Origin of the sequence: Hymenobacter nivis, from assembly GCF_006439025.1 — a bacterium.
Taxonomy (GTDB): Bacteria; Bacteroidota; Bacteroidia; order Cytophagales; family Hymenobacteraceae; genus Hymenobacter; species Hymenobacter nivis_A.
In genome coordinates this window covers 401362-455874 of record NZ_RCYZ01000004.1, presented here as the reverse complement: position 1 = coordinate 455874, position 54513 = coordinate 401362, and the positions used below count along the sequence as shown (strand labels likewise).

Annotated in this window: 57 protein-coding genes (2 of these 57 cut by a window edge); 44 read left to right on the top strand and 13 right to left on the bottom strand. The window is 65.4% G+C overall.

Going from position 1 to position 54513, the window contains the following annotated elements; translation table 11 throughout:
- Positions 1–203 carry the 5' portion of a CoA-binding protein gene (locus tag EAH73_RS12310; RefSeq protein ID WP_140466922.1) on the bottom strand. The gene continues 154 nt to the left of window position 1, outside the view, so only the first 203 of its 357 coding nucleotides appear in the window; it begins with the start codon at positions 201–203; the stop codon falls past the left edge of the window.
- 130 nt (positions 204–333) lie between these two features.
- Between EAH73_RS12310 and rpe the strand changes: the two genes are divergently transcribed.
- The 3 genes from rpe to EAH73_RS12295 all read left to right on the top strand — a co-directional run bounded on the left by rpe (position 334) and on the right by EAH73_RS12295 (position 4583).
- Positions 334–1029 (top strand): ribulose-phosphate 3-epimerase, encoded by a 696-nt coding sequence (gene rpe, locus EAH73_RS12305; RefSeq protein WP_140467033.1) that lies wholly within the window; start codon positions 334–336, stop codon positions 1027–1029.
- Between the two features lie 142 nt (positions 1030–1171).
- Positions 1172–3733: a carboxypeptidase regulatory-like domain-containing protein gene (locus EAH73_RS12300; RefSeq protein ID WP_140466920.1), complete on the top strand. Its 2562-nt coding sequence runs from the start codon at positions 1172–1174 to the stop codon at positions 3731–3733.
- 133 nt (positions 3734–3866) lie between these two features.
- Entirely contained in the window at positions 3867–4583 is a 717-nt protein-coding gene (locus tag EAH73_RS12295) for a bifunctional precorrin-2 dehydrogenase/sirohydrochlorin ferrochelatase (protein ID WP_140466918.1), read from the top strand.
- 81 nt (positions 4584–4664) lie between these two features.
- Here the strand turns inward: EAH73_RS12295 and EAH73_RS12290 are convergent, their stop codons facing one another.
- Positions 4665–5270 (bottom strand): DUF4202 domain-containing protein, encoded by a 606-nt coding sequence (locus tag EAH73_RS12290; protein ID WP_140466916.1) that lies wholly within the window; start codon positions 5268–5270, stop codon positions 4665–4667.
- Between the two features lie 101 nt (positions 5271–5371).
- Between EAH73_RS12290 and eat the strand changes: the two genes are divergently transcribed.
- The 21 genes from eat (at position 5372) to hisIE (ending at position 24770) form a co-directional block, all read left to right on the top strand.
- Positions 5372–6694, top strand: coding sequence for an ethanolamine permease (gene eat, locus EAH73_RS12285; RefSeq protein ID WP_140466914.1), 1323 nt, complete (start codon positions 5372–5374; stop codon positions 6692–6694).
- A gap of 87 nt (positions 6695–6781) precedes the next feature.
- Entirely contained in the window at positions 6782–7336 is a 555-nt protein-coding gene (locus EAH73_RS12280) for a hypothetical protein (protein ID WP_140466912.1), read from the top strand.
- 92 nt (positions 7337–7428) lie between these two features.
- Positions 7429–8817: an ethanolamine ammonia-lyase subunit EutB gene (locus tag EAH73_RS12275; RefSeq protein ID WP_140466910.1), complete on the top strand. Its 1389-nt coding sequence runs from the start codon at positions 7429–7431 to the stop codon at positions 8815–8817.
- Between the two features lie 119 nt (positions 8818–8936).
- Positions 8937–10538 (top strand): GrpB family protein, encoded by a 1602-nt coding sequence (locus EAH73_RS12270; RefSeq protein WP_161599526.1) that lies wholly within the window; start codon positions 8937–8939, stop codon positions 10536–10538.
- A gap of 58 nt (positions 10539–10596) precedes the next feature.
- Entirely contained in the window at positions 10597–11385 is a 789-nt protein-coding gene (eutC, locus tag EAH73_RS12265; RefSeq protein WP_140466906.1) for an ethanolamine ammonia-lyase subunit EutC, read from the top strand.
- Positions 11386–11482: 97 nt separating this feature from the next.
- A complete protein-coding gene (locus tag EAH73_RS12260) occupies positions 11483–12592 on the top strand; it encodes a mechanosensitive ion channel family protein (RefSeq protein ID WP_140466904.1) in 1110 nt (369 codons plus the stop codon).
- A 62-nt stretch (positions 12593–12654) separates the two neighbouring features.
- The gene (locus tag EAH73_RS12255) at positions 12655–13203 is read left to right on the top strand and encodes a GNAT family N-acetyltransferase (RefSeq protein WP_140466902.1); all 549 of its coding nucleotides are present in this window, start codon (positions 12655–12657) and stop codon (positions 13201–13203) included.
- Between the two features lie 96 nt (positions 13204–13299).
- Positions 13300–13743, top strand: a complete 444-nt coding sequence (locus EAH73_RS12250; protein WP_140466900.1) for an antitoxin Xre/MbcA/ParS toxin-binding domain-containing protein — start codon at positions 13300–13302, stop codon at positions 13741–13743.
- 25 nt (positions 13744–13768) lie between these two features.
- Positions 13769–14221: an RES family NAD+ phosphorylase gene (locus tag EAH73_RS12245; RefSeq protein ID WP_140466898.1), complete on the top strand. Its 453-nt coding sequence runs from the start codon at positions 13769–13771 to the stop codon at positions 14219–14221.
- Positions 14222–14314: 93 nt separating this feature from the next.
- Positions 14315–14674, top strand: coding sequence for a YbbC/YhhH family protein (locus EAH73_RS12240; protein ID WP_140466896.1), 360 nt, complete (start codon positions 14315–14317; stop codon positions 14672–14674).
- Positions 14675–15049: 375 nt separating this feature from the next.
- On the top strand, positions 15050–15901 hold the full coding sequence (gene hisG, locus EAH73_RS12235; RefSeq protein WP_140466894.1) for an ATP phosphoribosyltransferase: 852 nt from the start codon (positions 15050–15052) through the stop codon (positions 15899–15901).
- Between the two features lie 127 nt (positions 15902–16028).
- A complete protein-coding gene (gene hisD, locus EAH73_RS12230; protein WP_140466892.1) occupies positions 16029–17333 on the top strand; it encodes a histidinol dehydrogenase in 1305 nt (434 codons plus the stop codon).
- Positions 17334–17415: 82 nt separating this feature from the next.
- Positions 17416–18477, top strand: coding sequence for a histidinol-phosphate transaminase (gene hisC, locus EAH73_RS12225; RefSeq protein WP_140466890.1), 1062 nt, complete (start codon positions 17416–17418; stop codon positions 18475–18477).
- A 13-nt stretch (positions 18478–18490) separates the two neighbouring features.
- Entirely contained in the window at positions 18491–18721 is a 231-nt protein-coding gene (locus EAH73_RS23685) for an ATP-binding protein (RefSeq protein WP_240047224.1), read from the top strand.
- A gap of 203 nt (positions 18722–18924) precedes the next feature.
- Positions 18925–19725, top strand: coding sequence for a tRNA(His) guanylyltransferase Thg1 family protein (locus tag EAH73_RS12215; RefSeq protein WP_140466888.1), 801 nt, complete (start codon positions 18925–18927; stop codon positions 19723–19725).
- Positions 19726–19741: 16 nt separating this feature from the next.
- Positions 19742–20842 (top strand): bifunctional histidinol-phosphatase/imidazoleglycerol-phosphate dehydratase HisB, encoded by a 1101-nt coding sequence (hisB, locus tag EAH73_RS12210; RefSeq protein WP_140466886.1) that lies wholly within the window; start codon positions 19742–19744, stop codon positions 20840–20842.
- Positions 20843–20900: 58 nt separating this feature from the next.
- Positions 20901–21554 carry an imidazole glycerol phosphate synthase subunit HisH gene (gene hisH, locus EAH73_RS12205; protein WP_140466884.1) on the top strand — a complete coding sequence of 218 codons (654 nt, stop codon included), beginning with the start codon at positions 20901–20903 and terminating at the stop codon, positions 21552–21554.
- 59 nt (positions 21555–21613) lie between these two features.
- A complete protein-coding gene (locus EAH73_RS12200; protein WP_140466882.1) occupies positions 21614–22336 on the top strand; it encodes a HisA/HisF-related TIM barrel protein in 723 nt (240 codons plus the stop codon).
- A 20-nt stretch (positions 22337–22356) separates the two neighbouring features.
- Positions 22357–23079: an HAD family hydrolase gene (locus EAH73_RS12195; RefSeq protein ID WP_140466880.1), complete on the top strand. Its 723-nt coding sequence runs from the start codon at positions 22357–22359 to the stop codon at positions 23077–23079.
- A 73-nt stretch (positions 23080–23152) separates the two neighbouring features.
- Positions 23153–23938: an imidazole glycerol phosphate synthase subunit HisF gene (gene hisF, locus EAH73_RS12190; RefSeq protein ID WP_140466878.1), complete on the top strand. Its 786-nt coding sequence runs from the start codon at positions 23153–23155 to the stop codon at positions 23936–23938.
- Between the two features lie 157 nt (positions 23939–24095).
- Complete coding sequence (hisIE, locus tag EAH73_RS12185) at positions 24096–24770, top strand: bifunctional phosphoribosyl-AMP cyclohydrolase/phosphoribosyl-ATP diphosphatase HisIE (protein ID WP_140466876.1); 675 nt, start codon at positions 24096–24098, stop codon at positions 24768–24770.
- 135 nt (positions 24771–24905) lie between these two features.
- On the opposite strand, the gene EAH73_RS12180 is transcribed toward hisIE, so the two are convergent.
- From EAH73_RS12180 to EAH73_RS12160, 5 genes are all read right to left on the bottom strand, one after another.
- Positions 24906–25877 carry a hypothetical protein gene (locus EAH73_RS12180; protein WP_140466874.1) on the bottom strand — a complete coding sequence of 324 codons (972 nt, stop codon included), beginning with the start codon at positions 25875–25877 and terminating at the stop codon, positions 24906–24908.
- 1023 nt (positions 25878–26900) lie between these two features.
- Positions 26901–28067: a tetratricopeptide repeat protein gene (locus EAH73_RS12175; protein ID WP_140466872.1), complete on the bottom strand. Its 1167-nt coding sequence runs from the start codon at positions 28065–28067 to the stop codon at positions 26901–26903.
- A 214-nt stretch (positions 28068–28281) separates the two neighbouring features.
- Positions 28282–30855, bottom strand: a complete 2574-nt coding sequence (gyrA, locus tag EAH73_RS12170; protein ID WP_140466870.1) for a DNA gyrase subunit A — start codon at positions 30853–30855, stop codon at positions 28282–28284.
- Between the two features lie 163 nt (positions 30856–31018).
- Entirely contained in the window at positions 31019–31300 is a 282-nt protein-coding gene (locus tag EAH73_RS12165; protein WP_140466868.1) for a hypothetical protein, read from the bottom strand.
- Positions 31301–31399: 99 nt separating this feature from the next.
- Complete coding sequence (locus tag EAH73_RS12160; protein ID WP_140466866.1) at positions 31400–32047, bottom strand: HD domain-containing protein; 648 nt, start codon at positions 32045–32047, stop codon at positions 31400–31402.
- Between the two features lie 284 nt (positions 32048–32331).
- Here EAH73_RS12160 and EAH73_RS12155 point away from each other — a divergent pair, with 284 nt between their 5' ends.
- Complete coding sequence (locus tag EAH73_RS12155) at positions 32332–33159, top strand: phosphatase PAP2 family protein (RefSeq protein WP_140466864.1); 828 nt, start codon at positions 32332–32334, stop codon at positions 33157–33159.
- 67 nt (positions 33160–33226) lie between these two features.
- Here EAH73_RS12155 and EAH73_RS12150 read toward each other — a convergent pair whose 3' ends face one another.
- Both EAH73_RS12150 and EAH73_RS12145 read right to left on the bottom strand, forming a co-directional pair.
- Complete coding sequence (locus EAH73_RS12150; protein WP_140466862.1) at positions 33227–34573, bottom strand: sensor histidine kinase; 1347 nt, start codon at positions 34571–34573, stop codon at positions 33227–33229.
- Positions 34563–35945: a sigma-54-dependent transcriptional regulator gene (locus tag EAH73_RS12145; protein WP_140466860.1), complete on the bottom strand. Its 1383-nt coding sequence runs from the start codon at positions 35943–35945 to the stop codon at positions 34563–34565. The genes EAH73_RS12150 and EAH73_RS12145 overlap by 11 nt, the downstream gene beginning before the upstream one ends.
- 303 nt (positions 35946–36248) lie before the next feature.
- Here EAH73_RS12145 and EAH73_RS12140 point away from each other — a divergent pair, with 303 nt between their 5' ends.
- The 3 genes from EAH73_RS12140 to EAH73_RS12130 are packed head-to-tail and all read left to right on the top strand — an operon-like array spanning position 36249 to position 40605.
- Entirely contained in the window at positions 36249–37508 is a 1260-nt protein-coding gene (locus EAH73_RS12140; protein ID WP_140466858.1) for an efflux RND transporter periplasmic adaptor subunit, read from the top strand.
- Positions 37509–37541: 33 nt separating this feature from the next.
- Positions 37542–38225, top strand: coding sequence for an ABC transporter ATP-binding protein (locus EAH73_RS12135; protein ID WP_140466856.1), 684 nt, complete (start codon positions 37542–37544; stop codon positions 38223–38225).
- 22 nt (positions 38226–38247) lie between these two features.
- The gene (locus tag EAH73_RS12130) at positions 38248–40605 is read left to right on the top strand and encodes an FtsX-like permease family protein (RefSeq protein ID WP_140466854.1); all 2358 of its coding nucleotides are present in this window, start codon (positions 38248–38250) and stop codon (positions 40603–40605) included.
- Positions 40606–40758: 153 nt separating this feature from the next.
- Here EAH73_RS12130 and EAH73_RS12125 read toward each other — a convergent pair whose 3' ends face one another.
- From EAH73_RS12125 to EAH73_RS12110, 4 genes are all read right to left on the bottom strand, one after another.
- Positions 40759–42681, bottom strand: a complete 1923-nt coding sequence (locus EAH73_RS12125; RefSeq protein WP_161599525.1) for a right-handed parallel beta-helix repeat-containing protein — start codon at positions 42679–42681, stop codon at positions 40759–40761.
- A gap of 463 nt (positions 42682–43144) precedes the next feature.
- Positions 43145–44509, bottom strand: a complete 1365-nt coding sequence (locus EAH73_RS12120) for a tyrosine-type recombinase/integrase (RefSeq protein ID WP_140466850.1) — start codon at positions 44507–44509, stop codon at positions 43145–43147.
- The gene (locus EAH73_RS12115) at positions 44509–45012 is read right to left on the bottom strand and encodes a hypothetical protein (protein WP_140466848.1); all 504 of its coding nucleotides are present in this window, start codon (positions 45010–45012) and stop codon (positions 44509–44511) included. Before EAH73_RS12115 ends, EAH73_RS12120 begins: the two co-directional genes overlap by 1 nt.
- A gap of 4 nt (positions 45013–45016) precedes the next feature.
- Complete coding sequence (locus tag EAH73_RS12110) at positions 45017–45763, bottom strand: XRE family transcriptional regulator (protein WP_140466846.1); 747 nt, start codon at positions 45761–45763, stop codon at positions 45017–45019.
- Between the two features lie 112 nt (positions 45764–45875).
- On the opposite strand from EAH73_RS12110, the gene EAH73_RS12105 reads away from it, so the two are divergent.
- From EAH73_RS12105 to EAH73_RS12030, 16 genes are all read left to right on the top strand, one after another.
- Positions 45876–46112 carry a hypothetical protein gene (locus EAH73_RS12105; RefSeq protein WP_140466844.1) on the top strand — a complete coding sequence of 79 codons (237 nt, stop codon included), beginning with the start codon at positions 45876–45878 and terminating at the stop codon, positions 46110–46112.
- Positions 46113–46251: 139 nt separating this feature from the next.
- Positions 46252–46680: a hypothetical protein gene (locus tag EAH73_RS12100; protein WP_140466842.1), complete on the top strand. Its 429-nt coding sequence runs from the start codon at positions 46252–46254 to the stop codon at positions 46678–46680.
- A 14-nt stretch (positions 46681–46694) separates the two neighbouring features.
- Positions 46695–46910, top strand: coding sequence for a helix-turn-helix domain-containing protein (locus EAH73_RS12095; protein ID WP_140466840.1), 216 nt, complete (start codon positions 46695–46697; stop codon positions 46908–46910).
- Positions 46911–46912: 2 nt separating this feature from the next.
- Positions 46913–47191, top strand: coding sequence for a hypothetical protein (locus tag EAH73_RS12090; protein ID WP_140466838.1), 279 nt, complete (start codon positions 46913–46915; stop codon positions 47189–47191).
- 127 nt (positions 47192–47318) lie between these two features.
- Positions 47319–47693: a hypothetical protein gene (locus EAH73_RS12085; RefSeq protein WP_140466836.1), complete on the top strand. Its 375-nt coding sequence runs from the start codon at positions 47319–47321 to the stop codon at positions 47691–47693.
- Positions 47693–47947: a hypothetical protein gene (locus EAH73_RS12080; RefSeq protein WP_140466834.1), complete on the top strand. Its 255-nt coding sequence runs from the start codon at positions 47693–47695 to the stop codon at positions 47945–47947. Before EAH73_RS12085 ends, EAH73_RS12080 begins: the two co-directional genes overlap by 1 nt.
- A gap of 90 nt (positions 47948–48037) precedes the next feature.
- Positions 48038–48409: a hypothetical protein gene (locus tag EAH73_RS12075; protein ID WP_140466832.1), complete on the top strand. Its 372-nt coding sequence runs from the start codon at positions 48038–48040 to the stop codon at positions 48407–48409.
- A gap of 56 nt (positions 48410–48465) precedes the next feature.
- Positions 48466–49146 (top strand): hypothetical protein, encoded by a 681-nt coding sequence (locus EAH73_RS12070; RefSeq protein WP_140466830.1) that lies wholly within the window; start codon positions 48466–48468, stop codon positions 49144–49146.
- Positions 49147–49213: 67 nt separating this feature from the next.
- Positions 49214–50029, top strand: coding sequence for a ParB N-terminal domain-containing protein (locus EAH73_RS12065; protein WP_161599524.1), 816 nt, complete (start codon positions 49214–49216; stop codon positions 50027–50029).
- Entirely contained in the window at positions 50029–50544 is a 516-nt protein-coding gene (locus EAH73_RS12060; RefSeq protein ID WP_140466826.1) for a hypothetical protein, read from the top strand. Before EAH73_RS12065 ends, EAH73_RS12060 begins: the two co-directional genes overlap by 1 nt.
- 9 nt (positions 50545–50553) lie before the next feature.
- Positions 50554–51690: a DNA polymerase III subunit beta gene (gene dnaN, locus EAH73_RS12055; RefSeq protein ID WP_140466824.1), complete on the top strand. Its 1137-nt coding sequence runs from the start codon at positions 50554–50556 to the stop codon at positions 51688–51690.
- A gap of 88 nt (positions 51691–51778) precedes the next feature.
- Positions 51779–52762 carry a Lin1244/Lin1753 domain-containing protein gene (locus EAH73_RS12050; protein WP_140466822.1) on the top strand — a complete coding sequence of 328 codons (984 nt, stop codon included), beginning with the start codon at positions 51779–51781 and terminating at the stop codon, positions 52760–52762.
- Positions 52662–53642, top strand: coding sequence for a hypothetical protein (locus EAH73_RS12045; protein ID WP_140466821.1), 981 nt, complete (start codon positions 52662–52664; stop codon positions 53640–53642). The genes EAH73_RS12050 and EAH73_RS12045 overlap by 101 nt, the downstream gene beginning before the upstream one ends.
- Positions 53643–53654: 12 nt before the next feature.
- Entirely contained in the window at positions 53655–54023 is a 369-nt protein-coding gene (locus tag EAH73_RS12040) for a hypothetical protein (protein WP_140466819.1), read from the top strand.
- Entirely contained in the window at positions 54023–54277 is a 255-nt protein-coding gene (locus EAH73_RS12035) for a hypothetical protein (protein WP_140466817.1), read from the top strand. The genes EAH73_RS12040 and EAH73_RS12035 overlap by 1 nt, the downstream gene beginning before the upstream one ends.
- A protein-coding gene (locus EAH73_RS12030) for a hypothetical protein (protein WP_205012993.1) crosses the window boundary here: on the top strand, positions 54277–54513 show its 5' portion. It continues 54 nt past the right edge of the window; the window shows 237 of its 291 coding nt (coding positions 1–237); the start codon lies at positions 54277–54279; its stop codon lies off the right edge, out of view. Before EAH73_RS12035 ends, EAH73_RS12030 begins: the two co-directional genes overlap by 1 nt.

The following is a 54513-nucleotide window of genomic DNA, read 5'->3' as shown; positions in this document are numbered from 1 at the left end:
GGCTGGTTCTGGGGCCCCACGTACAGCGTCACGGTGTCGACGCCGGTTTCCTGGGGGCGGTCGGTGTGGATGGGCAGGCCGGCAATGGCGCCCTTGCGGATGCCGACGGGCACCACCTCGTGGCCGTGGGTTTTGAGGGCGTGCACGGCGCGGTAGGCGTAGCGGTCGGGGTTGTCGGTGGCTCCTAAAACGAGGGTTTTCATGCGAATGGAAATGCGGGGAAGAAAAAGCAGCGGCCGGGGCCCCGGGGGCCCGCCGCCGGCTATCGTACGGAAAACCGGCCCCGGGCGGTTGGGTTTGGCCCGGGCCGGGCACGTTACCTTTGCCCGCATGATGCACCCGCGCCGGGCCCCTTTGCTGGCCCCTTCGTTCCTGGCCGCCGATTTGGCCAACCTGCAAGCCGAAACCGAGCGCCTGGCCACCAGCGCCGCCGACTGGCTGCACTTCGACGTGATGGACGGCCGCTTCGTGCCCAACATCTCCTTCGGCCTGCCCGTGCTGCAGGCCGTGGCCCGCTACGCCAAGCAGCCCATCGACGTGCACCTGATGATCGAGGACCCGCAAGACTACCTGGCCGCGTTCCGCGACGCCGGGGCCGCCGGCCTCACCGTGCACCACGAGGCCTGCCCGCACCTGCACCGCGTGGTGCAGCAAATCAAGCAGTTGGGCTGCCGCGCCGGCGTGGCCCTGAACCCGGCCACGCCCGTATCGGTGCTGGCCGACATCGCCGCCGACCTCGACGTGGTGCTGGTGATGTCCGTCAACCCCGGCTTTGGGGGCCAGGCGTTCATCCCGCACACGCTGCAAAAAATTGCCGCCCTCAAGGAGCTGCTGCTCGACACCGGTTCCGACGCCCTGATTGAGGTGGACGGCGGCGTGAACGCCGGCAACGCCGGGGCCCTGGTGCAGGCCGGCGCCGACGTGCTGGTGGCCGGCAACTTCGTGTTTTCGTCGCCCGGGGGCCCCGTGGCCACCCTGGCCGCCCTGCGCGCCCAGCTCGACGCCCCCGGCGAGCAGGACGAGCAATAAGAGAAACCAGCCGCCGCTGAATAGCAGTTTGCGAAGCCCCGGCAGGAATTATCCTGGTTCGGCTGCCGGGGCCCAATAACTGGCCGCTGCCCACCATTTGCGCCCCGCCCCCTCCAACCCGTCCACCGTTACCCGCCCGCCCTTGCCGCACCCGTACTTGCTCGTGTTTGTGAACCGCGGCGGCCGGCCGCTGCTGGCCGGCCTGGCGCTGGCCGCCGCGCTGCTGGGCCCGGGGGCCCCGGCCGCCCGCGCCCAAACGGCCCCCGCCGGGGCCCCGGCGCCGGGCACGCTCGTGCTCAGCGGCGCGGTGCGCGACGCCGCCGGCCAGCCCCTGGAGGGCGCGGCGGTGGCCGTGCTGGGCCAGGCCGGCGGGGCGGCCACGGTGGCCGACGGCACCTTTGCGCTCACCATTCGGGCCACCGGAAGGGGCGAGGCCGCCGTGCTGACGGTGCGCCGCCTGGGCTACCTGCCGCTGCGCCGGGCCCTGGTGCTGCCCGCCGACGCGGCCCGCCCGCTGGCCCTGGTGCTGCGCCCCGACGAGCAGGCGCTGGGCGACGTGACGGTGCGCGCCCGCCGCGACGCGGCCGACCCGCGCGAGGAAGTCAGCCTCACCCAAATCGACCCGCGCGACGTGAAAACGCTGCCCTCGGCGTTCGGCGACTTCAACATGATTTTGAAGACGCTGCCCGGCGTGGTGGGTAATAATGAGCTGAGCAGCACCTACAACGTGCGCGGCGGCAACTACGACGAGAACCTGGTGTACGTCAACGGCTTCGAGGTGTACCGGCCGTTCCTGGTCACGGCGGCGCAGCAGGAGGGGCTCAGCTTCATCAACCCCGACTTGGTGCGTAGCGTCGATTTCAGCGCCGGCGGCTGGCAGCCCAAGTACGGCGACAAGCTCTCGTCGGTGCTCGACGTGACCTATAAGGAGCCCGAGCAGTTTGCTGCTTCCGCCACGGGCAGCCTGGTGGGCGGCGCGGTGCACGCCGAGGCGCGCTCCAAAAACGGCCGCGTGAGCTACCTGGCCGGCGTGCGCTACAAAAACGCGCGCTACGTGCTGTCGTCGTTGCGGCAGTCGCAGGGCGGTTACAACCCCACGTTTTTCGACGGGCAGGCCTTCGTGAACATCGGGCTGGGGCCCCGGGGCGACGTGCAGCGCACCACCCTGGGCCTGCTGGGGGTGGTGGCCCACAACGACTACCGCTTCACGCCCGAAACCGGCCAGGCCACGTTCTCGACCAACCCCAACCAGGTCACGCGCGTGTTCATCGACTACCAGGGACGCGAGCGGATGCAGTACGACACCTACCAGGGCGGCCTCAGCCTCAAGCACCGCTTCGCCCCCAACTGGCAGGGCGAGCTGCTGGGCTCGGCCCTGGTGTCGCGCGAGTTTGAGTACCGCGACGTGGAGGCCGCCTACCGGCTGGCCGACGTGAACCGCGACCCGAACTCGCCCGATTTCAACCAGGCCATCCGCCAGCGCGACATCGGGGCCCAGTACCAGCACGCGCGCAATTCGCTCACGGCCCGGGTGTTCACGGCCGAGGCCCGCACCCGCTGGACGCCCGGCCGGCACCACACGGTGCGCGCCGGGGCCAAAATCGGCCGCGAAAAAATCAGCGACACGCTCGACGAGTACACGTTTGCCGACTCGGCCGACTACGTGCCCGACGCCCGCCGCACCCGCCTGCGCACGGATTTGAGCCTGGAAAGCACCCGCGCCCAGGGCTACGTGCAGGACACCTGGCGGCCCGACAGCCTGCGCACGCTCACCTACGGCCTGCGCGCCCACTACTGGACCACCAACGGCCAGCTCGTGTGGAGCCCGCGCGTGCAGTACGCCCAAACCAGCGCCCGCCACCCGCGCCGCACCTACAAGGTGGGCCTGGGGGCCTACGCCCAACCGCCGTTCTACCGCGAGCTGCGCAACCAGCAGGGCGTGCTCAACCCCGAGCTGCGCGCCCAGCGCTCGTACCACCTCATCGTGGGCCGCGAGGAAACCTACACCTGGGGCGGCCGCCCGTTCAAGCTCACCACCGAGGCCTACTATAAGTACCTGACCGACGTGGTGCCCTACGACGTGGACAACGTGCGCCTGCGCTATTTCGCAAAGAACAACGCCCGCGCCTACGCCGCCGGCTTCGACGCCCGCCTGAGCGGCGAGTTCGTGCGCGGGGCCGAGTCGTGGTTCAGCCTGGGCGTGCTCACCACCCGCGAAAACGTGGACGGCGACTCGGTGAACCGGGTGACGACGCCCGCCACCGCCACCCAGCCGGCCGTCGTCACGCGCGAGGCCAAGGGCTACATCCGCCGGCCCCAGGACCAGCGCGTGACGCTGGGCATCTTCTTCCAGGACCACCTGCCCGACAACCCCTCGGTGCGCGGCTACGTGAACGCCGTGTTCGGCACCGGCCTGCCCTTCAGCCCGCCCAACCTGCCCGACCTGCGCGGCCTCAGCGTGCTGGAGCGCAACTACTTGCGCGTCGATTTGGGCTTCTCGAAGGTGGTTTCCATGCGCAGCGGCCCGGCCCCGCACCGCTACGCGCTGCAAAGCCTGTGGCTGGGCCTGGAGGTGCTCAACGTGCTGGGCGCCAACAACGTATCGGGCTACAGCTACCTGCAGGACGTGAACGGCCGCACCTATGCCGTGCCCAACTTCCTCTCGCAGCGCGTGGTGAACCTGCGCGCCATCGCCCGCTTCTAGCGGCCGGGGCCCCCAGCGGCCGCGCGGGCCCCGGCCGGCTGCTGGGGGCCCCGGCCGCACCCGGCCGCCAACCTTGGCCCGGCCCGGCGTGTTCAGTACCCGCGGCCGCTAAACCACCCGTTGCCAATTGCCCATGCCCGTCCAGAACCCGCTTTTCCCCGTTTTTCTGAAGCTCGAAAACCTGCGCGTGCTGCTGGTGGGCGGCGGCAACGTGGGCCTCGAAAAGCTCGCCGCCATCCTGCGCAGCAGCCCCGCCACGGCCGTCACGGTGGTGAGCCTCACGTACTTGCCGGCGCTGCGGGCCCTGGCGGCGCGCCACCCGGCGGTGCAGCTGCACGTGGGCCCCTACGCCGATTCGTTTTTAGAAAGCGCCGACCTCGTGTTTTGCGCCACCGACGACCCGGCCCTGCACCGGCGCATTGTGGCGGCCGCCCACGCCGCCCGGCTGCTGGTGAACGTGGCCGACACGCCGCCGCTCTGCGATTTCTACCTCTCGTCGGTGGTGCAGAAGGGGGCCCTGAAGGTGGCCGTGTCCACCAACGGGCAGTCGCCCACGGTGGCCAAGCGCCTGCGCGCCGTGCTTGAAGCCGCCCTGCCCGACGAGCTCGACGCGGTGCTGCAAAAGATGCCGACCATCCGAAAGCAGCTGGCCGGCGACTTTGCCGCCAAGGTGAAGGCCCTCGATGCCGTGACGGCCGGCCTGGCCGGGGGCCCCGGCTACGTGGCCCCCGCCACCCGGCGCTGGCGGGCGCTGGCCGTGGGCGCGGCGCTGGCCGCCGGGGCCCTGGCCGTGGCCCGCTGGGGCCCCCAGGCCAGCAAGCCGGCGGATGAAAACCAGGCGGCCAGCTAATTGCGCAGGTACTGCAAGCTGTTCCACTTTCTTCAGGTCAGGTCCCTCCCTGCGTTCGGGATGACAACCCGGTTGGTTGACTCACGCCAGCGCCTTGCCAACCAGGGCCCGGGCCTCGGGCGAGAAGGGCAGCTGCAGGGCCAGGGCGTGGCCGCGGGCCGTCATTTTGGGCCAGGTTTTCTGCACGATTTCGATGATTTTTTCCTCCGGGTGCTGGGCGGCGAAGGGCAGGAAATAGTACTCCAGAAAGACCAGGCAAATCACGTCTTCGAGCAGCTGCACGTCGGGGTCGTCTTGGAGGCCCACCTTTTGTACTAGCTGCTGCACGCGGGCGACGGTGCCGGCGTCGTAGCCGACTTGGGCCAGGAGCTGGCCGGCCAGCTCGGCGTGGTACTTTTTGAGGGTATTGCGCCAGCGGTGGTAGCCGGGGCGGTTCATCGGAAAATCGGCCCGCGGAATGGCCCAGCGGCGAATGTGCTGGCAGCGGGCGGCGAGCTGCACGGCCTCTGGCGCATCGGGGGCCACGCGGGTCAGGCAGGCGCTCATTCGCTGGGCGTAGAGCACTTCCTTGGGCCAGGCGCGGCCGTCGGCGTCGGTGTCCTGGTTCGGGTCTTCGGCGTTGGCCGCGTCGAAGGCGGCGAGGGTGGCGGCGAAGCGGGCGGGGTCGGGGAGGGGGAGCGGGCTCATGCGAAGTAGGGGCCCTGGGGGCGCGGGTGCAAAATAGGGCCCCGGCGGGCGTTGGCGGCGGGCCGAGGCCCTATCTTCCCGGTTCAACTTCGCCCCGCCGCATGCCGACGCCCGCCGCTACGCCGCCCGCCGCCGGGGCCCCCGGCCTCAAAAAAGCCCTCACGCCGCTGCACCTCTGGGCGTTGGCCGTGGGGCTGGTCATCTCGGGCGAGTACTTCGGCTGGAACTACGGCTGGGCGGTGGCCGGGCCGGTGGGCTTCCTCATCGCCACGGGCCTCGTCACGGTGCTCTACGTGGCGTTCGTGTTCAGCTTCACGGAGCTCACGACGGCCTTGCCGAGCGCGGGCGGGCCGTTTGTGTACGCGCAGGCGGCGTTTGGGCCCCTGGGCGGGCTGGTGGCGGGCTACGCCACGCTGGTCGAGTTCTTGTTCACGCCGCCGGCCATTGCCTTTGCGCTGGGCAGCTACGGGCATTTTCTGGTGCCCGCGCTGCCGGTGCTGGGCACGGCGGTGGCCTGCTACGTGGTGTTCACGCTGGTAAATTTGCTGGGCATCAAGGAGTCGGCTACGTTCTCGCTGGTGGCCACGGGGCTGGCCGTGGCCGAGCTGCTGCTGTACCTGGGGCTGGTGGCCCCGCACTTCCGGGCCGCCAATTTCCTGGCCCACCCGGTGCCGCTGCGGGCGGGCGGGGTGCTGGCGGCGCTGCCGTTCGCCATCTGGTTTTACCTGGCCATCGAGGGCGTGGCCCTGGTGGCCGAGGAGGTGCAGGACCCGCGCCGCGCCATCCCGCGGGGCTACGGCTACGGCCTGGGCACGCTGGTGGCGCTGGCCCTGGGCGTGATGGTGCTCACCGGCGGCGTGGGCGACTGGCGCCGCCTGGCCGGCCTCGACTACCCGCTGCCCGAGGCACTGGCGCTGGTGCTGGGCCGCGGCAGCCGCTGGACCAGCTTCTTTGCCAGCATCGGCCTGTTTGGGCTAGTGGCCTCGTTCCACGGCACCCTCATCGGCTCCTCGCGGCAGGTATTTGCCCTGGCGCGGGCCGGCTACCTGCCCGGCTTTTTGGCCCGCCTCAACGGCCGCCAGGCGCCGCACTGGGCCCTGGCGGCGGGCGGCGTGGTGGGCGTGGGGGCCCTGCTCACCGGCACCACCGACCAGCTCATCGTGCTGGCCGTGCTGGGGGCCCTGGTGATGTACGTGGTGAGCCTGCTCAGTCTCTTCGCCTTGCGCCGCCGCGCGCCGGAGCTGCCGCGCCCCTTCGCCGTGCCCGGCTACCCGGGGGTGCCGCTGCTGGCCCTGGCCCTGGCGCTGCTCTGCCTGGGGGCCCTGGTGTACTTCAACCTGCGGCTGAGCGGCGTGTTTGCGGCGGTGGGGCTGGCGCTGGCCGGGGCGTTTGTGGGGCTGGGCGGGGCCCGGCGGCTGCGGTAGGCGGGGGCGTGGGGCGGGCGCCCAGCCCTGGTGTTATCCGTTGGTTTAATTATACTTGGCTTCCGGTTCCACCTTTGCCGCTGCCCCATGTTCCGCTTCTGCTACCTCCTGGCCCTGGCCACCACGTCCCTGGCGGGCTGCTCCTCCGCGCCGTCGCCCGGGGCGGCGCAGGCCACTTACATGCAAATCTTCTACGAGGGCCCCGGCTGGCTGGCGGGCCGCCGGGTGCTGGCTTACAGCCCGGCGTTCCGCGGCAAGACCGGCGAAACGGTGCAGGAAACGGACTCGACCCGCGTCCTCTCGCCCGGGGCGCTGCTGGGCCCCCAGACCGCGGAAAGCAGCGTGGTGACCACGGAGACGACCACGACTGAATCCACGCCCGAAGGAACGTTTGTGACGGGCCCGGATGGCCAGCGCCGGCAGCAAACCGCGGCCACGCAGCAGCGCGAGGAAGCCAGGCAGCAGCGCGAGGAGGCTGCACGGTTCAACCGGGGCTTTCGGATGTTGGAAAAGCGGGCCGATTTGGCCCGCGCTACGCTGGGCCGGGCGCTCGACGAAGCTGCGGCCGACGGCTGGGAAGTGGTGCAAATGACCGCCACCGGCAACCAGGGGGCCCTGGTGTACTTGCTCCAACGGCGCTAGCGCCAGCCGCAGCTGCGATGCCTTTTGCCCGTGCTAGCCAGTGGTTACATCAGCATTTCTGAACACCTAATAGCAATAGCCATCAGCCAAAAATGCCCTACCGCCACACCGTCCGCCAGCACACCTACGTTTTTGAGAACCTGAAAACGCTGCTGGCGCGGGCCTCGCCGCTGCGCGCCGGCGACGCGCTGGCCGGCGTGGCCGCCGCCACCTACGAGGAGCGCGTGGCCGCCCAGTACGCGCTGGCCGATGTGCCGCTGCGCAATTTCCTGCACGAGGCGCTGGTGCCCTACGAGCAGGACGAGGTGACGCGGCTCATCATCGACACGCACGATGCGGCGGCGTTTGCGCCCGTGGGCCACCTCACGGTGGGGCAGCTGCGCGACTGGCTGGTGTCGGACGCCGCCGACGCGGGGGCCCTGGCCGCGCTGGCCCCCGGCCTGACGCCCGAGATGGTGGCCGCCGTGAGCAAGCTGCTGCGCAACCAGGAGCTGATTGCCGTGGCCCGGCGCGTGGAGGTCGTCACGCGCTTCCGCAACACGCTGGGCCTGCGCGGGCGCCTGGCCACGCGCCTGCAGCCCAACCATCCCACCGACGACCTGCGCGGCATCGCCGCCAGCCTCGTGGACGGCCTGCGCTACGGCAGCGGCGACGCCGTCATCGGCATCAACCCGGCTACCGATAACACCCAGGCGGTGAGCAACTTGCTGCACATGCTGGACGCCGTGCGCGAACAGTACGCAATCCCCACCCAGTCGTGCGTGCTCTGCCACGTCACCACCGCGCTGCAGCTCATCGAGCAGGGGGCTCCGGTGGACCTCACGTTCCAGTCCATTGCCGGCACTGAGGCGGCCAACGCCAGTTTCGGCGTCGGCCTGGGCGTGTTGCAGGAAGCCTGGGAGGCCACGCTGAGCCTGCACCGCGGCACGGTGGGGCAGGACGTGATGTACTTCGAAACCGGCCAGGGCAGCGCCCTTTCGGCCAACGCCCACCACGGAATGGACCAGCAAACCTGCGAGGCCCGCGCCTACGCCGTGGCCCGCCGCTTCCGGCCGCTGCTGGTGAACTCGGTGGTCGGCTTCATCGGCCCCGAGTACCTCTACGACGGCAAGCAAATCATCCGCGCGGCGCTGGAAGACCATTTTTGCGGCAAGCTGCTGGGCCTGCCCATGGGCGTGGACGTGTGCTACACCAACCACGCCGAGGCCGACCAGGACGACACCGACACGCTGCTCACGCTGCTGGGCGTGGCTGGCTGCACCTTCGTGATGGGCGTGCCCGGGGCCGACGACATCATGCTCGGCTACCAGTCCACCTCCTTCCACGACGCGCTCTACCTGCGCCGCGTGCTGGGCCTGCGCCCGGCGCCCGAGTTCGAGGCCTGGCTGGTGCAGCAGGGCATTTTCGACGCCCAGGGGGCCCTGCGGCCCGCGTCGGCCGCCGCCCCGCTGCTGGGGCAGCTGCCCGCGCCGCTGCGGTAGGGCCCCGGTGGTGGCTAGCGGCGATTGGTCTTGGCCAAACGGTTGGCTCAAAAAGTAGACGACCGTGCTAATCTTTACTCCCTGATTGCGTGCTGGTCACCTTAAAAATAGCTCGTGCCGTGTCGAAAGAATTAAAGTCCCTGACCAAAGAAGAGTGGAATACTTTTTTCCCCGTTGAGCTGGTGGCGCACGACGCCGCTTGGAAAGACTTGTTTGCGCAGGAAAAGCACCGCCTGCTGGCAGCCATTGGTCCTGAAACGCTGCTAACCGTTGAGCACTTCGGTAGCACGGCCATTCCGGCAATCAAGTCCAAGCCTTACATCGACCTGCTAATTGCCATCCCGCCAGAACGCCTGTTTAGCGAAGGGCTTATTCGGCAGTTTGAGGCCCTGGGCTATGCCTATTTCAAGGTGCCGCAGCGGGAGAACATCGACGCCTACATGTCGTTTGGCAAAGGCTACCGGGTAGGGGGCGGCAGCGCGCAAATTTACCACCTGCACGTCTGCCCTGCGGGCAACGCGATGTGGGAGCAACCCGCGTTCCGGGATTACCTGAACGCGCACCCCGCCCGTGCCCGGCAGTACGAGCGCCTCAAGTTGGGGCTGGCGGCGCAGTTCCGGCACGACCGCGGGGCCTACGTGCTGGGCAAGGCGCGCTTCATTGCCGATACGCTCGCCCTCGCCCGGCTGCCGGCTGCGCCCCCGTCCTTCCCCGTTTCGGCCTCCACGCTGGACGCCCAGGCCCTGGGCCACCTGGTGGCCGAGCGCTACGCCCTTGGCGCGTCCAGCACCTGCCGCTTGCTCAAAACGGGCATCAACCACACGTACCTGCTGGCCGATGCCGACCGCCAGTACGTGCTGCGGGTGTACAGCCACAACTGGCGCACCCGTCCCGAAATTGAGGCCGAGCTGGCCCTGCTGCTCCAACTGCGGGCAAAGGGGCTGGGCGTGTCCTACCCGCTGGCGGACAGGGCACAGGAATTGATTCAGGAAGTAGCCGCCCCCGAAGGCCGCCGCTACCTGGTGCTCTTTTCCTTTGCGGCGGGCGGCAAGGTGCGCTTCCTGAACCCGGCCGCCTGCACGGCCATTGGGGCAATGCTGGGCCAGCTGCACCAGGTGACCAGTGGGCAGCCCTTGGCCCGCCCTGCCTACACGCCGGACCTATTGCTCACGCAATCCTACGCCTCGGCGCGCACGTTTTTTGCCGAGGAGCTGCCCGAAATGGAGTACCTGCGCACAACCAGCCGCCACTTGGCGCAGGCATTTGCCCAGGCGGGCCCTGCAGCGCTGCCCACCGGCGCGGTGCACCTCGACTTCTGGTACGACAACATGGCCATCACCGAGCAGAACGAAATTACCGTGTTTGACTTCGACTTCTGCGGCAACGGCCCCGCCGTGCTGGACGTGGCCTACTTCTGCCTACAGCTCTTCAACATTGAGGCGGACAAGCAGCAGTACGAGGACAAGGTCGCCCACTTTCTGGCCGGGTACGGGCGCGTGCGCAGCCTCTCGGCCGACGAGCGGCAGCTGGTGCCGGCGGCGGGCGCGGCCGTGTGGCTCTTTTACCTGGGCGTGCAGGTGCAGCGCTTCGATTGGACGAATTTCTTCCTGAGCGCAAACTACCTGAAGGTGTACGTGGGCATGATGCGGGCCTGGCTAACTTACCACAAGTGGCCGGTGCCGCCGGAAGAACCACGGGACGGCCCGGCCCCGAACGAGTAAGTCCCCCTTTGCCAGGGGATGTTTGCAGGTAAGCGCGTACTCTTCACCAACCACGGCGATGATTAACCCAGATTCCCCCGCCTCCCTGCCCGCGCCCGCCGCCACTGGCGGCCCCGCGCCCGACCCCTGGGCCGGGCTGCAAGCCTTCACCGCCGCCCGCATTGCGCTGGGGCGCACGGGCACCAGCGAGCCGCTGCGCGCGGCGCTGGCCTTCCGCCTGGCCCATGCCCACGCCCGCGACGCGGTGTACTCGGCCCTCGACACGGACCGGCTGCGGGCCGCGCTGGGGGCCCTGGGCCGGCCCGTGCTGGCGGTGCGCAGCCAGGCCGGCAGCCGCCCCGAGTACCTCCAGCGCCCCGACCGCGGCCGGCAGCTGGCCCCGGAAGCGCACGCCGCGCTGGCCGGCCAGGGCCCCTGCGACGTGGCCGTGGTGCTGGCCGACGGCCTCTCGGCCACCGCCGTGAACGCCCACGCCGCCCCGCTGCTGGCCTTGCTGCTGCCGCAGCTGCACGCCGCCGGCCTGCACGTGGGGCCCCTGGTGCTGGCCGAGCAGGCCCGCGTGGCCCTTGGCGACGAAACCGGCCAGCGGCTGGGGGCCCGGCTGGTGCTGGTGCTCATCGGCGAGCGGCCGGGGCTGAGCGCGCCCGACAGCCTGGGGGCCTACCTCACCCACGCGCCCCGGCCGGGCCTCACGGACGCGGCCCGTAACTGCGTGTCCAACATCCGGCCCGCGGGCCTGGGCTACGCGGCGGCGGCCGACACGCTGTTTTTCCTGCTGCGCGAAGCCCTGCGCCGGGGCCTCTCCGGGGTGGCGCTCAAGGACGAGTCGGGCCGGCTGGGCGCGTAGCGGCGGCGCCCGGGGCCCCGGGCGCTAAGCCCAACCTTTCGCCCCGAACGGCGGTACAAGCGGCGGGGCCCCGGGGCCCTCTTTGTTGGCGGTGCTTATGAACGAACACGTAACCGAATTCCTGGAACGCTACCCCGCCGCGCTGGCGCTGGCCGTGCTAGTAGGCAGCGCGGTGGGCGGCTGGCTGCTGAAAACCGCCCTGTTTGGGGCCCTGCGCGCCTACGAGCGGCGGCAAGATTCGGCCCTGGCCCGCTCGGTGGCGGCGCACCTGCAGCGGGCGTCGGCCTTCTTTTTCCCGGTGTTGCTGCTGGCGCTGCTGCTGCCGCTGGTGCCGCTTGAGGCGCGGGCCTTCGCCGTGGTGCGCCGCGTGGTCGACATCGCCTTCATCGGCACCTTTGCCTGGGGCCTGGTGGGCACCGCGGACGTGGCCCAGGACTTGGTGCTGGCCCACTACCAGCTCGCCGGGCCCGGCGACAACCTGCGGGTGCGCAAGCTGCTCACGCAGTTGCAGTTCGTGAAGAAAATGCTCGTCTCGCTCATTGTGTTCGTGGCCGCCGCGCTCGTGCTCATGAGCTTTGCCACGGTGCGCCGGGTGGGCACCGGGCTGCTGGCCTCGGCGGGCATTGCCAGCGTGGTGGTGGGCTTCGCGGCCCAGCGCTCGCTGAGCAACCTGCTGGCCGGCTTCCAAATTGCCTTCACCCAGCCCATCCGCCTCGACGACGTGCTGGTGGTGGAGGGCGAGTGGGGCCGGGTCGAGGAAATCACCTTCACCTACGTCGTGCTCCGCATCTGGGACGAGCGCCGGCTGGTGCTGCCGCTCACGTACTTCATCGAGAAGCCGTTTCAGAACTGGACGCGCTCCTCGTCGCAGCTGCTGGGCACGGTCTTTTTGTACGTCGACCACTCGCTGCCCGTGGCCGCCGTGCGGGCCGAGCTCCAGCGCATCCTGGCCGCCTCGCCGCGCTGGGACGGCCGCGTATCCGTGCTGCAAGTCACCGACGTGAAGGAGCGCACCGTGGAGCTGCGGGCCCTGGTGAGCGCCGTCGATTCGAGCACGGCCTTCGATTTGCGCTGCGAAGTGCGCGAGCAGCTCGTGGCCTTCGTGCAGCAGCACTACCCCGAAAGCCTGCCCAAAACCCGCGCCCTGGTGGGCCCCGAGGAGCAGTTCCAGCGCCCCGGGCCCGGGGCCGCCGCCGCCCTGGAGTAGGGCCCCCGGGCCGGTAGGCGCTTACTTTGGGTTTTTAGGTGGCCTCCGCTTGCTCTGCTGATATGATTACCCTCGAACCCTTCGGCCCCGCCGATTTTGACCAGCTCATCGCCTGGATTGACACCGACCAGCTGCTCAGCGAGTGGAGCGGCGCGCTCTTCACGTTCCCGCTCACCCCCGACGATTTGGCCTGGTACATCCGCGGGGCCAACGACTTCGCGGCGCCCGACGTGTTCATTTACAAAGCCGTGGAAAGCGCCACCGGGCAGACGGTGGGCCACATCTCGCTGGGCAGCCTGAGCGAGCGCGACCGGTCGGGCCGCATCACGCGGGTGCTGGTGGGCCCCGGGGCCCGGGGCCGCGGCTACTGCGCGGCCATGGTGCGGGCGCTGCTGCGCATCGGCTTCGCCGAGCTGGGCCTGCACCGCATCGGCCTGGGCGTGTACGACTTCAACCACGGCGCCCTCCGCTGCTACCGCGCCTGCGGCTTCCACACCGACGGCACGCTGCGCGACGTGGCCCGCCACGGCGATGCCTACTGGAGCCTGGTGGAAATGAGCATCCTCGCCCCCGAGTGGCGCGCCCAGCAGGCGGCCGGGGCGGCCAAGTAGGGCCCCCGAGCGGCCGGGTGCGAACCAAAACGGAACATTTTCTCGTTAATAGGGAAAATGTTCCCATCTTTGGGGAAATATTTCCCCGCCGCCGCCATGTCCGCCGCCGTTCACCCCCGCACTGTTGTCTATTCCGCTGCCCTGCTGGGCCTGGCCACCGTCGTGGCCGACCCCTACGCGCTGGTGATGGAGGCGCGCGCTGGCGTGCTGGCCAAAACGGCGTTTGACGTGGCCGGCGTGCTCCAGCTCCACGCCGACGAGCTGGCCGACTTGCTGCACACCACCACCAAAACCCTGCGCACCTACCGCGAAGCCAAAAAGCGCCTCAACCCCGCTGCCAGCGAGCAGGTGCTCAAGCTATTGGCCCTGGCCCGCCGCGGCGAGGAAGTGTTTGGGGCCCCGGCCGCGTTCCGGCGCTGGCTCAGCAAGCCCGCCTACGGGCTGGGGGCCCAGGTGCCGCTGGCGCTGCTCGAAACCAGCGGCGGCATCGACCTGGTGGCCGAGGAAATTGACCGCATTGCCTACGGCGACCTGGCCTAGCCGGGGCCCCTAAACCCGCGCCCCCGTGGAAGTTTACCGCATTTGCCTGGCCCGGTACGCCGACGCCCTGGTGTCCTCCGGCAACCCCGGCCGCTGGAACCTGCGCGGCCAGTTCGTGCTCTACGCCGCCGGCAGCCGGGCCCTGGCCTGCCTCGAAAACGTGGTGCACCGCAGCGGCGAGGGCCTCAGCGACCTGTTCAAAGTGGTGGTCATCGACTTCCCCGACGACCTGGCCGTGGCGGAGCTCACGCTGGCCGACCTGCCCGCCGATTGGCAGTCGCCGGCGCATTACGCCCGCTGCCAGCCCCTGGGCGCGGCCTGGTACGCGCGCCGGGCGGCGGCCGTGCTGCGGGTGCCCTCGTCGGTCATCGCCCACGAGTTCAACTATGTTTTCAACACCCAGCACCCCGATTTTGCCCGCGTCCGCCTCGTGGCCCGCGAAGATTTCGCGTTCGACCCGCGCATCAAAGGAGAGTAGCGCCAACGAATTTCCTGGAATGAAAACGGAATATGCAAAGCTACTGTGGGGCCCCCACGTTAGACCGTGGCTTTTAGATTTGAGCCACTGCTTATGAAACTGTTATTTTTCCTATTGCTGCCGTTGGTGGGCTGTGGGCAAACTGCTAAAGGTCGTGCCGTGGCAGGGGAGGCGTACGCCTGGGGACAGGTCCGGCAGGCCGTGCGGGAACCGGCAAATCTTCCAGCCACAGTTTTGCCCACCAAGCAAGTCGCGGTTGCCGTCGCGGAAGCCATTTTGTTTCCCATTTACGGGCAGCGCCATATCGAAAACGAGCGCCCCTACAAGGTGTATTTCATCGACGGGTGCTGGTACATTAGCGGTACAATGCCGACGCAGTCTTTGGGCGGTACCTTCGAAATCGTGTTGAAGGCCAGCAACGGCCAAGTGTTGCGCCTAACCCACGGCAAGTAAGGGGCCTTCGCCGCAAAACATTTGCCCGGCCTTGCCCGTTTGGGAAACCGAACTACCTTTGCGGCCAGAATGACCACCCCCGCTTTCCTTTTTTGCTTCGCTGCAACGGCCGTTTTGGCCGGGAACGCCGCTGTGGGCCATGGCCATCATCACCTCCATCGGTAGGGGGCCGGGCGGCGTGCCGGGGGCTGATGCAGCGCCGGTAGCCCGCGCCCCCGCCGCTGCGCCCGTGCTGTGCTTTTGCGCCGGGCTTCTTGTCTCGTTTTCATTTTGTGGGATGCGCGCGAGGCGCCACCGGCCGGCAACGGCCGGGGCCCCTGGCCGCCGGCTCGCCGCCGCGGGGCTCCTATCGGGCCGCCGTTTACCAAGTTTTTTATGCTGCGCATTGCCATTCAAAAGTCCGGCCGCCTCTCGGAGGACTCCCTCAAGCTCATCCGCGAGTGCGGCATTAGCTTCGTCTCGTCATCCTATAAGCTCAAGGTCGAGGCCAGCAACTTTCCGCTCGAAATCCTTTACCTGCGCGACGACGATATTCCCGGCTACGTGCAGGACGGCGTGGCCGACCTGGGCATTGTGGGCCAGAACGTGCTGGTAGAAGCCGGCTGCGCCAACCTCGAAGTCGAAGCCCTGGGCTTCAGCAAGTGCCGCCTGAGCTTGGCCGTGCCCCGCGGGGCCGAGTACAACTCGGTGGCCGATTTGCAGGGCAAAAGCATCGCCACCTCGTACCCCACCATCCTGGGCGACTACCTGGCCGGTGAGGGCGTGCGGGCCAACCTGCACACCATTTCGGGCTCGGTCGAAATCGCGCCCAGCATCGGGCTGGCCGAGGCCATCTGCGACATCGTAAGCAGCGGCTCGACGCTGCTCGGCAACGGCCTGCGCGAGGTCGAAACCATTTTCCGCTCGGAGGCCGTGCTCATCGCCGCCCCCAACCTGAGTGCCGAAAAGCAGGAATTGCTCGACCAGCTGCGCTTCCGCATGCAGGCCGTGCGCCGTGCCCAGCGCTCGAAATACATTGTGCTCAACGCCCCCGCTTCAGCCCTCGACGCGGTGAAGGCGCTGCTGCCCGGCATCAAGTCGCCTACCGTCACGCCCCTGGCCGAAGAAGGCTGGGTATCGGTGCAATCGGTGGTGGAGGAAGACAAGTTCTGGCACATCGCTGCCGAGCTGCAAGCCATCGGGGCCGAAGGCATCCTGGTGCTGCCGATTGAGAAGCGGGTAGGGTAGGTACTTAAAAAGAACGTCCTGCTGAGCTTGTCGAAGCATCTCTACCGCGTGAGTAATCCTATTAGATAGGAGTTAGCTACGCGGTAGAGGTGCTTTGAGAAGCTCAGCAAGGCAAACGACTTTTGCCATGCAGATTTTCCACAACCCCGCGCCCGCCCAGTGGGCGGCGCTCCAGCAGCGGCCGCTGGCCGGCAGCAATGCCGCCATATTGGCCCGCGCCGGCGAGATTTTCGACGACGTGGCCCAGCGCGGCGATGAGGCCCTGCGCCACTACGCCGCCCAACTCGACGGCGTGCCCGCCCTCACCGGCCTGCGCGTGAGCGCCGAGGAGCTGGCCGCCGGGGCCGCCCAGGTGCCGGCCGAGCTGCAAGCTGCTATCCGCCAAGCTATTCAGAACATCACTGCCTTCCACGCCGCCCAGCGCCCGCCGGCCGTGGAGGCGGAGGTCGAAACCATGCCCGGTGTGCGCTGCTGGCGCCGCAGCGTGGCTGTGCCGCGGGTGGGCCTGTACGTGCCGGGCGGCTCGGCCCCCTTGTTCTCCACTTTATTGATGCTGGGCATCCCGGCCAAGCTGGCGGGCTGCCGTGAAATTGTGCTTTGCACGCCGCCCGGCCGGGGCGACGGCCGCATTGCGCCGGCCATCTTGTTTGCTGCCCAGGAGTTGGGGCTGACCACCATCATCAAGGCCGGTGGGGCGCAGGCCGTGGCCGCCCTCACCGTGGGCACCGCCTCGGTGCCGGCCGTGGACAAGATTTTCGGCCCTGGCAACCGCTACGTAACCGCCGCCAAGCAGCTGGCCGCCCAGCGGGGGGTAGCCATCGACATGCCCGCTGGCCCGTCGGAAGTGCTTGTCATCGCCGATGCCAGCGCCAATCCCGCCTTTGTGGCGGCCGACTTGCTCTCGCAGGCCGAGCACGGCCCCGACTCGCAGGTGGTGCTGCTCACCGATTCGGAGATCTTATTAAACGGCGTAGTTACGGAGTTGGAGCGCCAGCTGCCGCTGCTGCCCCGCGCCGAAATTGCTCGCCAGGCCCTCACCGAAAGCCGCGGCCTGCTGCTGCCCGATATGGCCGCGATGCTGGAATTCAGCAACCAGTACGCCCCCGAGCACCTCATCCTGGCCGTGGCCGCCCCCGAGGAGTTGGCCGCTAATATTTACAACGCGGGCTCCGTCTTCATGGGCCACCTCACGCCCGAGGCGGTGGGCGACTACGCCTCCGGCACCAACCACACGCTGCCAACGGGGGGCTACGCCCGCGCCTACAGCGGCGTGTCGCTCGATTCGTTTTACAAGAAAATTACCTTCCAGCAGCTGGCGCCCGCTGGTCTGCTCGCGCTGGCCCCGGTAGTGGAGCCGATGGCCGCCGCCGAGGGGCTGCACGCCCACGCGCACGCCGTGGCCCTGCGCCGGGAGTATTTAAGCCAGATGTAAAACGGGGTGGCACTCCGTTTCCGCGTGCCTTAGCTCGTTCAACGACAAACGGAGTACCACTCCGTTTTACAGCCTACAAGAAATGTCTTTCAATCTAGAATCCCTCATCCGTCCCAACATCCGGGCCATGAAGCCGTACTCGTCGGCCCGCGACGAGTTTCAGGGCGAGGCCCAGGTGATGCTCGATGCCAACGAGAACAGCCTCGGCAGCGCCGGCCCCGCGCAGTTCAACCGCTACCCCGACCCGCAGCAGCGCGCCGTAAAGGCCGAATTGGCCCAACTGAAGGGGGTAGGGGCCGACCAGATTTTCCTGGGCAACGGTTCCGACGAGGCCATCGACCTGCTGGTGCGCCTTACCTGCACGCCGGGTGGTGACGACAGCATTCTGCTGCTACCCCCCACCTACGGGATGTATGAGGTAGCCGCCAACCTCAACGACGTGCGCATCGAGTGCCTGCCGCTCACGGCCGATTTCCAGCTCTCGCCCGAAATCGTGGCCGACGTGTTGGCCTCGCCGGCCAAGCTGGTGTTTCTGTGCTCGCCCAACAACCCCACCGGCAACCTGCTGCACGCCGCCGCCATCGAGGAAATCCTGCACGGCTTTCCCGGCCTGGTGGTGGTGGACGAGGCCTACGCCGACTTCGCCGGGGCCCCCAGCTGGACCACCCGCCTGGCCGAGTTCCCCAACCTGGTGGTGCTGCAAACCTTCTCCAAGGCCTGGGGCCTGGCGGGCCTGCGCCTGGGCATGGCCTTCGCCTCGCCCGCCATCATAGGCTACCTCAACAAAATCAAGCCTCCTTACAATATATCGGAAGGCACCCAGCAGCACGCGCTGGGGGCCCTGGCAGCGGCCCCGCACTTCGAGAGCTTGCGCCAGCAACTGCTCACCGGCCGCGACTGGTTGGCCGGGCGCCTGCCCGCGCTGCCCATTGTGGCGCAGGTGTTCCCCTCGGATGCCAACTTTCTACTGGTTCGCTTCCACCCCGACGCCACCGCCGTGTACGACTACCTGCTGGGCCGTGGCATCGTGGTGCGCAACCGCACCACCCAGCCCGGCTGCGCTGGCACGCTGCGCCTCACAGTGGGCTCGCCAGCGGAAAACGAGCGGCTACTTGCGGCGCTGAGGGAGTTTGAGGCCTCGTAATCTGTTAGTTCCTATGCAATTAATTGTTTTCTGCGGTATTCAGGCTACTGGTAAGTCTACGTTTTACCAGCAGCGATTCTTCCATTCGCACGTGCGCCTCAGCCTCGATTTGCTGCGCACGCGCCACCGGGAGCAGCGCCTGTTGCAGGTGTGCCTGGAAACTCAGATGCGGTGCGTGGTCGATAACACCAACCCGTGCCGAGCGGGCCACCTACATTGCCCCGGCGCGGGCAACGGGCTTTGAAATAACCGGGTACTTTTTTCAATCAATCGCAGCTGAGGCGCTGGTGCGTAACCTTCAGCGGCCCATTGAGCGGCAAATACCTGATAAAGGCATTCGGGCCACTCGCAACCGGCTGGAAATTCCCAGCCGCGCCGAAGGCTTCGACCACCTGTATTTTGTGCGAACAACAGGTAACCAGGAATTTGAGCTAACTGACTGGCAAGATGAAATTTGATGACCTCGACGCCCGCTTGCGCATTTTTGAGACTGCGCACGACCACTGCGCTCTGCCGGGGCTTTACTTGGTAGCCCGGCTCGACGGGCGTGGCTTCACGCGTCTGACCAAAGAAGTCCACACTTTCGAAGCGCCCTTTGATGAACGGATGCGCGATTATATGGCCGCCACTACGCGCCACTTGCTCGACTGCGGTTTTCGCATGGTGTACGGCTACACGCAGAGCGACGAAATATCGTTGTTACTGCACCCCGACGAAGATTCCTTTGGCCGCAAGCTGCGCAAATACACTTCTGTATTAGCGGGCGAGGCGTCGGCCGCCTTCTCTTTGCAGCTTGGGGCGATGGGAGTGTTCGATTGCCGCATTTCCCAGTTGCCCCGCCAAACCGATGTGGTCGACTATTTTCGGTGGCGTCAGGAAGATGCGGGTCGCAACTCGCTCAATGCCCATTGTTACTGGCTGCTGCGTAAGCGGGGCCACTCCGTAGCTGAGGCCACGGCCCAGGTCAAGGGCCTACGCACCGCCGCCAAACACGATTTGTTGTTTGCGCAGGGCATTAACTATAACGACTTGCCTACCTGGCAAAAGCGGGGGGTAGGCTTCTACTGGGAAGATTACCAGAAAAAGGGTCTCAACCCGCTCACCCAGCAGCCCGTCGAAACCACCCGCCGCCGCTTAGCCACCAATCAGGAGTTACCACCAGGGCCCGCTTACGAAACCCTAATTCAGTCACTCCTCCACAGCCAGCTTAGCCAGCCGCGCAGCGGCGTAACTGCGAAATCCGTTTAATCTGTTTGAATCTGCGATGAAAGTTTTATTTATTGACCGCGACGGCACCATCCTCATCGAGCCGCCGACCGACTACCAGATTGATGCCTGGGATAAATTCGATTTCGTGCCCGGTGCCATTACGGCCCTGGCCCAGTTGGCCCGCGATGGCGAGTACGAGCTGGTGCTGGTGACCAACCAGGATGGCCTCGGCACGGCGAGCTACCCCGAAGATACCTTCTGGCCCTACCAGCAAAAAATGCTGGACATCCTGAAAGGGGAGGGGGTCGAGTTTGCCGAGATTCTCATCGACCGCAGCTTTGCCCACGACCCGGCCCCGACGCGTAAGCCCGGTACGGCCCTGCTCACCCGCTACCTCGACCCGGCCAACGGTTACGACCTGGCGCACTCCTACGTTATCGGCGACCGCGGTACCGATGTGCAGCTGGCCGAGAACCTGGGCTGCCACGCTATTCTGCTGCACGCGGAGGCCGACGAGCGCGCTGCGCTCAGCACCACCGATTGGGCGGCTGTGTACGAGCACCTGCGCCGTCCGCCGCGCCGGGCCCACATCATGCGCAACACCAACGAGACGCGCATCGAAGTTATCCTCAACCTCGACGGCACTGGCCACACCGATTGCAAAACGGGCCTTGGTTTCTACGACCACATGCTTGACCAATTGGGTAAGCACAGCGGCTGCGACCTCTACGTGCGCACCCACGGCGACCTGCACATCGACGAGCACCACACCGTGGAAGACACGGCCATCGCCATCGGCGCGGCCTACGACGAGGCCATCGGCGACAAGCGCGGCGTGAACCGCTATGGCTTTTTGTTGCCCATGGACGACGCACTGGCCCAGGCGGCCATCGACTTTTCGGGGCGCCCGTGGTTGGTCTGGGCGGCTGACTTTAAGCGCGAGCGGGTGGGTGACGTGCCCACCGAGCTGTTTTACCATTTCTTCAAAAGCTTCTCCGACGCGGCCCGCTGCAACCTCAACATCAAGTGCGAGGGCGATAACGAGCACCACAAAATCGAGGCAATTTTTAAGGCCGTTGCTAAGTCTATTAAGATGGCGCTGGTGCGCGACCCGGCCGGTCAACACGTGATTCCCAGCACGAAAGGCATCCTGTAAGCCGTATTATCATTTGGGTAAACTTGAATAAAGTGCCCGATTAACCAAATGTTTTAAGATGAACATTGCCGTTATTGACTACCAGGGCGGCAACGTGCAGTCCGTGCTGTTTGCCCTGGAGCGTTTGGGCGTGACCAACGCCGTGCTCACGTCGGACCCCGACGCAATCCGCGGGGCCGACCGGGTGCTGTTTCCGGGCGAGGGCGAGGCCAGTTCGGCCATGCGGGCGCTGCGCGCCGCCGGCCTCGACCGGGTGCTGCCCACGCTCACGCAGCCCTTTCTGGGGATCTGCTTGGGTATGCAGCTGCTGGGCCGCCACAGCCAGGAAGGCCCGGCCGGCGGCACCGAGCTGCTGGGGATGCTGCCTTTTGATGTGGTGCGCTTCACCCCGCCCGACGCAGCGCATAAAGTGCCCCACATGGGCTGGAACAACCTCCACGACCTGCAAACGCCGTTGTTCGCGGGCTTGGGGGGGGTAGGGGATACCGAAGCAGTCGCGTTGCCCACAGCCGCCGACTACGTGTACTTTGTGCACAGCTACTACGCGCCGGTGGGCGACTATACCATTGCCCAGGCCAGCTACCCGGCGGGCGTGCCGTTCAGCGCCGGGGTGCGCCACCGCAACTTCTACGGCGTTCAGTTTCACGTGGAGAAAAGCGGCCCGGTGGGTGAGCAGATTCTGCACAATTTCCTAACCGGTGACCTCGGCTAGTCTTTTTATACAAATGTTGCATAATGGGTGATTGGCCCGCTGTCTACTGTATTACTCAAATGAATATAATCCCCGCTATCGACCTCATTAACGGGGCCTGCGTGCGCCTGACGGGCGGCGACTTTGCCCGCCAGACCACCTATGCCGCCGACCCGCTGGCCCAGGCCCAGTACTTTGAGCAGCTGGGCGCCACCCACCTGCACCTGGTGGACCTCGACGGGGCCCGTGCCCGCGAGCCGCGCCAGTTGCCGGTGCTGGAGCGCCTTGCGCGCCATACCCAACTGCACATCGACTTCGGTGGCGGCATCCAGACCACGGCGGCGGCCGAGGCGGCGTTTGCGGCCGGGGCAGCGCAGCTCACGGCGGGCAGCATCGCGGCCCGTGAGCCGGCGCTGGTGGGGGAGTGGCTGGTTCGGTTTGGGGCTGAACGCATCATTATTGGGGCCGATTTTAAGGGCGACTTTATCGCCGTGAGCGCCTGGACCGAGCAGAGCACCCAGCGCCTGCCCGACTTCATCGGGGCCTACCTGGCGGCCGGGGCCACCACCTTCATCTGCACCGATGTGAGCCGCGACGGCCAGCTCCAGGGCCCCGCCACCGACACCTACGCCGCGCTGCGGCAGCAGTTTCCGGCGGCCCACTTCGTGGCCAGTGGCGGCGTTACGACGGTGGCCGACGTAGCCGCCATGCGGGCGCTGGGCATGGGCGGGGCCATTATTGGCAAGGCCATCTACGAAGGCACGATTACGGAGGCGGAATTGCGGGCCGAGTTGGCCCGGTAGGGGCTGTAACTATCGCATCCATGCCCCCGACTACCCCCGTCACCACCATCCTCTTCGACCTCGACGATACGCTCTTCGACCACATGGCCACGGCGCGGGCGGCGCTGGCCGCCACGGCGGCTACCCGGCCCAGCCTGCAAGCCGTGCCAGTAGAAGCGCTGTACCAGCGCTACAGCGAGCTGCTGGAAGCCCTACACCCGCTGGTGATGACTGGCCGCCTGAGCTACCTCGCGGCGCGGGAGCAGCGGTTTCAGCAGTTGCTGGCCCCGTATGAGCCGGGGGTGTCGGTGGCCGAGAGCCTGCGGGTGGCCGAGCAGCACTACGGCCATTACCAGCGGTTGCGCCGGCCGGTGGCCGGGGCCCTGGCGCTGCTGCAACGCCTCAGGCCCACGCATAAGATTGGCATCGTCACCAACAACCGCACCGAGGAGCAGCGCGAAAAGTTGCGTTTCTTGGGAATGGATACCCTGGTTGATGCCCTGGTTACGTCGGAGGGGGTCGGGGTGCTCAAGCCCGACCCGGTCATTTACCAGGTGGCCTTGCAGCGGCTGGGGGCCCAGCCGGACGCCACCGTGATGGTGGGCGACAACTGGCAGGCCGACGTAGTGGGGGCCCTGGCGGTGGGCATCCGTCCGGTTTGGCTGAACCGCACCGGGGCCGCTCGGTTGCTACCCCACGTGGCAGAGCTGCGCAGTCTGGAGCCCGTGGAAGAGGTATGCCGGCAACTCAGCGGGTCGCAATAGATTTAACCGGATGGGATTCGAGTACACGGAGTGGGTGAAACGTTTGAAGAAGTTTAAAAATTAAGAAGTCTGTATGCTAACCAAACGCCTTATTGCCTGCCTCGATGTGCAGAACGGCCGCACCGTAAAAGGTACCAACTTCGTAAACTTGCGCGACGCCGGCGACCCCGTTGCCCTGGCCGCGCGCTACGCCCAGGAGGGTATTGACGAGTTGGTGCTGCTCGACATTACGGCCACCGTGGAGAAGCGCCGCACCCTCATCGAGCTGGTGCGCAACGTGGCCCGCGAGGTCAATATTCCCTTCACCGTGGGCGGGGGCATTGGGGCGGTGGCCGACGTGGAGGCCCTGCTGCTGAGCGGTGCCGACAAGGTGAGCCTCAACTCCTCTGTGCTGCGCGAGCCCGGCCTGATTGACGAGCTAGCCCGTCGTTTCGGCTCCCAAGCCATCGTGGTGGCCGTGGATGCCCGCCAGACCAACGACGCCGCCCAGGGCCCCGCCGACGAAGCCTGGGAGGTGTTCACCCACGGCGGCCGCCACCCGGTGGGCCGCGAGGCCGTGGCTTGGTGCCGCGAGGCCGCCGAGCGCGGCGCGGGCGAACTCCTGCTCACCAGCATGAGCCACGACGGCACCCGCGATGGCTACGCGCTGGGCTTCACGCGGGCCGTGGCGGCGGGGGTAGGGGTGCCGGTCATTGCTTCGGGTGGGGCGGGGGCTGCCCCGCACTTCCGCGACGTGCTGCTGCCCGGTGGGGCCGATGCGGCGCTGGCGGCCAGCGTGTTCCACTTCGGGGATTTGTCGGTGGCCGGCCTCAAAAGCTACCTGTTGGCCGAGGGCGTGGCCATGCGACCGGCTGTGTAGGGGCCCCACCCCGCGCCTGTGCCCGCCCGATTGGCGCCGCGGGGCGACCTTTGCCGTGTGCCGGGGGCTGTTTAGGGCCCCGGACTGGCTGACGACCGGGGGCCCTAAACAGCCCCCGGCCGGCCTTTTTTTGCTTTTCCTTACCCTTGTTTATCCGATGGCCACTGGCTTTGCTTCCGATACCCCCGTTCCGCTCGAGGCGCTGCGCTTCGACGCCACTACCGGCCTGGCGCCCGCCGTGGTGCAGGACGCCGCCACTGGGCAGGTGCTCATGCTGGGCTACTTCGACGCCGCGGCCTGGGCCCAAACCCAGCGCGAGCAGCGCGTCACGTTTTTCTCCCGCTCCAAAAACCGCCTCTGGACCAAGGGCGAAAGCAGCGGCAACTTCCTGGAAGTGGTGAGCCTGCACATCGACTGCGACGCCGACACGGTGCTGGTGCGCGCCCGGCCCGCGGGCCCCACCTGCCACCGCGGCTACACCAGCTGCTTTGAGCAGCCGGGGCAAGCCGTGGCGCCGGCGGCCCCGGTGGGTTTCCTGGCCGGCCTGGAGCGCCTGATTGTGGAGCGCCAAGCCAATCCGGCCGCTGCGCCGGGTTCCTACACCGTGTCGCTGTTCGAAAAAGGGTTGCCCAAAATTGCCCAGAAGGTAGGGGAGGAGGCCGTTGAAACCGTAATCGACGCCGTAGCTGGCCACCGCGATACGCTGCCCGGCGAGGTAGCCGACCTGCTGTTTCACTTGCTGGTGTTGCTTGTGGCCACTGGCGTGCCGCTGGCCGAGGTCTTGGCCACGTTGCAGGCCCGGCACCTGGGGCCCCGGCGGGGCGAGTCGTAGCCCCAGTTAGTGGGCGTAGCCAGAGTAGAATCCATAAAAAAGGGTCCGCGGCAATAATGCTGCGGACCCTTTTTTGCCTATACATAACGACTTTTTAACCCGTTATCTATTTAACATAATTTAAAAATAACCAATTTACCCCCTCAACTGCCGCCTGATTTTCTCCAAAAAGCCCTGTACAAGTAGCAGATCGTCCTCGTGGGTGATTTCTAGCTGCGTGTCGATGCCGGGGCCCGTGAGGCGAACCGTGAATTGCGTGAGGGGTACGGAGGCCGGCGCTGTTGGTAACGGTCGCACCGGGACGGCTGGCGTTGCCGTCCGTTGGGGAGCGGCTGGTTGGGGTACTTCTGCTACGGCCTGTGGGGTCCCTGTGGCTGCTACGGGCGCTACTGGTGCGGCGCGGGGTGTTTCTGTGGCGCCCCCGAGCCCAAAGAGGCTGGCCACCGCATCGGTTGCGTCTGGAGTGGCGGGCTCCCGGGCCGGTGGGCGCTGCGCAGGGGCTGGGTTGGGGACGTCACCGCTGGGGACGGCTCCTTGAGTTTCGCCGGTTGCTGGCGTTGTAGGGGCCCGGAAGGAGTTGGCAGCGGGTACGGGCGAGGCCAGCTCGCGGCGGGGCGGGGCTTGCGCTGCCAACTGGTCAATGTCGCCCACGGTGTTGTGCTCGTTGAGCAAGCCCACGGCGCGGGCTCCTTCGGCAAAGGCTTTGGCTACGGCTGCGGCGTTGATTTCTTCCACGTCGAACTCGCGGATTAGCATTACGTCCAGCATTTGTACCGGTAGCTCGCGCTGGCGAAACTTGCGGCACAGCTGTGTGAACAGCGGGGGCGTTAAGAACGCTTCCCGGTGGAAGAGCAGTTCTTCCTGTTTGTCGTAGGCGTGCTTAATGCGCCGAAACAGGGTGGTGGTGCTCAATAGCTCGCGCTTGCTGGTGAGGAGCCCAAACTTGACGGCGGAGCCCACAATGGCTTTAAACGAGCCGCTTACCTTGCGGTCGAGCTTGCGGGCGCAGGTTTCAAGGGTGCACTTGCCACCGGTATCGTCTACTACTTCCGCTACCTCCCAGGCGCTGGCGTATGTGGTGCGGGGGTAGTCTATAAGTTTGGGCATGGTATTAAAGTGAGGTAGTATAAAGGTATGCAGTATAGCTATACAGGTTAAGAAAAAAAAAGTTAGTATTTAAGTATAAAGCATAAAATAGTATAAAATAGAAGAATTATTAATACTTTTTTATACTATTATGTTTATACTTGCCATAACTATCTCTACTTGCTCACTTTCTTCTATTTTATACTTTTTTTCTTATCGTTGATAACCCTCCACTTTATACTTTTATTTTTTTCCTTATGCTTCACCCTTAATACTCAAGAAAATCAGACGCAGCAGGGGATACCCAGCCCCTGGAATAACGAGCCTGGAACCCACTCCTTGCGCTCAGATCCTGCTCACTGCGACAAATACAAACAGGAGAAGGGCCGGAACCGCTGTGACCACGGCCCCAACCGTTACACAGTTGCAGAGCCGTTGCAGAGCCAATGCATATTAGGACCCCAGCGCTTTGCCAACTTGAGCACAAGGAAGCGCACACCCACAAGAACGGGTCAATCAGCGCCGTCGCAGGAGCGCCTTGGAAAGCCCCTCGCACCAGATAACAGCATCCCCAAGGCACGGCGCAGCAATAGGACCTGTGTATAACCAATCCAAGCAGGTTGGCCCGGGCAATGCAATCACCCCCAAACCTCGAGGGCCAAAGCAAGCGTGAGCGCGCTTGGCCATTACAGCCCATGAGCCAAACCGCTTGGCCCAACTTACCGAAAAGGCCAAAACCATTCAGGAGCAGTTCGCAGCACCCTTCCCACAACCATAACCGACAAGCCGCGACACTAAGCACTGCTGCTGTGGATAGCGGGCAGCAATTACATTACAGCAGCCAGCAGCAGCTACTGCAGACACATAGCTGCTGCATTATTTATTTGTCTTATAATTTATATTATGTTAAATTGATTAACGGAAACATCTAGCTTGCTTCGGTAAACCCTCCCTACTCTACCTATCCGGGGCCCTAAGAAAAGGCCCGGCCGTCAGGGACGGCCGGGCCTTTTGAGCTACGCGCTGCAAGCAGCGCGGAAACTACTACTTCTTGAGCTTAGCGCTGAGCCGCTCCGAATCGGCGGTACGGCCGAGGCGGAAGTACACTTTCTGCAGGGTTTGCATCACGGCCGTATCGTCGGGTTTGATTTGCAGGGCCTTCTCGAAGTACGGCACGCTTTCTTCGAAATATTTCTTGCCCTGGGCTTCGTACTTTTTGCCCGATACCTGGTAAGTTTTCAGGTCCATCTTGCTGGCCTTGGTGTAGGCCTCGGCGGCTTTGTTGTAGTTGTTCACGCCCAGGTTGTACTGCGCGTCGAAGTTGTTGGGATCGGCGGCAATGGCCTTCTGGTAGGCCGCCGACGCCTCCGCGGGCTGCTTGTTGCGGTCGTACACCCCGCCCAGCACGGCGTACAGGTTCGAGGCGTTGGACGGGTCAGCGGCGATGGCCTTGTTGATCTTGTCAATCGCCTCGTTGCCGCGGCCCGTGGTCAGGTACACGTTCAGCTCCTCGAGCATGAAGTTTTTGTTGTTGGGGTACGCGGTCAAGGCCTGCTGGAGGACCTTGGTGGCCTCGGCCTCGTTTTTGTCCTCGCGGGCAATCTGGAGCAGGCGGTTATAGACCTGCACCGGGGCCGGCTTGGCTTTGTAAGCCTCCATGCCCAGCAGCTGGTTGTAGGTGGCCTTGGCCCCGGCATAGTCCTTCTTGGCGTCCTGCGCGTAGGCCGAATACAGCACGGCGGTGGTATCGGTCGGGTTCAGCTGCGAGGCCAACTGGTAGCTGGCAATGGCTTTGTCGTAATCCTTGCCGTTGTAGGCCTCCACACCGGCGTTGAAAGCCTGGCCGTAGAGGTTCTGGAGCTGGGGCACGGCCAGCTTGCCGTACTCACCGGTTTTGGTGTCGAGCTCAATGGTTTTGTTGAACGACTCGGACGCCTTTTGCAGGCCCTCGCCCGGCTGCAGCTGCTTGCCGTAGATGGGGCTGCTCAGCATCTGGGCGTAGATGTCGCCGCGGGTGTACCAGGTTTTGGCCTTGCCGCTGGTTTTGGGGTCGAGCACCGCCTTGTCGATGTCGGTGCGGGCCTTGTCGAGCAGGCCGGTTTTCTGGTTCAGCAGCGCGTTGGTCACGGCCGAGTTCTGGGCCTGCGCCGCGTAAGGCGCCGTGGCGGCCAAGGCGGCGGCCACGGCCAGGGTCGAAAGAACTTTCTTCATAAGGAGAAAACGATTACGCGCCGAAACGCGGTAGCTCCGGACGCAACGCGCCCGGCGGGGTGAAAGAAAAGAAGCAGCGCCCGGCGCGCCGCCCGCGCGGACCGAACAAAGCCTAAAACGCAAAAAGCGGGCCGTTGGCTGCCCAAAAGTAAAGGGAGCGCGGCAAATGCCCCGCTCCCCTCCTACTTTTTGTGCGCAAAACCCTACCGGGCCCCTACTCGGCGGCGTCAGCGCCCAGGGCGTCCACGGTGGCGTCCGGCGCCAGCGGGGCAGCCACGGGGGCAGCCGCCGCGTCGTCGGGGCCCTCGGCGGGCAGCCCGTCCACGAGCTCGGCCGTTTCGGCGTCGTCGGCCGTCACCTTGGCCACCGACGAGATGGCGTCGTTGTTCCCAATTTTCAGCAGGCGCACGCCCTGGGTGGCGCGGCCAATGGTACGCAAGTCGCTCATCCGCAAGCGGATGGTAATGCCCGACTTGTTGATAATCATCAAGTCATCCGTATCGTTTACGTCCTTGATGGCCACCAGGGGCCCCGTTTTATCGGTGATGTTCATGGCCCGCACGCCCTTACCGCCGCGGTTGGTGATGCGGTACTCGTCGAGGGCGCTGCGCTTGCCGTAGCCATTCTCGCTCACCACCAGCAGCTCCTGGCTGGGGTCGGCGATGCACACCATGCCCACCACCCGGTCGTCGGGGGCTTCGGACAAGGTGATGCCGCGCACGCCGGCCGCCGCCCGGCCCATGGCCCGCACCTTGGCTTCGTTGAAGCGCACGGTGCGGCCCGAGCGCAGGGCCAGCACCACTTCGGCGTTGGGAGCCAGCAGCTGCACGTCGAGGATGCGGTCGCCTTCGTTGATGGTGATGGCGTTGATGCCCGCCGTGCGGGGCCGTGAATAGGCCTCCAGCGGGGTTTTCTTCACCGTGCCCTGCTCGGTGCAGAACATCAGGAACGTGTTCTCCAGGTAGTCCGGGTCCTTAAGGCCCCGCACGTTGAGCACCGAGCGAATCTTGTCCTCGCGCGGGATTTCGATCAGGTTCTGGATGGGCAGGCCCTTGGTGGCCTTCCCCCCTTCCGGCACTTCGTACACCTTCAGCCAGAACACGCGGCCCAGCTCGGTGAAGAAGAGCAGGTACTCGTGGGTGGTGGCCACGAACATGTGCTCCGTGAAGTCGTCCTTCTTGCTCAGGGCCCCGCGGGCCCCCAGGCCGCCCCGGGCCTGGGCCCGGTACTCGTCGAGGTTCGTGCGCTTGACGTAGCCCTCGCGGCTCACGGTGATGACCATGGCCTCGTCGGCAATCATGTCTTCGGTCGAGAAGTCGCCGCCGGCGTAGTTGATGTCCGTGCGGCGGGCGTCGCCGTAGCGGTCGCGCAGCTCGAGCAGCTCGGTTTTGATGATGCCGCGCTGCAACTCCTCCGAGGCCAGCACGGCCTGGAAGTGGTCAATCTCGCGCATCAGGCCCTCGTACTCGGCCACGATCTTGTCGCGCTCCAGGCCCGTGAGGCGCTGCAGGCGCAGGTCAAGAATGGCGCGGGCCTGCACCTCGCTCAGGGCAAAGCGGGCAATGAGCTGGGCCCGGGCCAAATCGCCGTCACGTGAACTGCGGATGAGGGCAATCACCTCGTCGAGGTGGTCGAGGGCGATGAGCAGGCCCTCCAGGATGTGGGCCCGCTTCTGGGCCTCGGCCAACTCGAAGCGGGTGCGGCGCACCACCACCTCGCCGCGGTGCTCGACGAAGTAGTGGATCAGCTCGCGCAGGTTCAGCGTCATCGGGCGCCCTTTCACCAGGCACACGTTGTTCACCCCGAACGAGCTCTGCAGCTGAGTGTACTTGTAGAGGTTGTTGAGCACCACGCCCGGCACGGCGTCGCGCTTGAGGTCGTACACAATGCGCAGGCCGTCGCGGTCGCTCTCGTCGCGCAGGTCGGCAATGCCCTCGATTTTCTTCTCGTTGATGAGCGCGGCCGTCTTCTCGATCATCGAGGCCTTGTTCACCATGTAGGGAATTTCGGTGACGATGATCTGCTCCTTGCCGGTTTTGCTGGTTTCAAAGCGGGCCTTGGCCCGCATCACCACCCGGCCACGGCCGGTTTCGAAGGCCTGGCGCACGCCCTCGTAGCCGTAGATGGTGCCGCCGGTGGGAAAATCCGGGGCCGTGACGTGGGCCATGAGCCCGGCCACGGTGATGGTGGGGTCCTCGAGGTAGGCGATGATGCCACTCACGACCTCCGTAAGGTTGTGGGGGGCCATGTTGGTGGCCATGCCCACGGCAATGCCCGTGGTGCCGTTGAGCAGCAGGTTGGGCAGCTTGGCCGGCAGCACGCTCGGCTCCTCGAGCGAGTCGTCGAAGTTGGGCTGGAAGTCCACCGTGTCCTTGTCGAGGTCGCCGAGCAGCTCGTCGGCAATACGCTTGAGGCGGGCTTCGGTGTAGCGCATGGCGGCCGGCGAATCGCCGTCGATGCTGCCAAAGTTGCCCTGGCCGTCCACCAGCGGGTAGCGCAGACTCCAGTCCTGGGCCATGCGCACCATGGTGTCGTACACGCTGCTGTCGCCGTGCGGGTGGTACTTGCCCAGCACTTCGCCCACGATGCGGGCCGATTTCTTGTGGGCTTTGGTGTAGGATACGCCCAGTTCGCTCATGCCGTAGAGCACGCGCCGGTGCACGGGCTTGAGGCCGTCGCGCACGTCGGGCAGCGCCCGCGAGATGATGACCGACATCGAGTAGTCGATGTAGGCCCCGCGCATCTCGTCTTCGATGTTGATCGGAATGATTTTTTCGCCGTCTGCCATACCTGAAAAAAGAGCGGCCCGGGGGCCCCACCGGGGCCCGCGCCGGCCGCGGGGTGAAGTGAACGCCAGTGTGCCGTTACGCCCGCGAAGGTACGCCAAAAAGCCCGCTCTGGCAAGCCAGGCGGGCCTTTTGGGCAGCCCCCCGGGGGCCCTACACCCGGGCTTATTTCAGGGGTTTGGCGTGGTTGTTCAGGGGCTTGGCCCCGGAGGGCCCCGAGATGCGAATTTTCTCGCCCACGGCCGGGTTTTGCTTCTTCCACAGCGGCTGGCCGCGGTAGGTAACGCCGTTGTGCAAGTGCTTTTTGCGCACGTGGCACGACTCGATGGGGCAGGTGCGGCAGCCGGCCGCGGCCAGTACCAGCAGCCCGCCCAGGGCCCAGGCCCGCAGCCGGCCGGTCGTGGGCGGGACGGTAATAGGAGAAGTAGTAGCAGTAACGGTAGCCATAGGGATAGCGATAAGGGCAAGCATAGGAAAAAGCCGAAGCGCCCCAAAGGTAGCCGCCCCGCTCCTACCCGGCGCGGCGGGCCCCGCACCGGGCGGGCCCTAGGCCGCCCCGTCCCACTCGGCCAGGAACTGCGCCACGAACGCTTCCATGAACGCCTGGCGCCCCTCGGCCAGGGCCCGGGCGGCGGGCGTGTGCAGGCGCTCGCGCAGGTGCAGCAGCTTTTCGTAGAAATGGTTGAGCGTGGGGGCCGTGCTTTGCTTGTAGCTCTCAAACGAGGCGTGGGCCACCGGCGGCACGGCCGGGTCGTGCAGCGGGCGGCCCTTGTGGCCCCCGTAGGCAAAGGCCCGGGCAATGCCCACGGCCCCGATGGCGTCGAGCCGGTCGGCGTCCTGCACCAGGGCCGCTTCCACCGACGACACCGGCGTGGGCACCCCCAGCCCCTTAAAGGACACCTCCCGGATGAGGGTTTCGACCCGGCCAATGAGGGCATCCGGGGCCCCCAGGCCGGCCAGCCAAGCGCGGGCGGCCCGGGGCCCGGCCTCGTAGTCGCCGCCGTGGGCCTTCCAGTCGGCCACGTCGTGCAGCAGGGCCCCCAGCTCGGTCAGCTCCGGGTCGGCCCCGGGCGAATCAGCGGCCAGGCGGCGGGCCAGGGCCCATACCCGGTGGATGTGGGCCCAGTCGTGGCCGCTGCCTTCGTGGCGGAACTTCTCCTCAATAAACGCGGCGGTAGGGGCAATGTAATCCAAATGTGTAAAAACAAAAAGGGCGGAAGCAGCTAAGCGCCGCTACCCGGGTGATGGGGTGGTTTACGGGCCTGCGGAGCGCAAGAGTCACTTGCATGGCCCACGCCCCGGCGGGGCGTTCCCGAAGATAGCAACCAGTAGGGCCCCAGTCGGAATTCACCGGATTACCCAAATGCATTAATCAGCAGAATTACTTATTATACACATTTGAGTAATAACTAATTCATTTAGTATTTATGCTTTGGCTTAGCGTTGCGCCCCGGGGATTTACGTCGTTTTTTTGCGGCATGGTTGCTTCTCTATTCTGTCGCCCAGTGCTGGCGCTGGCACTGCTGGCAGGCCCCGGGGCCCTGGCCCAAACCCCGCTGGCCCGCCCTGCGGCCGCCGATACCCTGCCCCGGCACAAATACGAAAACCCCGCCGGGGCCCCCACCACCGCCAAGCGTTCGTTTTTCCAGAGCAAAGGCTTCCGGGCCACCATCGTGCCGGCGGTGCTCATCGGCTACGGGGCCAGCGTCATCAATGGCCACGGGTGGTACTCCTCGTACGACGCCAAGCGCGACATCCGCCGCAACTTCGGCTCCTACCGCAACCACGTCGACGACTACTTGCAATACGCCCCCTACCTGGAACTGGGCGGACTGCTGCTGGCCGGCGTCGATTCGCGCAACGACCGGGTAAACCTGGCCCTGGTCATCCTCAAAGCCGAGGTCATCATGCAGAGCTCGGTGTTCCTCACCAAAACCCTGGCCGGCGTGCAGCGGCCCGACTCGACCGACCGCCGCTCGTTTCCGTCGGGGCACACAGCGCAGGCGTTTCTGGCGGCCAGCATCGTGCACGCCGAGTTCCGCGACAAAAGCCCCTGGTACGGCATCGGGGCCTACACCATCGCCACCGGCGTGGGCGCATTTCGCATGATCAACAACAAGCACTGGCAGAGCGACGTGGTGGCCGGCGCCGGCTTCGGCATCCTCTCCGCCCACCTGGCCTACCTCACCCACCGCAACCGCTGGGGCCGCAAGGCCAACGGGCGCGGCACCGGCGAAGTAGGCCTGGTGCCCGCCTGGAGCCCCGCCGGCGGCACCGGCTTCACCCTCACGTGGCGGGCGCGCTAGCCCCAGGGGCCCCACTCCTGCCCTTCCCGGCTAAGACAAAGGAATTGCCTACCTACCCAAACAGGCCTTAAGTCAAGGGAAACCACAGCTGAAACGCACTGCCCGCTCCTTCAACGGAATTGACCTGAATGCTGCCCTGATGCAACTGCATGATTTTCTTGGCCAGGCTCAAGCCAATGCCGGAGCCATTGGGGCGGGTAGTGAAGAAAGGAATAAAGATGCTGTCCAGCACGTCGGCGGGAATACCGCTGCCATTGTCTTTCACCTCGATAACGACCCGTTCCTGTTCATCGGACCAGGCCAGCAAGCTAATCCTAGGGTTAGGGGTTTGGGTGACTGCCTGCGCCGCATTGAGCATTAGATTAATAAGTACTTGCTCCAGCAGGTGGCCGTCGGCGTGCAGGGTGAGGTGGGCAGGCCGGACGCTGAGAGTTACCTCAATGCCTTGCGCAGCCAGTTGCTCCGCCAGTAGCTGCCGGGTGGTCTGGAGCAACTCCTGCACGTAAAGGGTCGTGCGCTGCGGCAAAGCCAGGGTGCTAAAGTCCCGGTACACTTGGGCGAAGCGCACTAGCCCTTCGCTACGCTGCTGGATGATGCGAATGCCGGTGCCCACGTCGTCGAGCAACTCAGCGGAAACTTTCTGCTGCTGGGCGCTCTCTACGTGGCGGCCCAACGAATCAGCCAGCGAGGCAATGGGGGCAACTGAGTTCATGATTTCGTGCGTCATGACCCGTAGCAGTTGCTGCCAAGCGGCGGTTTCGGTGTCCGCCAGAGCCTGGCTCACATTCTTGAAGGCAAGGAGGGTAAACGCTTCGCCGCGTAGCTTAAACTGCGTAGCCGACACGAGCAGCTGCACCGTTTGGGGGCCCACCGTCAGCTTCACCACCTCGGGCTGGCCCGGCACCGCCCGGCAGATGGCCTCGTAGAGGACCGGCTGCCGGGATTGCAGCACCCGGATGTTTTTTAGGTACGGCAAGTGCAGCGTCTGCTTGAACGCCTCGTTCACCCAGGCCACGGTGCCCGCCGCGTCGTAGGATACGATGCCCGTATCAAGCAGCGCCAAGATAGTTTGCAGGTACTGAAACTGCCCTTCCTGCTCAGCACGCAACTCGCGAAACGTGGCATTGACTTGGTTGAAGGCTTCGTGCAAGGGCTGCAACGACGCCGAGATGGACTGCGCCGGGTACTGCCGCGAAAAATCCCGGTACTTCAGAGCCAGAGTAAAGTCGGCTAGCGCCTGCTGGCCGCGCATCAAATAGCGGGTTAGGTCCAAGACTAAGATTACCAGCAACCCTAGGGCCCCTAGGGATAGCCCGTAGGCGTGGTGCTGCGTGGCGTAGCCGCCCCCGCCTAACGCGGCCACTAGCAGTACTAATCGTCCCAGCAGGCGGAAATCCAAGCTGTTATATATCATGCTTATCGAGCCGACGGTAGAGGGCCGTGCGGGTGAGGCCCAGTTCCTTGGCGGCTTTGGTGAGGTTGCCCTTATGGCGCTCAATGGCCTGCTGGATGGTGTTTTTTTCTACTTCTAGCAACGGCAACGGATGCTCAATCACGGTCGCAGCTGCCGCCGCCGCCGCGGAAGCAGCTGCTGACTCAGCGTTCCGAAACGAGAAATCGGCCGGGAGCAGCACGGGGCCAGTCCCTAGGATAACGGCCCGCTCCACGGCGTGTTGCAGTTCCCGCACGTTGCCGGGCCAGGTGTGCTCCTGGAGCTTGCGCAGGGCGGCGGCACTGAATTCCGGCACGGGCTGCCGGTTGCGGGCGGCGTACACCTGCGCGAAGTGTTGGGCCAGCAGCTGTACATCGTCGTCACGTTCGCGCAGGGGGGGTAGCGTGATTTCGACAGTGTTGAGGCGGTACATCAAGTCCTGGCGAAAGGCCCCGCGGGCTACCAGTGCGTGCAACGGGGCATTGGTGGCCGACAACAGCCGGATATCCACCGGTACGGGGGTGTTGCTTCCTACGGGCACCACTTGGCGGTTTTGCAGGGCCGTGAGCAGCTTGGCTTGCTGTGGTATGGCTATGTTGCCAATCTCATCCAGAAACAAGGTTCCTCCGGTGGCCGCCTCGAACCGGCCCACGCGGCTGGCCTGGGCATCCGTGAACGCGCCCTTGGTGTGCCCGAACAGCTCGCTTTCAAACAACCCTTCACTTAGCGCGGCCACGTCGGCGGCCACGAAGGGCCGGGCAGCGCGGCGCGACTGCTCGTGCAGGGACTTGGCGACCAACTCTTTGCCCGTGCCGTTCTCGCCGAGCAGCAGCACGTTGGCTTCAGTTGGGGCGACCTTTTCAATGATGGCGCGCACTTCCTGCATGGCGGCCGACTCGCCTAGTAGGGCAGTAGTGACGGCCGGCTCAGGTGGCTTTTTCGGACTACCCCCACTTTTGCTGCCGGGTTTGGGTTGAAGGGCGGCGGCCAGCGTTTGAAGCAGCTGGTCGTTGTGCCAGGGCTTGAGTAGGAAGTCGGTGGCACCAGCTTTAAGGGCACGCACCGCCGTTCGCACGTCGCCATAGGCCGTAATGAGGATAACGGCCGTGGTGGGATTATGCTCCAGAATTCGGCCCAGCCAGTAGAAGCCCTCGTTGCCGGTCGCCTGGCCGCTGCGGTAATTCATGTCGAGCAGCACGGCGTCGAAATGCTGCTGGCGAAGCAGGGAGAGCAGCAGTTCCGGGTTTTTCTCCGTCACAACTTCCCGCACCTCGCTTTTAAGTAGCAGCTTGAGCGCGAACAGCACATCGGGCTCGTCGTCCACCACCAGAATGCGAGCATGCTTAAGAATCATGAAAAGAGGATGGGTAAAACGTAAAAGTCGGGGCTATCTGGCACCCGTACCAACTCAGGCCACATAAACCGTGCAAGCTTCTGAAAATACTGGATTTGAGCCGGCTAGGCCGTTTTCTGCCTGTTAAAGGATTTGAACTGTATCAGAACCGAACGGTCAAGTGTATCAAAACCAGACGCTCGGCAGCAGCTGGTAACCAGGATTTAAAATAGAACTTCTGATTATCAATGCGTTGTGAATAAGGCATCGTTCTTGGCATCTCCGGTCAGTAGCTTTTTGCGGCTACTGCCTGCGCCGAACCGAATGGATATCCTGATACCGAAGAGAAAGTGGTCGTTTGTTACCCGCTGGTGGTGGCTGGGGGCCCTGCTGCTGGTGGGGACGGGAGTGGCCGGCCTCTACTGGCCTAGGCCGGGCCAGCGGCTGCACGTCGCGGCCAGCCGGCTGACCATCAGTCCGGTCACGCGTGGCAATTTTCAGGAATTCACGGCCATCGACGGGGTAGTACAGCCCCTGCGCACCGTGTACCTGGACGCGGCGGAGGCCGGCACGGTGCAGCAAGTGCTGGTGGAAGAAGGAGCGACCCTCGTAGTGGGCCAGCCGTTGCTGCGGCTAGCTAACCCCGACCTGCAGTTGGAAATGGTAAACCGTGAAACGGCCGTCTACGACCTGATGAACAACCTGCGCAATACCCGCAACCAGCTGCTGCAAAACCGCATTCTGCGCCAAAATCAGCTAGCCGACATCGACTTCCAGCTGGCCGAGGCCCGGCGAGTGTTCGACACCAACCAAGTGCTCTACGACCAGAAGGTGATTGCGCGGCAGGACTACCTGCAGAGCCAGAACGCCTACCGCTACCAGCTACGCCGGCGGCAGCTCACGCAGCAGACCCTGCACCAGGATTCGGTGGCCATGCAGCAGCAGTTGGGCACCATGCAGGAATCGGTGCAACGCATGACCAGCAACCTGGCCCTGATGCGGCGCAAGATGGACGACCTGCTGGTGCGGGCCCCGGTCGGCGGGCGGCTCAGCTCGCTGGCCGCGGAAGTGGGCGAGGCCAAAACCCGGGGCCAGCGCTTGGGGCAGATTGACGCACTGGCGGGCGTGAAACTGCACGCCGCGGTGGACGAGTTTTACATTGCTCGCATCGCGGCTGGTCAGGTGGGCGAAGTGGTGGTGGATGGCCAGGCATACGCCTTACGCGTGACCAAAATCTTCGCCCAAGTGGCCAAAGGTCTGCAAATCGACCTAGCCTTTACCGGTACCCCACCACCGGGCCTGCGGCGGGGCCAGACCCTACTCATCCGGCTGGCGCTGAGTGCGAAGGCGCCGGCCGTGCTGTTGCCCAAAGGCAGCTTTTACCAGCAAACCGTGGGCAACTGGGCGTTCAAGCTGGGGACCGATGGTACGCGGGCCCAGCGGGTGGCCATCCGGCTGGGGCGGCAGAACCCCGATTATTACGAAGTGCTGGCGGGCTTGCAGCCCGGCGACCAGGTCGTAACGTCTAGCTACGAAGGCTACGCCGACCAACAAGAACTGGTGCTGGATAATGACCGTCCCTAGGTACCTAAAATTGACTAGTAAAGCAGGAAACTCATGATTAAGGCCGAAAACCTGGAGAAGGTGTACCGCACCGAGGAGGTGCAAACCAAGGCGCTGAACCACGTCTCGCTGACGGTGGAGCAGGGGGAGTTTGTGGCCATTATGGGCCCCTCGGGCTGCGGCAAATCGACGCTACTTAACCTGCTGGGCCTACTCGACGAGCCCGACGGCGGCAGCCTGCAACTGCTGGGCACCGAAACCAGCCGTTACTCCGAGCGGCAGCGAGCCGAGCTGCGCAAGCGCAGCCTGGGCTTCGTGTTTCAGAGCTTCAACCTGATTGACGAGCTAACGGTGTTTGAGAACGTGGAACTGCCTCTGCGCTACCTCGGCGTGGGGGCAACCGAGCGGCGGCAGCGGGTAGAACAGGTGTTGGAGAAAATGCAGCTGCTGCACCGGCGCAACCACTTTCCGCTGCAACTCTCGGGCGGGCAGCAGCAGCGCGTGGCCGTGGCCCGCGCCGTGGTGAACGCCCCGCCGCTGCTGCTGGCCGACGAGCCCACCGGCAACCTCGATTCGGCCAGTGGCCACGACGTGCTGGGGCTGCTGACTGAGCTGAACGAGGCGGGCACCACCGTGCTCATGGTCACGCACTCCGAGCACGACGCGCGGTACGCCCGGCGCGTCATCCGCCTGCTCGACGGGCAGGTGGTGCTCGAAAACAGCCGCAGCCAATTCTAACCGATTCCTCCCCCTTTGGCTCATGCTTCCCTACCCCCTGCTGCTCATTTACCGCAACTTTAAGCGGTTCAAAAGCACGTTCTTCATCAACCTGATTGGCCTCTCGACCGGCCTGGCCTGCGCGCTGCTCATCTACCTATGGATAAGCGACGAGCGCAGCTTCGACCGCTACCACGCCCTGGATGGCCGGCTTTACCAGGTGATGGAAAACCGCCGCACGGCCGCCGGCATCGAGACCCAAACCGGCACCATACCGCTGCTGGCCGAGGCCCTGCGACGGGAAATGCCGGAGATTGAATTTGTGGCCACCACCACGCCGGTCCCGTTCTTCCCCGCCTTCACGCTGGCGGCGGACGGCCAGCATCTGAATGCCGTCCCCAAGTACGCGGCCCCGGCCTTCTTCCAGCTGTTTTCCTACCCCCTGCTGGTGGGCACCCCCGCCACGGTGCTGCGGGACAAAGACGCCATTGTACTCTCCGAGGCCTTGGCCACCAAGCTCTTTCGGTCGCCGCAGAATAGCCTGGGCAAAGCCGTGGAATGGCAAATGGCCGACAGAAAACAGACCTGCCTGGTGGCCGGGGTGTTTGCCGGGGTGCCCCGCAACTCGTCCGAGCAGTTTGACTGCGTGCTGCCGTTTGCCTCATTTAAGGACCAGATGCAAATGAGCGAGACCATTAAGTGGGACGACGACGGCCCTTTCAACACCTACCTGGCCTTGAAGGAGGGGGCCGACCCCGCGCAGTTTCAAGTGAAGCTGGCGGGGTTGTTGAAAACCAAAAGCGCGCAGGCCCAGGCCCGGGGGCGCACGCTGTTCGTGCGGCCGTTCGCGGCGGGGTACCTGCACGGCACCTACGAAAACGGCGTTGCCACCGGGGGGCGAATTGCCTACGTGCGGCTGTTCGCCCTGATTGCCGCACTCATTCTGGTGATTGCCAGCATCAATTTCATGAACCTGTTCACCGCCAAGGCCTCGCGGCGGGTCAAGGAAGTAGGCATTCGCAAGGCCCTGGGGGCGAGCCGCGCCGCGCTGGTGGGGCAGTACCTGACCGAATCCGTGGTGATGGCCTTGCTAGCCCTGGTCGTGGCCGTGGGGCTGGTGCAACTCGTGCTCCCGCAGTTCAGCGAACTGACTGGCAAGCCGTTGGCCTTGCAGTGGGAGTGGCAGTTGGTGGGGGCCGGCCTGGCCCTGGCGCTGGGCACGGGGCTGCTGGCGGGCAGTTACCCCGCGTTTTACCTATCGGGGTTCCAGCCGGCGGCCGTGCTGAAAGGCAAGCTGCCGACTCGGGCCGGCGACGTGTGGACGCGGCAGGGCTTGGTCGTGCTGCAGTTTACGCTCTCGGTGCTGTTCATCGTGGCCGTGGTAGTCGTCAACGCGCAGCTGGCGTTTGTGCAGCGCCAGCCGCTGGGCTACGACAAAGCCCACGTACTTCGCTTTGATACCGGCGGCAAGGCGGCGCGCCAGCAGGCGGCGTTTTTGGCCGAGGTGAAGAAATTGCCCGGCGTCGTGCAGGCGTCCAGCGTCTTGGGCGGCTTCTTAGGGGGGCGCTACGTTGCGGAGATGAGCTGGCAAGGGAAGCGCCTGCCCGTAGGGACGATGCTGGTCAACTATGACCTGGTGGAAACAATGGGTATGCACCTGGTAGCCGGCCGCAGTTTTGCGCCGCAGTTCCGCGCCGACAGCGACGCCATCCTCGTCAACCAGGCCCTGGTGGCTGGCCTAGGGATGCCAGACCCCGTGGGCCAACAACTCGACGGGGCCCGCATCGTGGGTGTAGTCCGCGACTTCCACTACGAATCCCTGCACGAAAAAATCAAACCCCTTCGCCTGCAACTCGACCCCACGATTAACACGGTGCTAGTGAAGCTCCAGCCCAACGCGGAGCAGGCCACAATTGCGCGGCTTCAACAACTGTACGCCGCCTACAACCCCGGCTTTACGCTCGACTACACGTTTCTGGACACCGACTACCAGGCCCAGTACGTAGCCGAGCGACGGGTGGCGGTGCTCGCCCGCTACTTCGCCGGGCTGGCCATCCTCATTTCTGCCCTAGGCCTGCTGGGGCTGGCCGCCTTCACTGCCGAGCGGCGGCGCAAGGAAATCGGCATCCGCAAGGCCTTGGGCGCGAGCGAGCTGGGCATCGTCTGGCTGTTGACCAGCAGCCTGACCTGGCTGGTTGTCGTGGCCATCGTACTGGCGCTGCCTCTGAGTTACCTGCTCCTGCAGCGGTGGTTGGAAGGCTTTGCCTACCGCGTGGCGTGGCAGTGGTGGTACTTCGCGGCCGCCGGCATGGGGGCCCTGCTCATTGCTTGGCTCACGGTGAGTGTGCAGGCCTGGCGGGCCGCCCGTCGCAACCCCGTGCTGAGTTTGCGGGCAGAATGATATATTAACCAATACGGTCACTGAGCTTTATCAATGAACCTGCTCCCCTTCGTAGGCGCCGTTCAATGAAGCGGAAGAGGTGCTTTGATAAGCTCAGCACGACCGTGGGAAAGGAGCTTTTGACTAAATCACAACAGCTTCTCCGGAATTTTCCTACCGCACGGCGGGCGGGGCGACCAGCACGGCCGCGGGCGACACCAGTACCTCGCCGCGGCCTTCGGTACGCACGGTAGCCAGCGGATCGTGGGCGTAATAGGCCCCGGGTTCCACCACCAGCTGGCCGGCCACCACCACCTGGGCGTAGCGCCGCAGTTCCAGGGCCCCGCCCCGCTCGATGACCAGCCGGGCATTGGGCCCCAGGTAAAGCGTGGCCGTGTCGCCGGGCGCGGCGGCGGCCAGGGCCAGGGCGTGCCCCGCCCCCACCACGACGCGGGCTGAGTCGGTAGGGAGGACGGGGCCCCAAGCCACATCGAAGCGCCCCCGCACCAAAGTACCCGCCCCGCGCACCCGCAATTCCAGCCGGCCCGGGGCCCGCAGCACCGCCGGCAAGGGCGCCCGGGCATCGCCGAGCACAAAAGTAACCGGGGCCCCCGCGCCCCCCTTTGTACCCGGGCCGTTGCGCAATACGGTGGTTTCGCTGAACACCGGGCCCGCCAGCAACAGCGCCGGCCCAGCGGCCGCTGGGGCCCCCAGGGCACGCCACTCGAAGGTGCAACCGCGGAAATGGAACGCGGCGGCTGAATCGGCCGCGGCAGCGGCCAGCGGCACGGCGCGCAGCAGGGCCCCGTGCGCCGCCTCGAAGCGGCAGCCATCGAAGCGCAGGCCGCGGGCGTGGCCGTCGGAGAGCAGCAGGCCAGGGCCCAAGGCCGGGCGGCCGGCATAGGGCCGATCGGCGAAGGTGCAGCCAGTGAAGCGCGTGGCTTCGGCGGCCGTAGCCGCGGCGCAGCCGTGCACGAAGGCCCCGTACACCCGGCAGTTCTCGAAGGAGAAACCCGGCTGCGTTACCCACGCCGACCAGTTCGTGGTGCCCCAGAGGGTGCAGTCCACCAGCCGCACGTCGGCCGTGGCGGGCGGGTGCGGGCCAGCGGGCCGGTCCGACACCAGGCCCTGGCCACCGTTGTCCACAAAGCGGCAGCCCACGAAGGCCAGGTGGGCCACGGTGCCGCCCTCGGGCTCGACGTCGACGCCCGCGGCGGGGTTCGAGAACAGGGCCCGGCCCAGGCCGGCGTTGCGGGCCCGGGCCGTGTGGCTGAAGCTGCAATTGTCGGCCCGGAAGCCGTGCACCCCCGTCAGCGAAAGGCCCTGGCGGCCGTTGTAGTCGAAAGTGGAGTTTTCGAACCGGATGTTTTCGCGGGCCGGGTCGGCCAGGCCCGTGGCCAGGTGGTTGAGCACCTGCACCCCGTCGCGGCCGAAGTGGTGCACCGCCACCCGGCGCAGCGTCACCCCGCGCGAGCCCGTCACGAACACTCCGTCGAAGGGCAATTGAATGCCCGTATCGCCCCAGGCCCCACCCAGGGCCAACCGCGGGCTGTTGCCATTGAGGGCCAGGTCGGCCACCACCACGTTTTCGCAACGCTCCAGCCGCACGCACGTGCCGCCACTGGCCGCATAGGCCCGATCGGTAAAGTAACCCGGCGGCGGCTGAAACGCCCGGCCGGTGGCGGGGTCAAACGAGCCGTAGCGCAGGCCCGCGGCGTAGCGGATTTCGGTGCGGCCACTGTCTTGCCCGGCAATGGTGAGGTTGCGGCAGCCCACCAGCGGCAGCACGTCGTCGCCCCAGCGGTAGCCATTGGGTCCGGGCGCCTGCCGGCCCACCACGTACACCCCGCGGGGCACAAAGAGCACCGCCGGCACGGCCCCGTCGGGGCCCTGGGCGCGCTGGTTGAAGAACGCCGCCGCCCGCGCAAACGCCGCCTGGTCGTTGGTGCGCCCATCGCCCAGGGCTCCAAAGTCCCGCTTCAGGTCTTTGCGCAGCACGGCCGGGGGCCTCGGGGCCGGCCGGGCCCCCACGACCAGCAGCAGCCCGGCCCCGGCCAGCAGCGTAGCGGCGCGGCGATTGGCACTTTTTATGTCCATGGTGGGAAAGCAGCGGAAAACGGTGCTCACCTGCAAAGCTAGTGCGGCTGGAGCCGCGGCTAATTTCCTCGGCCATCCAAGACCGCAGCCCCGTTGGCTTTGAAGGTGCTGGGGCGGATACCAAGGGTTGACAAGTGCTTCTCCGGACGTCATCCCCTGGATTGCCAGCCACGGCACACGCCTTCGGGCATAGGAAAAGCAGTAAGCCAAAACTCAACCAGTCAGGCACACTACGCAAAAGCCCGCCACAAGCACAAGGCTCATGGCGGGCTTTTGTATACAATGAGCCTCCTGTCGGACTGATTGACTGGTAGTTATGTTCTTATTACTTCCTAAATCTGCCTGTTTATGGAAGTATTCGCGGCGGGCGCCTGGCACAAACCGGAAGAAATGGGCAGGGATTTTCCGCCAAACGGTCACACCCTTCAGCGGAGTGTGACCGTTTGAAGTGTGACCGTTTGAATTAGGGCGCCTCGCGCTGGCGCAGGGCATTAAAAGCGGCCAGCGTGGCGGCGTGGCGTTGGGTGGGGCGCGACTTGAGGTAGTGGCGCGTGGTGTTGATGCCCGCGTGGCCCACCGACTCCTGGATGCTCACGATGTCGTTGCCGCCTTCGTACTGCAGGGTGACGAAGGTGTAGCGCGCCGTGTGGCAGGAAATGGTTTGCCACAGGGGCACGACGCTCTCCAGCCGCTGGGTACCGATGCCGCGCACCACGGTCACGGGGCGCGTCAGGCCGGCGGACCGGGCAATGGTTTTGATGCCGGCGTTCATGGTCTGGTTGGTGGGCACGGGCAGCTGGCCCTGGTAGCGCTGCCAGATGGCGTAGGCCACCGGGTCGAGGCTCACGCGCACCTTGCGCTTGTTGCGGCGGGTTTTGTGCTGCACGTACTCCAGCACTGGCACGGCGGTGCCGTCCACGTGCTCCAGCTTCAGGTCGCTGGGGCGCAGCGTGGCCAGGTTGCCGTAGCGGGGACCGGTCAGGCAGTTGAAAACGAACACGTCGCGGATGGCGACGCGGCTGCCGGCATTGGTGCTGCCTTCCTTGAGGTCCAGCGGCTCGTGGGCGTAGAAGGCCATCACCTCGGCGTAGCTTAGGGCCTCGCGCTCGACGTCCTCCAGGAACGTGTCCTCGATGGCGTCGGTGGGCTGGCGGCCGAACTTGAGCAGGCGGCGCAGCAGCTTGAGGTACGAGCTGATGGTGTTGTTCTGCATGCCCACGCGGCCGGTGCGCGGCATGGTGGCCTCCTCCACCAGGTAGGTACAGAATTCTTCCAGCACCGGGATGCGGCCGTCGGCGTCGGGCAGGAACGCGGTGGGCGCAATGCCCGGCCGGAAGGCTTCGAGGCGGGTGATCAGACCCTGGGGCGCGGTGAGGCCCTTGGGCGAGAGCCGGGCCCGGCGCGCGCGCTGCCAGTCGGCGTAGAGGCCGGCCATGGTGCGGGGCACGGACGGGTCAGCCGCGGGCGCCGGCTTCACGGCGGCCGCTTTCCGGGCGGCTTTCGCAGCCTTGGCCGGCTTGAGCAGCGTTTGCAACGCGGCGGGCTCCAGGGGCACGCCGTCGAGCTGGGCGCGTTCGATGGCATTGCCCGCATCGGCTTCGAGCTTCACCAATGCGTTGTTGGCGGCCGAATAGCCCTTTTCAGCAGACTTGATGCGGCCCCGTAGGTCGTTCCAGTTGGTCGGCAGGCAGCTCTGGCCGGTGGCGGTGCGCAGGCGCGATTGCTTATCGGCCGAGCCGGCCCCGCTGCGGCCCCAGCGCACGTCGAGGTAGATGGGCCGCCGGCCATCGGCGGCGGGCTTGTTGTGCAGGTAGAATTTGACTGGCATCAGCGGTCGGTGGCGGCTTTGTGACCTTCAATTGCTGCATCAGCAGCCTTCTGATTAGTAATTGGAATGCTGCTGATGGTAAAAAGCCTGCCTTTAGGCAGGGTAGCTAACCACATGTAGACCTTCTTTCCTTGCCAATCCTGGCTTATGGTGGTGACTTTGGGTGAGCCGTAGGAAGACACCAGCATTTTTCTAATACCATCTGTATTATACTCGTCACCAGTTGAGCAGATAATTCCCATCAATTTGCCTTTATAAAAGGAATAGGTGGGCTCATAGAGCTTATAGCCACCAACTTTCAACTCAGCCGGTTTACGCCAGTAGAGTTTCACATTGCCCTGGTCCGAGTGCAGGTAGAGCTTGGTAAATGCCGACAAGGGGGCCCCAAAACGAGCCTCTTGAAATCCATACTTGTCATCTAGGCGCTGCAAACCCTGCGGCTGCTGTGCAGACTGATCCAGCGCAGTAAGCGTGGTGAATAAGCAGATTAGTGATAGTCTCATAAAATCAGCTTAAAAGCCGCACGGGCACTAGGCCATAGAATTCGCGGACTTCCCAGATGGAGTGGATGTGCTCGCGGGCCACAATGAAGTAGCCGCCAGCGCCGCCTGTGGCATGAAGCGTCAAGCCGTCGCGGTTGTTGAGGTCGTTGCTACGCACCGCCTTTACCGTTACCGTGTCATCGTAATCGACCACGCAGATGGTGTTGTGAAGGTATTCCCATTTGCTGTCCGGGACGGGCCAGGCGATTACCTGCTGGCCGGAATAGAGGGATGGCTCCATGCTGTCACCCTCAATATCGAAGACGATGGCATCGGCGTAGTCAGCTTCTGTTTTGCCCGGGGGCAGGCGAAAGAGCACCGTGTCGAACACGTCGCTGCTCATGTAGCGCTGCAAATGGGCGTAGTTGAACGAGGCGCGGGCTTTGAAGCTAACGCGCCGCAGCCACATCGTGGGGATGTCTGAAAGCAGCGCCACCGCCTGCACGTTGTTCTGACCGGCAGGATACAGAGAAATATTTTGGGCCTGTGCTACAAAAGTTGAATTACTGCCATTTAAAAGGTAGTCAGTAGACACATTGTAGAGTGTTGCTATCTTTTTGAGTGTTTCGAAAGAAGGAGCACTGTTGCCAGTTTCAAATTTTGAAATAGCACTCTTAGTCAACCCAAGACGCGCAGCCAGCTCGTCTTGGGTTATTTTTTGCCCTTTCCGTAGCAATTTTAGTCTCCCAGAAAGTCTTTGTCCGTCAGTCATTTACAGTATTAATAAGATCGTAGCTGCTCTTTTTACTCAACTTTATTTTAAAGTATCAGTAATAGTCCTCATATTTGCTACTACTAACAACAACACTAGCAAGGTACACCAGATGGAATCGACCACACCCCTAAAAATCCGGGACTTGATGCCTGAGGGCTACCTCGCCCAACTCATGGACCGCACGAAGTGCATGAGCTACGCGAACCTATCGCAGCTCGTGCGCAACCAGCACCACACGTCCAAATACTGGCCCGCCATCCTGGCCCTGGCCGAGGAAACCAACCCCGAGGGCTTCGCCGCATGGGCTGCAGCCAACCCCGACAAGTTGCCCCAGGTCGCCGCCTGATGCGCCACCCCCGCCTCTACGCCCGCTTAACGGGCCTCGTGCTGCTGGCCCATCTAGGCGTCTGCCTCTGGCTAGGCTACCTGCTCTTCAAGCTCTAACCCCCTCATTTTCTTTCACCTATCCTTTTTCCATTCGCACGATGGACACCAAACCCTTATTGCCTTCCCTACGCTCGGCCCTAATGCCGAAGGAGGCGCTTTCCCTCGCCGATGGCTTCCAGGCCGGCGACCTGCTGCACCTGGCCGCGGCGGTCGCCCACCGCCCCACTGGCACAGTGCTGCCCGTGCTGGGCCAGTGCCGCTGCCTCGACGCGCAGGGCCGCGCCTGGCGCCTGCTGGCCTACGTGCCGGCCTCGCCCCAGGAGTGCACTACCTACAGCGGGCGGACGGCCCGGCGCTTCCCCGAGGAAGGGCAGCAGGAGCAGTGGTTCGGCACGCTGCCGGCCATGCTCTTCACCGAAATCGACGTGACCGACTACGCCGAGGCCTTGCGCCTGGAGCGCTGCGTGGAGGCCAAAGTCATTGCCATGTACCCGAAAACTGGCCCGGCTCTGCGCCAGGCCGCCTAATCCACTGCCTGCCCATGGAAGCTGCCCTGCCGGCCCCCCTGTCCCCCAAGGCCACGGTCTTCACCGTCGAAAAGCTGGCCGAAGTGCTGTGCATCAGCACCCGCTCGGCCTACGAGCTGATCCGCCAGGGGCTGATCAACTACAACTGCCTGGGCAAAAAGAACTACCGCGTGACGGAAGCCGACGTGGTGGACTACCTCGAAAGCACCAAGGTGCGCGCCGCTGCCTAGCCATGCCCCGGACCTGCGAAGAATCCATCGCCGCCCGCGCCTGGGCCAGCAAGCCCCGGGCCGTGCCCGCCGCCGCACCGGTGCTCTGGCCCCTGGCCCAGCTGCTCACTCACCCGCTGGTGCGGCCCGTCGAGCGCCGCGCCGCCCGCGCCGAGGTGGCGGCCCCGCACGTCGGGGGCCCCGGTGCCGCCCTGCTCGCCGTCCGCCAGCGCCTGCAGGCCCTGGTGGCCCAACGCGAAGCCGCTACCCCACCCGCTTACCGCCACCGCTACGCTGCCTAACGCTACCGCCTCATGCACCACACCACTGCTAAAAACAACCGCAACGCCGTCCTGCTGCTGCTCTCCGTGGTGGAAGTGGCGCTGCTGGCTATCAAGCATTTCGCTCACCTCTAATCCCATTCGCACGATGGACCAATACCCACTTTTCGCCGTGACCTTGGTGGCCTCGCCGCCGCCCACCGCGCCTCCACTGCTCGACTTGCAGGCCCTGCACGCCAAGCTGCTGCCGCTGGCCCTGGAGGCCGGCCACACCGCCCTCTCGCTCAGCGCCCACTACGCCGGCGACGTGCACGGCGCGCACTACGAGGCCTGCGCCACGGGCGGGGACAGCGGCTACCGCCGCTACATCAGCTGGCTGGAGCCCGGCGATGCCGACCGGGGCCCCCACTTCGAGCGCGTGCTCACCGAGAAGCTGTCCGAGCAGCGCGGCTACCAGGCCGCCGTGAATACCTGCCTGGCCAAATCCCTCCACCTGGATCCGTCCACAGCCTGCCCCGCCTGATGAAAGTGCCCACACATTTCGGCTGCATTTGCCGCTGCTCTACGGCCCGCGCCCAGGCCGAGGCCCACGCCGCCCGGCTGGCTACCGCCCGCGCGCTGAACCGCACCGCCCGCCGGGTTGAAAATATCGCGGGCCTGGGCCTGGTGCTGCTGCTCGCGCTGGCCGGCTGCACCCGGGCCCCCCGGCCCAGCGGCCAAAAAGCGGATTACCACCAGGAGCACCCCACCGGGGGCCCACGCACCGTGCGGACATAAAAAGGCCGGTGTGGGTCGCACCCCACACCGGCCTACGGCGCCTTCTGGAATCAGTCAATAATCCTCCAACGCTTTCGCAAAGCTACGCCCATGGACCCTTACGAGAATCCGAGCCCCTTCACGCCGGCCGAACTGGCCGCCTGCTGCCGCCGCGTGGCCCTCAACGTGCCCGAGCAGGTCGAGCGCCTGGCCGCGGCGGCCGACCACTTCGAGGCACTGGTACCGCCGGTGCCGGTGCTGTGGTCGACGGCCGAGCAGCGCACCGAAATCGACCGCCTGATCAAGCACCCCCTCATTACACGCCGCGAGCGCACCAAAGTGCTGCTGCGCATGCACACGCTCAACGACGACATGGCCACCCGGCTGATTGCCAAACTGGGCCGTGCCATCGACGAGCGCGAGAACGGCCCGGGCGAGGCCCAGCAAGACCTCTCGCAGCTGCCCTGGCTCCAGACTGCCTAGTATTTCTCCGGCCCTGCGCAAGCGGGGCCCTCTTTTTCACCCCTCCCCCCTGCCCCATGCGCGAAGCCTATTTGACCGGCGGCCCCCCCGCCCCTGCCGAAGCCGAACTGGCCGACGTGAACCTGACCAAGGTCAAGATCAGCCGCAAAGATTCGACGCTCTACGCCGAGTACAGCGAGGGCGAGTCCAATGGCTTTGCCGAGAAAACGGCGCTGCACCACCGCCCGGTGCACGCCGACCTGGAGGCGGCCTTCGCCCGCGTGGTGCCCCACTTCCTGCTGCTGCTGGAGATGTTGCCCGGGGTGCAGCAGGGCGAGGAGTGGCTCAAGAAAGACAGCCTGGCCTTTCGCTACCTCCTCGAGGATGGCAAGCTACACGAGTTCCCGGAGCTGGCCGACTTCGCCGTGACGGGCTACTCCTACTCCAACAACGGGGGCGTGGTGGTGCTGGGCCGCAAAACGCTGCGCTCGGGCAAGGTGGTGAACCTGACCACGCCGCACGAAGTGCTCGACCCCGACCCCATCACAGGCATGGAATACGAGCACCTGTTCTCCCTCAGCTCGGAACTCGGGGCCTGCGACAAGCAGGTGCGCCAGTACCTGGCCGGCAAGTCGGCCCCCTACGTGCAGCAGCAGGAGCTGGAGCTGGACTTCGACGCCACCGATGGGAGCACGCTGGCCCCGAACACCACCCGGCCCAGCGGGGGCAAGAACGCCGCGGCGAACGACCTCTTTTAATCACGCAGAAGGGCCGCGGTTGCAGCCGCGGCCCTTCACTTTTTCTCACCCACTAACCCCTAAAAGTATGGCAACTACCGCAATCCGGCCCGCCAAGCGTGCGCACCGGGCCACCAAGCACCTGAAGCCCGCCCCCGCGCCGCTCGACCCCACGCCCCGGCCCACCGAGGCCGTGCAGCACACCACCAACTACGGCGCGTTCCGCAGCATCACCAGTAACCGCGAGGTGGACGAAACCCACGTCAAACGCCTGATGGAGAGCATCCGCAAGGAGAACCTGCTGCACCTGCGCCCGCTCGACGTGACGGCCGACTTCGGCGTCATCGACGGCCAGCACCGCCTCGAAGCCGCCGAGCGCCTGGGCGTGCCGGTGTACTACCAGATGGGCCAGCTCAACCAGGGCCACATCGCCGTGCTCAACTCGGTGAGCAAGCACTGGAACAGCCTCGACTACCTGAACTTCTTCACGCTGGAGGGCCACGAGGAATACAAAAAGGTTTCGGCCTTCGTCAGCAAGCACCCCAAAATTCCGTTCTCGGCCACGCTCTGCCTGCTCTCGGAGAGCAGCCGCGGCAACCTGCCCACCTTCAAGGCCGGCGGTTTCCGGGTGAGCCGGGCAGAAAATGCGCATTCGGTGGCCACTTACTGCGCCGACTTCGCCGAGCGCTTCCCCCACTTCAAATTCGCTTTCACCGACACGTTCGTGAAGGGCCTGGATATGGTGGTGCGCTCAGGCCAGTACAGCCACGAGCGCATGCTGCGCAAAATCGACCTGCAGCCCCGCATGCTGGTGCGCTGCCCCTCGGTGCTGGAGTACGTGAAACTCCTCGAGGAGCTCAACAACTACAACGCTGCCCCAGCGCAACGGGTGCGCTTCCGGTAGTGAGCATCCAGGTCATCGAGCCGCTGACCATTGGCCAGCCGAGCCAGGCCTTGCGTGCCAAGTTCGACTATGCCACCGAGGGCCAGCACCTGGCCGATGTGCGCGCTGAGCAGGACCGACTAAAGGAAGCACGGCGCACGATACCCTATCAGTGGAACCACTTGGGGCTGTGCACGAACCCAGACTATATCTACCAAGCTGCCCAGGGTGAGCGCGAATACGTGGCTGTCACGGTGGCCCTGGCACCCGGAGAGCAGTGGATTGGTGGCTTTGTGCTCAGATTCTTGGAAGGTGGCCACTCTGTACTGCCCTGCCTGAAGCACAAAGGCTCTTCTAGCCGTGATGCTGCCATCGAGGCGGCCGCAACGAGCTTACTGAACAGCTCCTTACTCAGGTTCGTGTCGCCTGAGCTAGTCAGCAATGTGCATTTGCTGGCTCCAAACGCCCCGCAGGTTCCTGCCCTTACCCCGCTTCAATTGGCCTACAAGCCAGGCCAACAGCTCCCACTTTTTTAATCCTCTCCCGTGTCAAAATTCATCGTTAGCAGCTCCGCGCTGCTCAAAGTCCTCCAGCCCCTGGCCAGCGTCATCGCCTCCAACCCGGTGGTGCCGGCGCTGAGCAACTTCCTCTTCCAGGTGACGGGCGGCACGCTGGCCATCACGGCCAGCGACCTGGAAATCTCCATGACCACCCAGCTGCCGGTGGAGAGCGGCGCGGGGGCCATCGACACGTGTGTGCCGGCGCGCCTGCTGCTCGACCTGCTCAAGCAACTGCCCGACCAGCCCATCACCTTCGACGTGGACGAGGATACCTATCAGGTCGTGGTCATCACCGCCAACGGCCGCTACAAGCTGGCCGGCGATAATGCCAGCGACTTCCCCAAGGTGCCCGTCATCGGCCTGGGCGGGGGCTTGGAGATTCCTTCCACCACGCTGGCCCGGGCCATCAGCAAAACCATCTTCGCCATCAGCACCGACGAGCTGCGCCCGGCCATGACGGGCGTGCTGCTCCAGCTCGAGGCGGACCGCATCACGTTCGTGGCCACCGACGGCCACCGGCTGCTGCGCTACCGCCGGCTCGACGTGGGCGGCGGGGCGGGCGCCAAGAACGTCATCGTGCCCAAGAAGGCCTGGGCCCTGCTCAAGAGCACGCTGCCCAGCGAGGCGACACCGGTGCAGGTGGCCTTCACGGCCAGTAATGCCTCCTTCAGCTTCAACCAGCTGCGCCTGGTGTGCCGGCTTATCGACGAGCGCTACCCCGATTACGAGAACGTCGTGCCCATCGTGAACCCCAACAAGCTGCTCATCAACCGGGCCGAGCTGCTGAACGCCGCCCGCCGGTGCGGGCTGATGGCCAACCGAACCACGCATCAGCTGCGCCTAGACCTGGCAGGCTCCGAGGTGACTATCTCGGCCGAAGACCTGGACACCCAGAACGAGGCCAGTGAGCGGCTGGTGTGCCAGTACGACGGCGAGGATATGAAAATCGGTTTCAACAGCCGCTTCCTCATCGAGATGCTCACCAACCTGAATGAGGAGGAGGTATCGCTCGCGCTGAGCACGCCGAACCGGGCCGGCCTACTGGCGCCCGCGCAGCAGCAGGAAGGCGTCGAGGACGTGCTCATGCTCGTGATGCCGGTCATGCTCAACAACTACGTGTAGCGCCACCGGGCCCCGCTGCGCATGCCGTGGCGGGGCTTTTAGGGCCCCACGTGGGCGAATCCGAATCCTTTCCCAGTTGCCCCTGACCATGGCCCGTCCCGCCCGCCACAACGCCGAGTATTTCTCCCACACCGCCAACCTGCGCAACGACCGGCGCATCAAGGCCATCCGCACCCAGTGCGGAGCCACCGGTTACGGCGTGCTCGTGATGCTACTCGAAGCCCTCACCGATGCCAACCACACCCAGCTCGACACCGAGGAACTGGAGCTGGAGCTACTCGCCGGCGACTTCGGAGTTTCTGTCACAGAAATCCACAGCCTGCTACAGATTGGCGAAAAGGTGGGGTTTTTCGCCCGAAACACCGCTGGTTTCCTTATCTGCCCCGACCTCAACGACTGGCTGGCCGAGGTGTTTGAGAAGCGTAACCGCGCCAGAAACGCAGCAAAACCACCTAAGTCCGGGGTTTCTGTCACAGAAACCCCGGTAACTGTGACAGAAAACCCACAGAGTAAAGTAAAGGAAAGTAAAGAATTACCTAACGGTAATTCTGAAAGTAAAACACCCCCTACCCCCGGGGTGGGCGTCTTTCAAAAAAAAATAGGGGTGCCGGTTTCCGAAGTTGAGCCCTGGGCCGACGCGCCGAGCGAAAGCCCCCCCGTTGCACCGCCCCCCCCGGCCTGGCTGGAAGAGGCCCGGGAGCTGGCCGCCGGCATGTACGGCTTCTGGGCCCTCACCCACCTGCAGGCCGACGCCCAGCGCCGGGTGCTGGAGTTCGTGCAGGGCCGCTACGCCGCCGGCGCGGGGCCCCAGCTCGCTGAGCAGTTCGTGGCCTACCGCGCCTTCAAAACCGAATCGCAGGAGCGGGCCCACAGCTGGAAAAACTGGATTGCCGCGCCCGGCGACGGGCAGCTCCCGGGCTGGCAGGAAGCCAACTGGCCCGACAAACTCACGACTTACCGCAAAACGACCCATGAAAAAGGCACTCCAACGCGTCGCAGCCCTGTCGGCGCAGATGCAAGTCAACGGCACCACCTCCCGGCCGTCGTCTCCTTCGCCGGTGATGCGGCTTAGCACCGGCGGGGCCCGGTTCACGCTTCCCGCCCCGGAGACTTTCCAGCCCACCGACATCCGCGAGCTCTCGCTCACCGACGCCGAGCAGGGCCTGGTGCTGGCCCAGGCCCGCAAGGACAAGTACACGGCGGCCCACGAGCAGTGGTACCGCTGGAAAATCACCCAGCAGGAGCAGCCCCAGGCCTTCACCTTCGAGCAAATCGGCGCCTGGTTCCAGGCCGAGGCGCGCCGCCGCCTGGGCCGCGACTTCGTCATCGACGAGGCCAACCGCCGCATCGTGCGCCTGCTCTGCCTCTACTTCGCCGAGGACCCCCGCTTCGAGTCGGAGGGCGGCGGGCGCCTGGACAAGGGCCTGCTGCTGCGCGGCGGCGTGGGCTGCGGCAAAACCACGCTGCTCACCATCTTCAGCCACAACCCGCGCCTGCCCTTCCTGGTGAAGCCCTGCCGGGAGCTCGTGGGCGAGTACACCGAGCAGGGGCTGCCGGGCCAGCCCGCCGGCGGCGAAGATGCGCTGGCCATCTACACCAAGCTCATCCCCCGGATGAAGGGCAACGACGCGGCCTACAACTACCGGCCCGACATCGGCCTGGCCCTCGACGACATCGGTACCGAGGACTGGACGGCCCGGCACTTCGGCCGCCAGCTCAGCGTGGTCGAGCACGTGCTGGGCTACCGCGACGACGCCGTGGTGGCCGGGGACATGCCCCGCTGGGCCACGCACGCCACCACCAACCTGCCCTTCGACGACGTGCACGACGCGCAGGGCCAGCTAGTGCTGCGCGGCATCGGTCACACCTACGGGGCCCGGGTCCGCTCCCGGATGCGGGGCCTTTTCAACGTGCTCACTTTCCCCGAAACCGCGCCCGACCGCCGGGCCTAAGCCAGCATTTCCATGGAAACTACCCCTGAACCCACTGCCGCCCCCGAACCCGTCTTCAAACTGACGCGCCTCGTGGCCACCTACTACCAAGAGCCCGACGAGCTAGACAGCAACCAGTCCACCGACCAGCGGCTCACCGTGGGCTTTGAGAACATGTACCTGCAAGGAGGCCCCGAGCCCTACGTGTGGCTTAAAACCAAGCGCTGGGCCACCACAGCCGACGAGCTGGCCGCTTTGCTGGCCGACTTCGCCACCCGGGCCCCCGAGCTGGCCAACCCGCCCGCCCTTCCGGTACCGTCCCACGCCGGCCGCGAAGCTGAAGCCGTCAAACCGCAGCTGATGCACCAAATACGTCCCCGCGAGTCTGACCCTGAATTCTGATGCGCACGCCTCCCGAATACCTCGCCGCTGCACTGGCGCAGCAAGAAGCTGCCCGCCTGCTGGAGGGCGGGGCCCCGCTGGCCACCGACGCGCCCGACACCCCGCTCGTGCCCCGGGCCACCGCCGAGGCCGCCGTGGCGCTAGCCCTGGCCGATGCCGAGCGGTACCGCCAGCTGCTCGTGGGCGCCGCGCTTAGGTCAAAACCTGCGCCCGCCTGCCTGGGTGATTGTGCTACTTGCCCGACTCGTGCCTGATGGCCCTGCGCACCGCCTCTCGTGTCGATGGCAACCAGCCCCGGATAGTCAGCGCCCTGCGCCAAATCGGGGCCAGCGTGCTGCACGTGCACCAGCTCAAGAACTGCTTCGACCTGCTCGTGGGCTACCGCGGCCGCACGTTCATCATCGAAGTAAAGGACCCCGCCCAACCGCCCAGCGCCCGCCAGCTCACGCCTGGCGAGGAAGAGTTCCGCCGCACCTGGCGCGGCTCCCCT

Bases quoted from the DNA above. Each gene is read 5' to 3' on its own strand.
- rpe (WP_140467033.1), top strand. From the start codon at position 334: ATGCACCCGCGCCGGGCCCCTTTGCTGGCCCCTTCGTTCCTGGCCGCC.
- EAH73_RS12295 (WP_140466918.1), top strand. From the start codon at position 3,867: ATGCCCGTCCAGAACCCGCTTTTCCCCGTTTTTCTGAAGCTCGAAAAC.
- EAH73_RS12290 (WP_140466916.1), bottom strand. From the start codon at position 5,270: ATGAGCCCGCTCCCCCTCCCCGACCCCGCCCGCTTCGCCGCCACCCTC.
- eat (WP_140466914.1), top strand. From the start codon at position 5,372: ATGCCGACGCCCGCCGCTACGCCGCCCGCCGCCGGGGCCCCCGGCCTC.
- EAH73_RS12280 (WP_140466912.1), top strand. From the start codon at position 6,782: ATGTTCCGCTTCTGCTACCTCCTGGCCCTGGCCACCACGTCCCTGGCG.
- EAH73_RS12275 (WP_140466910.1), top strand. From the start codon at position 7,429: ATGCCCTACCGCCACACCGTCCGCCAGCACACCTACGTTTTTGAGAAC.
- eutC (WP_140466906.1), top strand. From the start codon at position 10,597: ATGATTAACCCAGATTCCCCCGCCTCCCTGCCCGCGCCCGCCGCCACT.
- EAH73_RS12260 (WP_140466904.1), top strand. From the start codon at position 11,483: ATGAACGAACACGTAACCGAATTCCTGGAACGCTACCCCGCCGCGCTG.
- EAH73_RS12255 (WP_140466902.1), top strand. From the start codon at position 12,655: ATGATTACCCTCGAACCCTTCGGCCCCGCCGATTTTGACCAGCTCATC.
- EAH73_RS12250 (WP_140466900.1), top strand. From the start codon at position 13,300: ATGTCCGCCGCCGTTCACCCCCGCACTGTTGTCTATTCCGCTGCCCTG.
- EAH73_RS12240 (WP_140466896.1), top strand. From the start codon at position 14,315: ATGAAACTGTTATTTTTCCTATTGCTGCCGTTGGTGGGCTGTGGGCAA.
- hisG (WP_140466894.1), top strand. From the start codon at position 15,050: ATGCTGCGCATTGCCATTCAAAAGTCCGGCCGCCTCTCGGAGGACTCC.
- hisD (WP_140466892.1), top strand. From the start codon at position 16,029: ATGCAGATTTTCCACAACCCCGCGCCCGCCCAGTGGGCGGCGCTCCAG.
- hisC (WP_140466890.1), top strand. From the start codon at position 17,416: ATGTCTTTCAATCTAGAATCCCTCATCCGTCCCAACATCCGGGCCATG.
- EAH73_RS23685 (WP_240047224.1), top strand. From the start codon at position 18,491: ATGCAATTAATTGTTTTCTGCGGTATTCAGGCTACTGGTAAGTCTACG.
- EAH73_RS12215 (WP_140466888.1), top strand. From the start codon at position 18,925: ATGAAATTTGATGACCTCGACGCCCGCTTGCGCATTTTTGAGACTGCG.
- hisB (WP_140466886.1), top strand. From the start codon at position 19,742: ATGAAAGTTTTATTTATTGACCGCGACGGCACCATCCTCATCGAGCCG.
- hisH (WP_140466884.1), top strand. From the start codon at position 20,901: ATGAACATTGCCGTTATTGACTACCAGGGCGGCAACGTGCAGTCCGTG.
- EAH73_RS12200 (WP_140466882.1), top strand. From the start codon at position 21,614: ATGAATATAATCCCCGCTATCGACCTCATTAACGGGGCCTGCGTGCGC.
- EAH73_RS12195 (WP_140466880.1), top strand. From the start codon at position 22,357: ATGCCCCCGACTACCCCCGTCACCACCATCCTCTTCGACCTCGACGAT.
- hisF (WP_140466878.1), top strand. From the start codon at position 23,153: ATGCTAACCAAACGCCTTATTGCCTGCCTCGATGTGCAGAACGGCCGC.
- hisIE (WP_140466876.1), top strand. From the start codon at position 24,096: ATGGCCACTGGCTTTGCTTCCGATACCCCCGTTCCGCTCGAGGCGCTG.
- EAH73_RS12180 (WP_140466874.1), bottom strand. From the start codon at position 25,877: ATGCCCAAACTTATAGACTACCCCCGCACCACATACGCCAGCGCCTGG.
- EAH73_RS12175 (WP_140466872.1), bottom strand. From the start codon at position 28,067: ATGAAGAAAGTTCTTTCGACCCTGGCCGTGGCCGCCGCCTTGGCCGCC.
- gyrA (WP_140466870.1), bottom strand. From the start codon at position 30,855: ATGGCAGACGGCGAAAAAATCATTCCGATCAACATCGAAGACGAGATG.
- EAH73_RS12165 (WP_140466868.1), bottom strand. From the start codon at position 31,300: ATGGCTACCGTTACTGCTACTACTTCTCCTATTACCGTCCCGCCCACG.
- EAH73_RS12155 (WP_140466864.1), top strand. From the start codon at position 32,332: ATGGTTGCTTCTCTATTCTGTCGCCCAGTGCTGGCGCTGGCACTGCTG.
- EAH73_RS12150 (WP_140466862.1), bottom strand. From the start codon at position 34,573: ATGATATATAACAGCTTGGATTTCCGCCTGCTGGGACGATTAGTACTG.
- EAH73_RS12145 (WP_140466860.1), bottom strand. From the start codon at position 35,945: ATGATTCTTAAGCATGCTCGCATTCTGGTGGTGGACGACGAGCCCGAT.
- EAH73_RS12140 (WP_140466858.1), top strand. From the start codon at position 36,249: ATGGATATCCTGATACCGAAGAGAAAGTGGTCGTTTGTTACCCGCTGG.
- EAH73_RS12135 (WP_140466856.1), top strand. From the start codon at position 37,542: ATGATTAAGGCCGAAAACCTGGAGAAGGTGTACCGCACCGAGGAGGTG.
- EAH73_RS12130 (WP_140466854.1), top strand. From the start codon at position 38,248: ATGCTTCCCTACCCCCTGCTGCTCATTTACCGCAACTTTAAGCGGTTC.
- EAH73_RS12125 (WP_161599525.1), bottom strand. From the start codon at position 42,681: ATGGACATAAAAAGTGCCAATCGCCGCGCCGCTACGCTGCTGGCCGGG.
- EAH73_RS12120 (WP_140466850.1), bottom strand. From the start codon at position 44,509: ATGCCAGTCAAATTCTACCTGCACAACAAGCCCGCCGCCGATGGCCGG.
- EAH73_RS12115 (WP_140466848.1), bottom strand. From the start codon at position 45,012: ATGAGACTATCACTAATCTGCTTATTCACCACGCTTACTGCGCTGGAT.
- EAH73_RS12110 (WP_140466846.1), bottom strand. From the start codon at position 45,763: ATGACTGACGGACAAAGACTTTCTGGGAGACTAAAATTGCTACGGAAA.
- EAH73_RS12105 (WP_140466844.1), top strand. From the start codon at position 45,876: ATGGAATCGACCACACCCCTAAAAATCCGGGACTTGATGCCTGAGGGC.
- EAH73_RS12100 (WP_140466842.1), top strand. From the start codon at position 46,252: ATGGACACCAAACCCTTATTGCCTTCCCTACGCTCGGCCCTAATGCCG.
- EAH73_RS12095 (WP_140466840.1), top strand. From the start codon at position 46,695: ATGGAAGCTGCCCTGCCGGCCCCCCTGTCCCCCAAGGCCACGGTCTTC.
- EAH73_RS12090 (WP_140466838.1), top strand. From the start codon at position 46,913: ATGCCCCGGACCTGCGAAGAATCCATCGCCGCCCGCGCCTGGGCCAGC.
- EAH73_RS12085 (WP_140466836.1), top strand. From the start codon at position 47,319: ATGGACCAATACCCACTTTTCGCCGTGACCTTGGTGGCCTCGCCGCCG.
- EAH73_RS12080 (WP_140466834.1), top strand. From the start codon at position 47,693: ATGAAAGTGCCCACACATTTCGGCTGCATTTGCCGCTGCTCTACGGCC.
- EAH73_RS12075 (WP_140466832.1), top strand. From the start codon at position 48,038: ATGGACCCTTACGAGAATCCGAGCCCCTTCACGCCGGCCGAACTGGCC.
- EAH73_RS12070 (WP_140466830.1), top strand. From the start codon at position 48,466: ATGCGCGAAGCCTATTTGACCGGCGGCCCCCCCGCCCCTGCCGAAGCC.
- EAH73_RS12065 (WP_161599524.1), top strand. From the start codon at position 49,214: ATGGCAACTACCGCAATCCGGCCCGCCAAGCGTGCGCACCGGGCCACC.
- EAH73_RS12050 (WP_140466822.1), top strand. From the start codon at position 51,779: ATGGCCCGTCCCGCCCGCCACAACGCCGAGTATTTCTCCCACACCGCC.
- EAH73_RS12045 (WP_140466821.1), top strand. From the start codon at position 52,662: ATGAAAAAGGCACTCCAACGCGTCGCAGCCCTGTCGGCGCAGATGCAA.
- EAH73_RS12040 (WP_140466819.1), top strand. From the start codon at position 53,655: ATGGAAACTACCCCTGAACCCACTGCCGCCCCCGAACCCGTCTTCAAA.
- EAH73_RS12035 (WP_140466817.1), top strand. From the start codon at position 54,023: ATGCGCACGCCTCCCGAATACCTCGCCGCTGCACTGGCGCAGCAAGAA.